Consider the following 56,362-nt stretch of genomic DNA (forward strand, 5'->3'; position numbering starts at 1 on the left):
AGGTCCGCCAGCGTTCGACCCAGTGGTCGGGAAGTGCGGGGTTCTCCGCGCGCGTGGTCTCGCCGAAGAGCCCGTCCCGCGCGACCGTGAGACCGGGTTCCGTGAGCTCGCCGTCGGCGCGGGCTTGCTCGGCGAGCTGGCCGTACTGTTCGCGTTCGACTTCGGTGTACGATTCGGCCATCGAGTCGATCAGTACCAGCCCGTCGAGCCGGTCGGGGTAGCGCTCGGCGAAGCGCAGCGCCATGAACCCGCCCATCGACATCCCACAGAGCACGACCGTATCGAGGTCGAGCCCGTCACAGAGGGCGTCGACGTCGTCCGCGAGGTCGTAGAGGTCGTAGGAACTCGCGTACTGGTCCGTCCGCGCCCGGAGGTCGTAGGCCACGGTCCGAAAGTCGTCGGCGAGCGCCTCGACCTGCGGGTCGAACATCGTCCGGTCCATCAGGGTGCCGTGGGCGAACACGATGGCTGGACCGTCGCCGCGGTCGGTCACCACCGTCTCCGGTCGGAGTCGATACCGCTCGGTGGCGACGTCGGTGGGAGTCTCTGACACGTGTGTGGGATGGGGACACACCGACTTATATCCCGAGCCGTCCGAACAGTGTCACGCCATCGACCGCGAACTCATTGGTCGAGGCGGACGGGCCATGGACTGCGTAGCCGTGGCCGGATTCGCCCTTCTTCGTCGTCGGTTTCCGGAAGAACTGGAAACCCGGCACCGCCGCTTATGTCGGTGGGCACGAACACCAGCAACATGATCCGGGACGCCCGCGTGCTCCAAGACGAGTTCCTCCCGCGCGAGGTGGGCCATCGCGACCAGGAGATGAACGCCCTCACCCGCGCGCTCGACCCCGTGACGCGCAACGAGCCCGCCGAGACCGCGTTCCTGTTCGGGCCCTCGGGGACGGGCAAGACCTGTCTCGCCCGATTCGCGCTCGCCCGCCTCCGCGAAGCGGTGCTCGACCTCAACTACCAGTACGTCAACTGCTGGCAGGATTACACCCGGTTCCGTGCGCTCTACCGCATCCTCGAAGCCATCGGTTCGACGGCGGACATCCACCGCCAGTCGACGCCGACGGACGCCCTCCTCGAACGGCTCGAAGCCTACGACGGCCCGGAGTTCGTGGTGGTCCTCGACGAGGTCGACCAGCTCCAAGACCACGACCTCCTCTACGACCTCTACCGCACCGTCGGCGTTTCGATGGTCCTGATCGCGAACAGCGAGGAAGAGCTGTTCGCACGGCTCGACAACCGGCTGGTCTCGCGCCTCCACGCCTCGACGCGGATCCGTTTCGAGAAGTACGAGCTCGACGAGCTGGTCTCGATCCTCGACGACCGGGTTCGGTGGGGGCTCGACGTGGAGGCCCCCCGCGACCGGCTGGTAGCCATCGCCGACGCCGCGGCCGGCGACGCCCGCGTCGCGATCGGTATCCTCCGGAGCGCCGCGCGGCAGGCCGAGGGAACGGAGGTGGACGGGATCGGGATGGATACGATCCGGACGGCGATCCCGGCGGGCCGAACCGAAGTCAGACGACGAAACGTCGAGCAGCTCACGCCACACCAGCGCGTGCTCTACGACATCGTCCACGACCACGGCACGGTCACGCCCGGCGAGCTCTACGAGGAGTACCGCGAGCGGGTCGAGGAACCCCGCTCCGACCGGACCGTCAGAAATCACCTCTCGAAGCTCGCCCACTACAACCTGGTCGAAAAACACGGCGACGGACGCGGGCGGACGTACCACCACCCGGAGTAGCGCTTCTGGCACTCCCGGAAAGCCGTCCCGCTCGCTTACGACGGTCCGTCGGGATCGCTTCACTGGAGGCAACACTAATGATCGGGGATCTCGCGTTCTGTCCGAAGACCGGTGCACGGCTCTCAGAGAAGCGGTACTATCGTGCGGAGGGCCCGCCGCTCAGGATACCCGTCGACGACGAGTACGTCCCGGCCGACGCGATCGACGGCGAACTCACCGCGGGCGCGGTGTGTTCGTCCCGCCGGGCGCTGCTCACCCACTTCCGGCGCACCCACCAGTACGACCATCGACCGAACGACGAGCTCTATCGGACGGTCGCGCTCCGGCTCCGCGACCTGAAACGCGCCGCGAACGGGCCGCAGTCGTCGGACATGGTGGTTTGGCTCGCGCTCCACGACCACCTGGACGCCGCGGGGATCGACGTCGACTGGATGCTGGGCCACGTCGAACTTCGATGTCCCCGGTGCCACGGTCGGCTGAAGTACCACCAGATCGATACCGGGACCGTCCACGCCGAGTGCGCGACGAACTGCACCGACGACAACGCCGACCGCCTCGCCGAGGTCGAACGTCTCGCGAGCGAGCTCGTTCGTGACGCCCTCGACCGAACGGAGGTCGAGGAGGGCCCCGATACCCGAACGACGGCACGGGACGCGCTCACCGAACCGCTCGGGTAGACACCGCCGGAGACGTCCGTAGCCGATCCGGTCGAGGCGAAGGGTCGTAGCCAGCAGCACGACCGAATCATTCAGTGTTAAGTTATTACGTCACTTCTCTATCGGTCAATATTTTCACGAACGAATGCTTTTCGGTCCCTTCTGTGAGTTTTGTATTTTCTGAATGGACTGTGATCTGACTATGTACTTCTCACACCACTCTTCGAAACGAACGGTAGATCTGAATCGCAGAAGGGGTTCGGAGACGACCGATGGGTGAATTTCCACCGTCGACGAATCGTTCGATACCTGCTCCGCTTCGCTATTTCCATTTGAACGAGCCCAGTTTCGCCGAACCGTGAAGCCGAACGGCTGCTCACGACGAAAGAGTAAATACTTATTACTGATTTCGGATCGGACACGGTCGACCGTATCCGGATGGTAACCGGTCAGCGGTCGGCGGGTTCGAGGATCGCGTTCCGTGCCGCGGGCGTGAGGTTCGACGAGACGGCGTGGTCGTCGAACTCGTCGAGCACGAACTTCGAGGCGGTCTCGTTGACGCCCTCGACCGCGACGATCCGGTCGATGAGGTCGTTGAGCTGGTCGCGGCTCTGGACGCGGCTCACCACGACGAAGTCGACGTCGCCCATCGTGTAGTAGACGTGTTCGACCCCGTCGAGCGCGACCAGCGACTCCCCGATCGCCTCGGAGTAGCCGGTCTCGTGGGTTACCATGACGTCCGTGACCGCGGTCAGCTCCAGCCCCAGCGCGAGGGGGTCGACGTCGGCCGTCACCCCGCGGATGACGCCGTTGGCTTCGAGTTTGTTGAGCCGATAGTGGACCGCCGACTTCGAGAGGCCGAGTTCGTCGGCGATCGTTTCGAGGCTGACGTCGAAATCCGCCTCGACCTGTTCGAGCAGCGCGAGGTCGGTCTCGTCGAGCGCTGCGGTCGCGTCCTGTGAACCGTTCATACCGTCGGATGGGGGCGCGAGGGTATGAACCTCGGGGCTGGCAACGGTGTGCCCGTCAGTCGTCCATTGCGTCGTCCGAAACGTCGAGCCCGGCGTCGAGCGCGTCGATGGCCTCGTCGACCTCGCTCTCGGTGATCGGGAGTGGCGGCGCGACGATCAGGGTGTTGATCATGTTCGCGACGTAGGTCCCGTGGTCGGCCGCGGTCGCCGACACCTCGTCGACCACGGTCGTCCCGGTCGAGACCTTGTCCGCGCGCTCGCCGAACGGAACCCGTTTTTCGGGGTCTCTGGTGAGCTCGATCCCCCGGAAGAGGCCGACCCCGCGCGTCTCGCCGACGCTCGGGTGGCGCTCGCCGAGCTCCGCGGTCCGCTCGCCGAGGTAGTCGCCGACCTCGCTCGCGTGCTCGATCAGGTTCTCCTCCCGGTAGGTCTCGACCGCCGCGGCCCCCGCCGCGACCGCGACCGGGTGACCGGCGTAGGTGTGGCCGTGACAGAACAGTTCGTCCTCGAAGTGGTCGGCGATCGCCGAGGTGACGGTCGTCGCGCCGAGCGGCTGGTAGGCTCCCGTGAGCCCCTTCGCCATCGTCATGATGTCGGGTTCGACGTCGAAGACGTCACAGCCGAACCACTCGCCCGTGCGACCGAACCCGCTCATCACCTCGTCACAGATCAGGAGCGCATCGTGGTCGTGGGCGATCTCCTTGAGTCGGGGGAGGTACTCGTCCGGCGGGACCAGGATCCCGTTCGAACCCACGATGGGTTCGACGAGAACGGCGGCGACGGTGTCGCCTTCGAGCATCAGCATCTCGTCGATGTACTCCAAACTCTCCATCGGGTCGAGCGTCGAACCGTAGGCGTAGGGATCGGGAGCCTTGATGGTGCCCGGAACGCCGGGTTCGGCGGCGAGCCGTCGCGGGTCGCCGGTGACGCTGATCGAGCCGTGGGTCGCGCCGTGGTAGGAGCGATAGCGCGAGACGACCTTCTGTTTGCCCGTGTAGAGCCGGGCGATCTTGAGCGCGGCCTCGACCGCCTCGGTCCCGCTGGTCGAGAAGAAGGTCTTCGAGAGATCCCCTGGAGTTATCTCGGCGAGCTGTTCGCCGAGCTTCGCGCGCGCGTCGGTGGTGTAGTTCGGCGCGACGAACGGCACGTCCCGTACCTGCTCGGCGACTGCGTCGGCGACCCGGTCGGCGGAGTGACCGAGGTTCGAACACATCAGCTGGCCCGAGAAGTCGATGTACTCGTTGCCGTCGGCGGTCGTGAAGCGGACGCCGCTCGCGTCGACGACCTGGGTGGGGTCGACCTCGGACTGGTAGGACCACGTCCCGAAGACGTGTTCCCTGTCGGTGCGTTCGACCGCGTTGGCCTCGACCGGTGGCTCGGGTTCGCTCATACGGCACCCTCTACGGAACTACCCGTGATTAGTCTTTGGCTCGTTCGGCGATCGCCTGAACGAACGACGATCTCCACGGGAATGTTGAAACAGTAGTCGATCGGTTCGGGTTGTGGGAGAACACTGTCGGAAAGACTTATGTCCGGGTGGACGCACTCACGCACATCGCATGACGCTCGATACCACCCCGCCGTGGGACGACGTACCGAACTACATCGACGGCGGCTGGAGCGCGCCATCCGAGGAGGGCCGTGACGTCGTCGATCCCGCGACCGGCGAGACGGTCTCGACGGTGGGCTTCAGTTCGTCGAGCGACGTCGACGACGCCGTCGCGGCCGGCGAAGCGGCGTTCGAGGAGTGGCGGAGGACGCCCGTCGAGGAGCGGATCCAGCCGCTGTTCAGGCTCAAGGCGCTGCTGGAGGACCACCACGACGAGCTCGCGGAGGTACTGGTTCAAGAACACGGCAAGACCCTCGGCGAGGCGAAGGGCGAACTCCGCCGCGGGATCGAGAACGTCGAGGTCGCCTGCGGGATCCCTTCGATGATGCAGGCGGGCCACCTCCCGAACGCCGCCCCCGACATCGACGAGACCGCGGTCCGCAAACCGCTCGGCGTCTTCGCCGCGGTCACCCCGTTCAACTTCCCGGGGATGATCCCGCTCTGGTTCCTGCCCTACGCCGTCGCGACCGGAAACTCGTTCATTCTCAAACCCAGCGAACAGGATCCGGTGGTCGCCGAGCGCCTATTCGAACTCCTCGACGAGGCCGGCTTTCCCGACGGCGTCGTCCAGCTCGTCAACGGCGGCGTCGACACCGTGAACACGCTGCTCGACCACGACGGGATCGAGGGGGTCTCGTTCGTCGGCTCGACGCCCGTCGCGCGCACCATCTACGAGCGGGCGGCGGCGAGCGGCAAGCGCGCCCAGGCCCAGGGCGGCGCGAAGAACCACATCGTCGTGGCCGAGTCGGCCGACCTCGAGTTCGCGGCGAGAAAGACCATCTCGTCGGCGTTCGCCTGCGGCGGCGAACGATGCCTCGCGAACGACGTCGTCGTGGTCGACGAATCCGTCTACGAGGAGTTCACCGACCGCGTCGTCGCGGAGGCCGAGAGCCAGGTCGTCGGCTACGGCCTCGACGACGATACTGACATCGGCGCGCTGATCAGCCCCGAACACGAGGAACGCGTTCGCGAGATGGTCGCCACGGGGGTCGACGAGGGGGCCGAACTCCTGCTCGACGGCCGCGACGTCGCGGTCGAGGCGTACCCCGACGGCAACTTCCTCGGGCCGACCGTCTTCGGCGACGTCGATCCCGAGATGACCATCGCACGCGAGGAGATCTTCGGCCCGGTGCTGGGACTCCTCCCGGTGTCCGGCATCGACGAGGCGATCGAGGTGCTGAACCGAAGCGACTTCGGCAACGCCGCGAGCCTCTTCACCGCCAGCGGGGCCGACGCCCGGAAGGCCCGCCACGAGGCCGACGTCGGCAACCTCGGCGTGAACGCGGGCACCGCCGCCCCGATGGCCTTCTTCCACTTCGGCGGGTGGAAGGACTCCTTCTTCGGCGACCTCCACGCCCAGGGTGACGACATGATCCGATTCTACACCGACGAGACGGTCTACATCGAGCGCTGGCCCGACGCCTGATCCCGCCAGCACCGATATACGCATCATCGATGGCGAATCGGCCGGTGTTTCGGGTCGAACACCAACGTGTTCCAATACTCATCGACTCTCGACGAACGTGTAGCGATAGGTTCGAACCATCGGTAGCCCGAACCGACGAACCCCCCGAAAGCCGGGCTCGACCCGGCATGAAGCTGGTTTCACCGCCTCGGCAACGATCGGAACCCAAAAGAATAAGGCGGTCTCGAAACAGCCACTATCATCGCATGAACGACCGACAACCGACCAGCGAACAGGGGGAGAGGGTGGAAAAACTCCATGTCCGAGGGGGATAGCACAACGAATTCCGATATCGAGTCGGGAATGGTGATATACGGGGTCGACGACAAGCCACCGCTGGGGCGGTCGATACTGCTGGGCGTTCAACACTGGTTGACGATGATCGGCTCGACGATCGCCATCCCGTTGGTGCTCGCGGGGGCGCTCGGATTCAATGCACCTCAGACCGCCCAGCTCGTCGGGACCTTCTTCGTCGTCTCGGGGATCGGCACGCTCGCCCAGACCACGATCGGAAACCGGTACCCGATCGTCCAGGGCGGGACCTTCTCGATGCTCGGGCCGGCGATCGCGATCATCGGCGTGCTCGCAGCGAGCAACGCGCCGCCGGAGGTGATGATGCGCCAACTCCAGGGCGCGGTCATCGTCGCGGGCCTCGTCGAGACCGCGATCGGCTACTTCGGCGTGTTCGGCCGGCTGAAGAAGTACATGGGCCCGATCGTGATCGCGGTCGTGATCGGCCTCATCGGGCTCGCACTCCTCAGCGTGGGACAGATCACCGCCGCGGACCAGAACTGGTACCTCGCGGGGCTGACGCTCGCGCTCATTGTGCTGTTCTCGCAGTACCTCGACGACTACTCCGAGGTGCTCAAACTGTTTCCCGTGCTCCTCGGATTGGGTACCGCCTACCTGGTCGCACTCGCGCTCTCGCTCGCGGGAGTGGCGAACGTCGTCGACCTGAGTCCGGTCGCGTCCGCACCGCCGATCCGGGCGGTCGTCCCCTTCCAGTGGGGGATGCCGCTCTTCACTGGCTCCTTCATCGTCGGGATGATCGCGGGGATGCTCGCCTCCGCGATCGAGAGCTTCGGCGACTACCACTCCGTCGCACGGATGGCGGGCGAGGGCGCACCCAACAGGAAGCGGATCAACCACGGCCTCGGGATGGAGGGGCTCGGCAACGTCTTCGCGGGGATCATGGGCACCGGCAACGGTTTGACCTCCTACACCGAGAACGTCGGTGCGATCGGGATCACGGGCGTCGCCTCCCGGTACGTCGTCCAGATCGGCGCGCTCGTGATGATCGTCGTCGGCTACGTCGGCTACTTCGGGGCGTTCGTGACCACGATCCCGGACCCGATCGTCGGCGGGCTCTTCCTCGCGATGTTCGCCCAGATCGTCGGTGTGGGGCTCTCACAGCTCCAGCACGTCGACATGAACCGGAACCGAAACGTGTTCGTCGTTGGTTTCGGGCTGTTCGCGGGGCTCTCGATCCCCCAGTACATCGCGAACGTCGAGGCCGCCTCGGGCGTGACGCTCCAGGCCGGCCTCGCGAACGTGCCGCTTCTGGGACCGGTGCTCGGGATCCCGGAGGTCGCGAACACGATCGGGATCGTGCTCGGGACCGAGATCGCGGTCGGCGGGATCGCCGCGTTCGTCCTCGATAACACGATCCCCGGCACCAAGGAAGAGCGCGGCCTCACCGCCTGGGAGGAGATCACCGAGGACGAGAACGCCTTCGAACCCGCCCACGAACGGTTCCTCTCGAACCGGGGCAGCGGGACGAGGACGGGTGACGACTGATGGCTCACTCACACGACGCGACCGGGTTCGCCGAATCGCCTCCCCAGTCACCGAAACCGACCGACGGGGACGAGGTCACCATCACGCGAACCCCGCTCCGGCACGGCGGCTGGCTGGGCTACGGCGAGGACGGTCTCTACGTGAAGCGCGACGAGAAGGTGAAGGTCCGCGACGAGGACATCGCACGGATTACGCTCCGAACTATCGAGTGGGACCTCGTCGTGATGAGCCTCCTGCTCGTCGGCGTCGGTGGCTACGTCGTGGCGACCCGGAACCCGCTCGTCGGGGTCGGCTTCGCGGTCGCCGGGCTGTTGAGCCTCTATCGAACCTATCGAAAGCGGTACGCGCTCTCGGTCCACATCGAGCACGAACCGACGCCGCTCACGGTCTACCCCGACCACCCGAAGCGGTGTCACGAGCGGCTCGCCGACCGGATCGAGTGACGCGTTCCGGTAGAGCGAGTCGGTGAAAGCGAACGATGACGGGATTTTCGACGGCATCGAGCGGGGAACGGACCCCGAAGCCGCGGAGAGGTTTACGCCGGTGAGGAAAGCTTAAGAGGCCGGTGTCTGTCGTGGTAACATGCGACTCGATGTCGACAAGGAGCGACTCGTAACGACGATGGAGGAGCAGGCGGCGATCGGGGCAACCGACGGCGGGGGGCTCCACCGGCTGACGCTCTCGGACGAGGACAAGGCGATCCGTGACTGGCTTCGCGACGAGATGGAGGGGTTGGGACTCGACGTCCGAGTCGATGCGTTCGGCAACATGTTCGGCCGGCGCGAGGGGACCGAGGACCTCCCCACCGTCCTCGTGGGCTCGCACATGGACTCCCAGCCCTACGGCGGGATCTACGACGGTCAGCTCGGAGTCGTCGCCGCGCTTGAGCTCGTTCGGTGTCTCGAACGGGAGGGTATCGAGACCGAACACCCGATCGAGGTCGTCAACTGGACCAACGAGGAGGGCTCGCGCTACCAGCCCGCGATGCAGGGCAGCGGCGTCTGGGCGGGCGTCCACGACATCGACGAACAGTACGACCAGACCGACGAGAACGGGGCCCGGTTCGAGGACGAACTCGAACGGATCGGCTACAAGGGCGACGTACCGGCCGAACCAACCGAGGAGTACGAGGCCTACCTCGAACTCCACATCGAGCAGGGGCCGTATCTGGAGGAAGGTGGCCACGACGTCGGCGTCGTCACCGGCGTGGTGGGATTTACCTGGGGCGCGATCACCTTCTACGGCGAGGCCGACCACACGGGGCCGACGCCGATGGAGTACCGCCGGGACGCGCTGGTGCCGGCCGCCGACGTCATCACCCAGATCCGGCGGATCCCGGGGACCCTCGGCGAGCGCACGGTCGGCTCGACGGGCTACATCGACGCCGGCCCGAACTCGATCAACGTCATCCCGGGCGAGGTCACGTTCACCTGGGGCTTTCGGGACCCGTCGGACGAGGTCGTCGAGGAGGCCTACCAGCGCGTGCTGGCGGAGGCGGAGGCGGCCGCCGAGCGCGAGGGCGTCGAGTGGGAACACGAAGAGCGGATGCGTGCGCCGTCGGTCGAGTTCGCCGACCAGTGCGTCGAGGCGGTCGCGGGGGCAGCCGACGACGCGGGCTACGACTCGCGATACATCTTCAGCGGCGCGGGCCACGACGCCACCCACATGACGTCGCTGATGGACACCGGCATGGTGTTCGCGGTCAGTGACGACGGCAAGAGCCACAACGAGGCCGAACACACCAGTTGGGAGGACTGTCACGCCGCCGTGACGACGACGGTCAACGCGGCCTACGACCTCGCGACCGAGGAGCCATGACGACGTTCGACCGGGTCGGGATCTGGAACTGGGAGCGCCCGGACATCGCCGAGGAGCTCCACTACGCACAGTACGCCGAGGAGCAGGGACTGGATTCGGTCTGGCAGGGCGAATCACGGCTCGTGCGCGACGCGATGACCGTGATGGGCGCGTACACCCAGGTCACCGACGAGATCGACATCGCGCCGGGCGTGACGAACTGCTACACCCGAAACGTCGCGCTGATGGCCCAGACCTTCTCGACGCTCGACGAGCTCTCGGGCGGGCGAATGAAGCTCGGGATCGGCGCGTGGTGGGACCCGCTCGCGAGCAACGTCGGGATCGAGCGCGAGAACCCGCTTCGGCGGATGTGGGAGTACTGCACCGTCACGAAACGATTGCTCGACCTCGAAAACGTCACCTACGAGGGCGATACGCTGGCCGTCGAGAACATCGAACTCGACCTGGTCCGCTCGAACGCCGACGCCCGCGACGTCCCGATCTACGTCGGCGCGACCGGCCCGACGATGCACAAACTCACGGGGGAACTCGTCGGGCTCGGGGTCTGTGGCGGCGTGTTCATGAACTACCTCATCCCACCGGAGCACAACGAACTCGGCGTCGAGAAGCTCGAAGAAGGCGTCGAAAAGCAGGGCGGAACGCTCGGGGACGTCGACCGGCCACAGCTCATCGCGGTCTCGATGGACGAGGACTACGACGCCGCCGTCGAGAACGCCCGTCACCTCGTGACCCAGTACATCGGCCAGCAGCCCCACATCCGGACGGCCTGCGGGATCGACCCCGAGCGTGGCGAGGAGATCAAGGAGGAGCTCGGGAGCTGGCCGGCGAAGGAGGCGGACATCGAACGCGCGTCCCGACTCGTCGACGACGAGATCGTGACGAACGTCGTCGCGGCGGGGACGCCCGAGGACGTGGTCGAGCGCGTCGGCGAGTACTGCGAGGCGGGCTGTACCGAGCCGGTGGTCTACTCGCTCGGCGACAACGTCGAGGACGTCATCGACGTCTTCGCAGAACACAAGGCGTCGTAGAGCGCGCCGCCGAACCGTTTTGCCTACTCCGCGACCCGGGTGTGACCCGCCGGCCCCCAGTCGGGGACCTCGCGCGCGACGAACTCGCCGTGGCCCGGTTCGCCGACGATGTCGCCGTCGTCGGCGACCAGTTCGCCCCTAACGAAGGTCTTCTTTACGCGGCCCTGAACCTCGCGCCCCTCGTAGATCGAGAACTCCGAGACCGAGTGGTTGTTCGCCGGGTCGATGGCGTCGGTCCCCTCGGGGTCGAACAGCACGATATCGGCGTCGGTGCCGGGTTCGAGGGTTCCCTTCCCTGGGAGCCCGAACGTCCGGGCGGGGTTGGTACACATCACCTCGACGACGAGTTCCGGATCGAGCCCACGGCGGTTGACGGCCTCGTCGTAGAACACCGGGAAACTGACCTGGAGGGCGTTCGCGCCGAAGGCGCTGTCCCACCAGTTCTCGACCTCCTTCTGGTCGAGCCGATAGCCACAGTGGTCGGTCGAGACGACGCCGATGGTTCCCGACTTGAGGTACTCGAACATCGCTTCGACGTCGTCGGGCTTGCGGATCGGCGGTGCGATCATCGGGAGGTTGCCCATCTCCGCGAAGATGCCGTCGTCGAGCGTGCAGTAGTGGGTACAGGTCTCGGTCCGGATCTGGCTGCCGTCCACCTGGTACGAGTCGATCACGTCGGCCGCCGCGCGACAGGAGGTGTGGATCCCGTAGTACTGCAATCCCGTTTCGAGCGCCATCCGGACCGCGTCGTCCGCGGCCATCGCCTCGACGTAGTCGGGTCTCGACTTCGGATACCACTCGGGGTCACCCTTCCCCTCCTCCTTGAACTGGGCGGTGATATGGTCGACGAGCGAGTCGTCCTCGGTGTGGAAGACGCCGACCGCACCCTCGTCGGCGATGTGCTCCATCGCCCGGTGCATGAAGCCGTTCGAGAGGCCGTGTTCGTAGGTCGTGAACATCTTGAACGACGAGACGCCGGCGTCGATCACGTCGGCGAGTTCGTCGAAGACCGCGGGGTCCTCGCGCGTGATCGCGCCGTGGAGGCCGTAGTCGATCAGCGCGTTCTCGCCCTTCTCCCGTTTGCGTTCGACCCCGTCGAGGAGCGTCCCCGGTTCGTCCCAGATGCTGAGGTCGCCGGCCCAGGCCTGCCAGGCGAAGTCGATGTAGGTGGTCGTCCCGCCGGCGGCAGCCGCGCTCGTCGCCGTCTCGTAGCTGTCGGCCGAGAACATGTCGTCGACGTGGACGTGGACGTCGACCGCGCCGGGCATGACGAGGAGTCCGGTCGCGTCGACGGTTTCGGCCGCCTCGGGCAAGCTCTCTGCGTCCCCGATGGCGACGATACGGCCCTCGTCGATGGCGATACCGGCCTCGGTACTTCCCTCGGCAGTGACGACCCGTCCACCGGTGATACAGCGATCCACAACCATGCACAGTGAGACCATGGCACTGGTATAACATTTGTGATCCCCACACTGGACGAGGGATCGAGGAGCAGTGTGGAAGCGAGCCGTTGCAATGGAACGAAGATCGGAAGGATACTGTCACGACCGGTACTCGTGAGGAGCAGGCGGTAACTGCGACGACGATGGAATCGCCGGGGACGAACGGACGAACCGTTCTTCGGTGATCGGATATAATATTGAAATTCGTTTCTCTAAACGATATCTAGTTCGAATTTCGTGCCGAATAACGATCGAATCATCGTCCGAGGTCTTCATAGCACTAGTATCGACGTAACAATCATAGGTCCATTACAGATTTCCGCTCAGAAGTAATTGCGCCACCGATACCGTTGGTTTTCGAATAGTGGGCTTGAAACAGGTGTTGGGAGTTCTCTCGTTCGAAATTCCGGATGGGGAAATCCCACACAAAGCGAAGCGCGGGTTCGTACTTCTGATCACGGAAGGGAAAGAGGACGACGGCAGGCGGTGCTATCCGACCCCGCCACGGCCCAGCATTAAGTGATTACAGTACGTCGAGCGGTAGTATTAGTTCGTCCACCGCTTTTTGCCGGGCGCGGCGCTGGTCTCCGTCGGAGCGGAAGCCGCGGCCCCCGTCCGAACCGCCCTGTAGGAGAGCCCCGCTTCGCTCATGAGTTCCCGAACGCGACGGAGTTCGTACTCGACGCCGAACGTCTCGGCGATGTACTCGCGCGCGAGCGCCGGCGTCCACGTCGAGCGGTCGTAGCCGAGTTCCGTGGGCGGCCGGTTGAGGGCGTCTTCGAGTCGCTCGCGCTGCCCGTCGTCGAGTTTCGGCGGGCGGCCCGGTCGCGGCGCGTCGTACACCACCTCTTCGGCGGGTTCGTCCGCGAGCCGGTCGAGCCGGCAGAGCCAGTTGTAGATCGTCTTCTCGGTTCGACCGTACATCTCCGCCAGCCGCCGCTGGGAGAGCCCCTCCTTGTAGTTGAGTCCGACCATCACGCGCTGTGTGGCCCGTTTTCCCTCCACCTCCGCGAGGATCTCCCGGAGGTCGTCCGCCGAGACGTCTTCGAGGTGTGCCATTGCGGACGGGAGGCGAACGGCACGTAAAGTGTTTTCGCCGGTTCTGGTCGCCCTCAGGCCTCGTCGAAGAGGGTTTCGCCGGCGACGAGGTGCTCGTCGACGGTGTCGAAGTCGAGCGTGAGCCCCAGTCCGGGCTCGTCGGGGATCGGGAGCCGGCCCGTCCCGAGCACCGACTCCTCGACCAGGTCCTCCCACCAGCCGAGCTGGTAGGAGTGGTATTCGACGGCGAGCACGTTCGGGATCGCCGCCCCGAGCTGGGCGCTCGCCATCGTCCCGACCGGCGAGGAGACGTTGTGCATCGCGAGCGGCACGTAGTAATCGTCGGCCATGTTCGCGATCTTCATGCCCTCGCGCATCCCGCCGACGCGGGGGATGTCGGGTGCGAGGATGTCGACGGCCTCCTCCTCGATCAGGCGGCGGCTTCCGTGGGTCCGATAGACGTTCTCGCCCGTCGCGATCGGTGTCGTGGTGGCCTGGGTGACCGTCCGCTGGACGTCGTGGTTCTCGGGTGGGATCGGGTCCTCGAGCCACCAGATCGGGTAGTCTTCGAGTGCGTACGCGAGACGTTTGGCCCCGTCGGCGGTGTACGACCAGTGACAGTCGAAGGCCACCTCGGCACGGTCGCCGACNTAGTCTTCGAGTGCGTACGCGAGACGTTTGGCCCCGTCGGCGGTGTACGACCAGTGACAGTCGAAGGCCACCTCGGCACGGTCGCCGACCCGGTCGAGCACTTCGCGCACGATCGCTTCTTTGTGTTCGATGTCGCGAGGCGAGAGGTGGCGATTTGCTCTATCCTTCTCGTCGCCCGAGGGGACGTCGAGGTCGAACTTGATGGCGTCGTAGCCGAGTTCGTCGACCACTCGCTCCGCTTCCTCGGCGTTCGAGGCGGGTTCGGCCTCGTTGCCGGCGTGACAGTCACAGTAGACCCTGACCTCGTCGCGGTACTTCCCACCCAGGAGTTGGTAGGCCGGCACGCCGAGGAGTTTGCCCGCGAGGTCGTGGAGGGCGATCTCGACCCCGGAGATCGCCGAGATGGACTTGCCGGCGATCGAGCCCTCGCCCGACATCTTCTGGATGAGGTGTTCGTAGAGCCGGTCGATGTCGAGGGGGTTCTCGCCGANTCGATGATCGCCGTGTCGCCCCCGCCCCAGTAGGCCTCGCCGGTGCCGACGACGCCGGCGTCGGTGTAGACCCGGACGAGCACCCAGGGATAGTTGCCGTCGACCATCGCGGTCTGGACGTCGGTGATCTCGGCGTCCCGGATCGACGCGTCGTCCTCGATCTCCATCGAGTCGCCCGAGAGGTCCCGCATCGTGTACTCAGCGTTCGGGTCGCTGAGCTGTGTGTAGTCGACCATCGTCGGTAGTGGNATCTCCATCGAGTCGCCCGAGAGGTCCCGCATCGTGTACTCAGCGTTCGGGTCGCTGAGCTGTGTGTAGTCGACCATCGTCGGTAGTGGGTTCACCGGAGAGGCATAAATACGGATCGGAGCGTCGTTCGCCCCGTTCCGGAGCGGGGCGCGGGCCGATCGGACACGAGGTAGCAAAGCCTATTAGCACCCCCCTCGGAATCGCCACCGATGTCGGATCTGGAAATCACGGACTTCGAGACGTACCTCGTCGCGAATCCCTGGAAACCCTGGGTGTTCGTCGAGATCGAGACCAACGAGGGTATCACCGGGCTGGCCGAGGCCACGACCCACGACAAACCACGGACCGTCGCAGCGGCGATCGACGAGATGTCGAACTTCTTCATCGGGCGCGACCCCTTCGACACGGAGGCGCTCTGGCTCGAGATGTACCGCGACGAGTGGTTCTCGAAGGGCGTCATCAACACCACCGTCTGCTCGGCGGTCGACATGGCCTGCTGGGACATCAAGGGGAAGGTCCTCGACAAGCCAGTCTACGAGCTCCTCGGTGGAGCCGTCCACGGAACCGAACTCCGCACGTACGCGAACGGCTGGTACCAGGACACGGGCCACACGCCCGAGGGCTTCGCGAAGCAGGCCCAGAAGGTCGTCGACGACGGCTACGACGCCATGAAGTTCGATCCCTTCGGGACCGCGTGGCAGTCGATGTCCCGGAAGGAACAGAACAACTCCGTCAACATCGTCGGCGCGATCCGCGACCAGGTCGGTCCGGACGTCGACCTCATGATCGAGTGCCACGGCCGCTTCTCGGCGGGTCAGGCCGTCGAGATCGCCCGCGAGATGGCCGAGTTCGAGCCGACCTGGTTCGAGGAGCCGTGTCCCCCGGACTCGATCAACAGCCTCGCCGAGGTCGCGCGGAAGTCGCCGATCCCCGTCTCGACGGGCGAGCGCCACATGACGAAACACGACTTCTACGAGCTCGTCACGCGAACCGACGTGGACCTCTTCCAGCCCGACCTGATGAACACTGGCGGGATCACCGAGGGCAAGAAGATCGCCGGCCTCGCCGAGGCCGACCACGTCGACCTCGCCCCGCACAACCCGCAGGGCCCGGTCGCGGGCGCTATCTACGGGCACTTCTGTACCTCGATCCCGAACTTCCGGATCCAGGAGATGTTCCAGACCTACGACGTCGACTGGGTCGACGACCTCATGAACAAACCGCTGGTCGTCGAGGACGGCTACATGCAGATCCCGGAGGGCCCCGGGTTCGGCATCGAACTCAACCACGACGTCGTCGAGGAGCACGAATACACGGAGGACAAGGTCCACACCATCGACCTCTGGGAGAGCGGCTGGGAAGAGCGCGCCGACGAGAAGCGGTAGACCGACGCTCACTTCCCACGACCGGCCCGGCGGTCGTGGCGGTTCGGTATCGCGAACCCTTTTTATCGGACGACCGATGATACTTGGGTATGTCACTCACAGACTGGCTCGACGACTACGAGGACCGCGACTGGCGGACGGCGACCGAGGGCACGGTTCGCTACGCGCTGGTCGGCCTCGGCTGGTGGGCCACCGACGTCGCGATGCCCGCGATCGCCGACTCGGAGTTCGGCGAGACCACGGTACTGGTGAGCAGTTCGAGCGAGAAAGCCGAGCGGGTCGCCGACGAGAACGACGTCTCCCGGGGGATCACCTACGACGAGTTCACGGAGGGCGAGGCGAGCGAGGACTACGACGCGGTCTACGTCTGCACCCCGAACGCCCACCACCTGGAGTACGTCGAGGCGGCCGCCGAACTCGACAAGGCCATCATCTGCGAGAAGCCGATGGAGGCCAGCGTCGAGCGCGCCGAACGGATGGTCGAGGCCTGCGAGCGCGAGGACGCCCCGCTGATGATCGCCTACCGGATGCAGACCGACCCCGCGATCCGACGCGGGCGCGAACTCATCGAGGCGGGCTTCGTCGGCGACCCCGTCTCGGTCTACGGCCACAACTCCCAGCCCCTCCTCGAGATGATCCCCGACACCGACCAGTGGCGGCTCACCCCCGATCTGACCGGGTACGGGACGAGCGTGATGGATCTCGGGATCTACTCGATCAACACCGCACGCTACCTCCTCGACCGCGACCCCGTCGCGGTGCAGTCGATGCTCGCGACCGACCACGACGCCTTCGAGGGGCTCGACGACGAGCGCGCCTCGTTCATGCTCGACTTCGACGGCGTCGAGATGGTCTCGACCGCCACCCAGAACGCCCACAACGACTCCCAGCTGGTGGTCACCGGCACCGAGGGGCAGATCGAGTTCCGACCCGCCTTCCACGGCGAGTGCCGTCTCCGGATCGCCCGCGACGGCCGCTCGGTGGACTTCGACCGCGAGGAGTTCGGAGCCGTCGAGGAGATGCGCGAGGAGTTCGATTACTTCGCCGACCGGCTCCTCACCGACGCCCCGATCGACCCCGACGGCGAGCACGGCCTGGTCGACCTCCAGGTCGTCGAGGCCATCCACGAGGCCACCGAAACGGGTGGAACGGTCGACGTCGGGCGATAAGCGAGCCGTTTTCGATCCCGATGGCGGGGTGCTTCGGCGTTACTCGGTCTTCCGATCGACCGCGTCGGTGACGTCCGCGAGGTGCTCGGTGAACAGCCCGACCTCGACGCCGAGGGTGACGTACTGGACGCCGGCCTCGATCCAGCGGTTCGCGACCTCGGGGGTGTCGGCGAACGCGCCAACGACGACGTCGGCCTCGGCGGCCCGCTCGCAGACGTGGTTCATCAACTCGACGACCCGGTCGTCGGTGACCTCCCCGGGGATCCCCAGCGACTGCGAGAGGTCGTAGGGGCCGAGGAAGACCACGTCGATCCCCTCGACCGCGAGGATCTCGTCGATGTTCTCGACGCCGCGCTCGCCCTCGACCTGGACGACGAGCAGGGTCCGCTCGTTCTGGTCCTCGGTGTAGGTGTCGCTCCCGACGTACTCGCCGGCGCGGACGTACTGGGAGAGCCCGCGGCTGCCGACCGGGTCGAACCGGGCGGCCTCGACCGCCGCCTCGGCGTCGGCGCGCGTCTCGACCTGTGGCACCTGGACGCCCGCGGCACCGAGGTCGAGCGCGCGCTGGATCTCGGCCTCCTCGTTGGCACGGACCCGAACGAGCGGGGCGACGCCCGCGTTCTGGGCCGCGGCCGAGAGGTCGAGCGTGGTTTCGGCGGTCAGCGGGCCGTGCTCCTGGTCGTAGACCACGAAGTCCATCCCGGCGACGCCCACCATCTCGGAGACCATCGCGGAGTCGAGGAGTTGGAAGGTCCCGACGGCCACCTCGCCGTCCCGAAGCCGGTCGCGGATCGAGTTCGTTAGCATACCCTCTCTTCCTCTTCGAGGGGATAAGAAACACCCGATGGACCGACGTATCGCCCGTATCGATCCCCGTCGATGGTCCCTCGTGTAGGGGATCGGTCGCTTCCGGGGGCGGTGGAGCAGCCGGGACTCGTAGGTTCTCGCGAAGAGCGTGAGGACTGGTTCCACGATGAAGAACGTTCGGCGTGCCAGCGGCGGTAGAGTTCCAGCCGACGAAATATCGTTCAGTAATCAAGAACGAAGCGCCCGGGTTCGAAACGGAGTGGATATCGGAAGGGAGCGGCGGATCGGCCGGTCACGGCGTATAGAGTGCGTCCGGTTGGAGACGAGCGCCGGTGCGAACCGTGGCACGGCGCATCGTCGGTCGTCGGAGGGAGCACCGTCGAACCGATGGGGTTCGACAGTCCTGAATTTCGAAGAAGTGAACGCTGTCGTCGCATTCGTTCTGTTCTCGAACAATTGTCGTCCGTCTTCGGATAAGAGATCAGAGATAACAGCGAGTATCGATGCCGAACCGGAGAAGAGAGCATCACAGCAGTCGAGCGGCGTTCATCCATAACGAATGCGATGGATCCGGCTCACGGTGGCGTCACCGGACCGTTCCCACGAGGTTCGCCGGGCCGGGGTCGTTCGCCGGCGGTCGGTTCGGCACCGGAGCCGACAAGGGTTAATAGCACACCGGCGAAGGGAGACCGAATGCAGCAATCGAGCACGGCGTCGAGAGCCGAGAGCGACGAACGGACGTGCAAGATCGACCGGATCGCGGTCGAGTACGACCTCGGCGACATCGCCGAGGAGCTCGGGGAGCTCTGGACGCGCGAGGAGGAACGGTACAGCCTCCGACGGCTTGCGACCCACTTCAACCGCCGCCTGCTCCGGGCCGCGATGGAGCGAAACGGGATGGACGTCCTCGAGGGCGAAGCCGAGAACACCTACCGGCTCCTCACCGACGACGACGTGAGCGTCGGGACCCGAACCCAGGCCCGCAACCGCCTCCGGAAACAGGGGGTCGACATCGAGGCGGTCGAATCCGCCTTCGTCTCCTACCAGACCGTCAACCGTCACCTGAAGGGCTGTCTCGACGCCGAACGTCCGGCGGAACCGGACGAGGACGGCGTCGAGAAGGCGACACAGCGCATCGCCGCCCTCCGCAACCGGACCGTCGTGGTCACCGAGAACACCCTCTCACAGCTCCGCTCGGCCGACGAGATCACCCTGGGCGATGCCGACGTCTTCGTGGATATCACCGTCACCTGTGCGGACTGCGGAACCCACACCACCGCCCGGGAACTCATCGCCGACGGCGGCTGCGACTGCGAGTGAGCGCGAGCCGTAACACCCATACTTGTGTTATCGGATTCGGAGACGGGTCGAGACGGGGATTTTCGACGGTAACCGGGTCGATCCCCAGCGAACGGATCGGCTATCGCCCGTCGAAGCAGTCGTCGAACCCGTGGTATCGTTCTCGCCGGGCGCGTGACGGCTTCACCGAGACGACCGTCGACGACCTCGCCCGACCTCGATACCGAAAGACACCCGAATAGCGTCAGAAAAATCCACTCGTTCCGCGACCGCCGATCGCGACGTTCTCACCGCTCGGTAGTGCTCTCGACGAAGCGGAAACCGGACTCGACACCCGGCGTTCGATCGAATATCTTCAGGACACGGATCGCTGATCGAGCGACGCTACGACCGCGTCGCGCTCCAGACCCGGTCCCGGCGGCCGTCGGTTCCGGCGTCGGCCGCCACCGACCTCGTTCGAGCCGTGGTACACGAGAGTCCCGCCTCCGACATCAGCCGGCGAACGTGCCGTCGGCAGTACTCCACGTCGAAGGTCTCCCCGATGTATCGCTGTGCCAGGGTCGTCGTCCACGCTGTGGCGTCGTAACCGACCGCCGTCGGTGAGTCGTGGAGTGCCGCCGCGAGTTGGTCCGACTGGTCCGGCGAGAGCGCCCGCGACTGTCCGGGTTTGGGGCCGCGTTTCTCGTCGTAGAGCACCTCCTCGGGGGGGTCGGTTTCGAGCCGGTCGAGTCGGGCGAGCCAGTTGTGGACGGTCCCCTCCGAGACGCCGTAGCGCGAGGCCAGCGTGGGCTGGGTAACCGACTCCTCCTTGTAGTTGAGCGCGAGCATCAGGCGCTGTGTCGGTCGTTTACCCTCGACGTCGTCCAGCAGGGCACGGAGTTCGTCGGCGGTCACGTTCTCGAGGTGGGGCATACCACTCCTCGGGACCCTAGCATCAAATAACTTGAGCCATCTCGGTTCGAGCTGACCGAAACTGCGACTCGTGGTCTGCTTTGTTCGGTATCGGTTCGTCTGGGGCGATTCTATCCTCGGTTCGAATCGAGTGGGGAGTTTTGATTCCGCGTCAGTTGCCGACGCGTCCCTCGTAGACCACGCCGCGGCCGGCGTCGAGGGTGACCTCGTCGCCGTCGGCGAGCGAGTCCGGGAGCGAGACGTTCGATATCATCGGCAGACCGGTCTCGCGGGCGACGATCGCGGCGTAGCCCGTCACGCCCTGATGGGCGCTCACGACCCCGCCGAGTTTCCGTGGGTCGCCCGCGAACTCGCCGTCGAACGTCTGCGAGACGAAGAGAACCGCCCCCTCGGGAACGGTCGTGAGGTCGCCGTCGGGCGCGTGGTGGAGCGGACCGGCGACCCGACCCGTGACCACCGACCGGCCCGAGGCGAGCACCTCGGCGGCGACGTGGAGTTTGAGCATGTTGGTCGTGTTCGCGCCTTCGAGGTCGGTCATCAAGCCCGCGAGCACGACGACCGTATCCCCGCTTTCGGCGACCCCCGCCGCGAGCGTGGTCCGGACCGCGTTCCGGATCACGTTGTCGGTCCCCTCGCCCTCGCCGGTGAGCGGCGCGTACCGGGGGAGGACGCCCGCCGAGAGACAGAGCCGCCGGCGCACCCGGTCGTCGGGCGTGACCGCGACGATCGGGACTTCGGGGCGGTATTTCGCGGTCTTGAGCGCGGTGTAGCCCGACTCGGTGGCCGCCACCACCGCGGTGGCGTCGGTGTCGCGCGCGAGGTAGCGCGCCGACCGCGCGAGGACACCGGTACGGGAGTCGTCGGGCTTCGGGACGGCCTGCTCGACGTGGTCGTCGTACTCGGGGCTCCGTTCGACCTCACGGACGATCCCGCTCATCGCCTCGACCACCCTCACTGGGTGGTCGCCGACCGCGGTCTCGCCCGAGAGCATCACCGCGTCCGTCCCGTCGAGCACCGCGTTCGCGACGTCCGAGGCCTCCGCCCGCGTGGGCCGACGCGAGTGGGTCATCGTGTCCAGCATCTCGGTCGCCGTGATCACGGGCGTCCCCTCGTCGAGACACTCCCGGATGATCCGTTTTTGGATCAGCGGGACCTCTTCGAGCGCGCACTCGACCCCGAGGTCGCCGCGCGCCACCATCACGCCGTAGGCCGCCTCGACGATCCCCTGGAGGTTGTCGACCGCGTCGGCGCGCTCGATCTTCGCCACGACGGGGATGTCGGCGTCGCGGGCTTCGAGCGCCTCGTTCACGGTGTAGACGTCCGCGGCCTCGCGAACGAAGCTCATCGCCACGAAGTCAACCTCGGCTTCGGCCGCGAGGTCGAGCTCGCGTTCGTCGGCCTCTGTCAGCACGTCGAAGCCGAGGTCGACCCCCGGAACGTTGACGCCCATCCGCCCGCGCATCGAGCCGCCGGAGTCGACGTGGGCGCGGACGACCTCGCCATCGACCCCCTCGACGGTGGTCTCGATCCGGCCGTCGTCGAGCAGGACGGTGTCGCCGGGTTCGACCGCGGTGATGGACTCGGAGAGGCCGACCCGCTCGGCCGACGTTTCGGCACCCTCGACGAATTCGACCACTGTCCCCGCGGGGAGGTCGAGGTCGGCGTCGAGCGGCGCGGTTCGGACTTCGGGGCCCGAGAGGTCGAGCATGGTCGCGACCGAGTCCTCGGTGGCCTCGTCGACCGACTTCACCCGGTCGATCAGGTCGGCGCGTTCGTCGGTGCTCCCGTGGCTCGCGTTGAACCGCGCCACCGACATCCCGGCCTCGACGAGCGCCTCGATGGTCTCCCGGGACCCCGAGGACGGCCCGAGCGTGCAGACGATCTTGGTGTTGTTCATGCGATCATCCACTCTCGGGCTGGTACTTCGGTCCGTCGGTCGGCCCGGTCGCTCATAGCACGACGGTCTTGCGGCGGACGAACCGCTCGATGCTCACCCCGATCCCCTCCCGACCGATCCCGGAGGCCTTGTTGCCGCCGAACGGGAGGTCGCCGAGGCCGTGGGAGGGCGCACCGTTGATCCGCACCGCGCCGGCGTCGATCCGGTCGGCGAGGGCCATCGCGCGGTCGTGGTCGGCGGTGAAGACCGCGGCGTCGAGCGCGAGGTCGCCCGCGTTCGCCACCCGCACCGCGTCGTCCTCGTCTTCGATCGTGGTCACGGCGACCACGGGCCCGAACTGTTCCTCGGTCACGATCCGCGCGTCGTGGGGCACGTCGGCGAGGAGGGTCGGTTCGACGAACCGGCCCTCTCGACCGCCGCCGCGAACGAGCCGTGCGCCCTTCTCGAGCGCGTCCTCGATGAGTTCCTCGACCCAGTCTGCCTGGTCTTCCGAGATCAGCGGCCCGAGGTCGGTCTCCTCGTCGAAGAGGTCGCCGACGACCCACTCGTCCATCGCGGGCTCGATCCGCTCGACGAGGTCGTCGTGGATCGATTCGTGGGCGAGCACGCGCGAGACCGCCGAACACCGCTGGCCGGCGTACTTCAACGAACCTTTCGCACACGCCGCCGCTGCGGCGTCGAGGTCGGCGTCCGGGAAGACCACCGCGGGCGCGTTGCCGCCGAGTTCCATCAGGAGGTTGACCATCCCGCTCTCACGCGCGACGTGCTCGCCCGCGCCCGACGAGCCCGTCATCACGATCGCGCCGATCGTGTCCGACCCCGCGAGCACGTCGCCGATCTCGCTCGCCGCACCCGGCACGAAGTTGAACGCGCCCTCGGGGACCCCGGTCTCGGCTATCACCTCGGTGAGGATCCGACCGGTGACGGGGGTCTGGCTCGCGGGCTTGAGGACCACACAGTTGCCCGCCGCGAGCGCGGGCGCGATGTGGAGCGCGGTCGTCATCAGGGGGTAGTTGTACGGCGCGATCGAGAGCACGGTGCCGACGGGTTCGGGTTTGACGAGCGCCTCCCAGCCCTCGTGACCCGCGGTGGTCCCGGTGCGGTGCTCGCCGGTGAGGCTCCGGGCCTCGCCGGCCGCGCGTCGGAAGCGCTCGGCGGCCGAGTCCACCTCGCCGCGGGCGCTCGATATCGGCTTGCCCGCCTCCCGGACGATGGTCTCGGCGAGTTCGTCCTTCCGGGCTTCGAGCCCCGCGGCGATCGCGTCGAGCCACTCGACGCGTTCGGGGATCGTGGTCCCGCGCATCCGCGCTTCGGTCTCCGCCGCCGCGTCGAGCGCCGCGGTCGCCTCCTCAGGACCGGCGGCCGGGATGCGTGCGAACGTCTCGCCGTCCTCGGTGAGGTCCTCGACCGACAACCACCCCTCGGTCGTTACCCACTCGCCGCCGACGTACGGACCGCTCCGCTGCTGCTTGGTTGCGGAAGCCATACCCGATCTTTCGCGGGCGGACACAAGAACGTTACTACGACGATGGTATTTCCGCAGTTCGGCGACCCGACAGGATGTCGTCGGTTCGGTCCCGAATCGGTTGGACGAGACGACCGAAGACCACCCGGACCGGAGTACTCGTCGTCCGAGCCGAGGGATTCTGTACAACAGAACGAATTCGAGTCGTTATCGGTCTCTCACACACCGACCCGGACGGGCCGAACGGTCTCACGGAACCCATACCGATGGAATCGGTAGGATCGTACGACGAGAGGGACCCCATTCGTTCGGAAAGACAGAACACTGATGTGGGTACGCGACCGACGCGACGTATGGATGCCCCCGAAACGCCCAACGTCCCGGTGAAATCGGTCGAACGGTCGATACGGTTGGTCGAGGCGGTGCAGAGCCGCGGCGGGGCGAGCCTCACCGAGCTCGCGGACGACCTGGACGTAGCGAAGAGCACCGTCCACAACCACCTCCTCACGCTCGAACGCCACGGCTACCTCGTCCGGACGGACGACACCTTCCACGTCGGATTCCGGGCCCTCGACCACGGCGGCTTCGCACGCGAACGGGTTCCCGGCTATCGGTTCGTGCGCTCGGAGCTCCACGACCTCGCCGACGAGACCGGCGAGCTCTGTCAGTTCGTCGCCCGACAGGGCGGCGAGGGCTTCGTGCTGTTCCAGACCAGGGGTTCGGACGCCGTCGAGACCCAGTTTCGGGTCGGGTCCCACGGCCCGCTCCACAGCCTCCCCGGCGGCAAGGCCGTCCTCGCCCAGCTCCCCGTCGAACGCATCAGCCGGATCGTCGAGGAGAACGGGCTCGCGACGACGACCCCCGCGACGATCACCGACCTCGGGGATCTCTTCACGGAGCTCGAACGGACCACCAACCGTGGCTACGCCGTCAACGACGGCGAACACAGCCCCGGGCTGAACGCGGTCAGCGTCCCGGTCGAGTCGGAAGCGGCGGTCCTGGGCGCGCTCTGTGTCGTCGGGCCAACCCACCGACTGAACGACGACGCCACCGAACGACGCCTCTCGAACCGACTCCTCGAAGCCGCCAACGAACTCGAACTCAACGTCACCTACTCGCGGGCGTAGACGAACCCCGACCCGACATCGAGTTCTGGATAACAGAACACGCGGACGCGAGGGGGGGTCAAGACCGAATCACGATGGGACGAATAGGACGTGACCCATCCCGTAACAGATATAGTTCTGTTCCATATACGACCATCGGACGGTCGGTCCGCCGGCGATGAACCCAACAGAGTTCATAAGAAAATACTCGATTTTGCTCCATCGACTCGCTCCACTTCGGGATGACTTCCAAATTCGATTCCCCGACGGATTTGAGGAGCACATATGGGAACGTCCTGGCTTCGATTTTCAGACCACGTCAGGTACGGCTCAGACGGTATTTCGACGCCATCCGAGACGGAGTGGCCGTCAGTAGTAACGACTGAGATTCGACGGGACGACGTATCATCCAACGAAACGGAGCGGACGTTACCGAACGACCGTCGAAGTACGAAATCGGAGCTTTTAGAGCACAGTAGTAGTCTATACAACGAACGAGAAGACGATCAAGTGTTGTCTCATCTTCTTTTGCCAGTAGATGTATCCCGTCAGGAGAGCCCTCATGCTCTATCGTTGGTGAGTAAATTTTTATGAATATTTCTTTGCCGTCTCTTATCACGGAGACCAGTCTGTGGCCGTATTCGCGAGTCGACTGATGAACGAAGACGACGACCGACTGAACGATCAGTCCACGTGCTCCCCGTAGAGTGCCGACCGGTCGACGATGTTCTGGACGGTCGTTCTCGTGACCCCCGCCAGTTTCGCGGTCGAGCGCTTGCTCTTGCCGTCGCGGAGTCGTTCGATGACCAGGAGCGCGGTGTTGAAGTCGTCGTTGGGAACCAATCGTCCGTTCTCGCTGTCGAAGCCGTACGGGGGCCGACCGACGTGTTTGCCGCTCGCCTTCGCGGCGTGGATCCCCTCGCGCGTTCGTTCCGTGCTCACCGACGCCTCGATATCCGCGGCGATCGATAGCCCCTGTAGTATCGCGCTCTCGTCGGGGGAGTCGGTTCCATCGGCGCGAGCCGTCCCCTGCTCGCCCAATGCGAGACCGATGTCGAGGATGTGGAGCGCGACCCCCGCATCGAGGAGCGTCTCGACGAACTCGTTGAAGTCCACGACCGTCTTCGCGACGCGAGCGGCATCGGTGACGATGACCCGGTCTACTGCCGTCGCAGCGATCCGGTCGAGCATCGTTTGATAGCCCGACGACTGGTCGGCACGCGCTTCCACGCCCTCATCGACGAACACCGAGACGTCGTTCGGGTCGAGGTCGAAGTTCCGTTCGGCGTAACTGAGGATTTGCTCGCGCTGGTTCGCTCCCCTCCCCGTACTAACGACGCGGACATAACCGATGGTCGCCTTTTCTCTCGTATCTCCGCCACTATCTACTGCCATCGATCAACGTCTGTTGACGGTCTCGGCTGCTGCTGATATGTGCGTTGCGAATAACCACGGCCCGACAGGCCGTCCGCATCGGTTTTTGGCATCGGTTACCATTGATTACCAAGGCCTGTATTTAACACAGGGGTTATTAACACCCTGCCGGTACAAGCCGATGTGCTATTCGCCTACTATTCCGATACACCGTACGTCTCTCTCGATGCTGCGGTGACCGACACGTCAAGGGAGGGTGCTAGAAACCAATGTTTACAAATACTCGATTGATGGACGGGGGTATGCAATGACTGGCGATCGAGGGTCGGCCTCGACGCGACGGAACGTCCTCCGTGCCGGGGCACTCGCGGGGGTTGGAGCACTTTCGGGATGTATCGGAGCCGGAGCGACGACCGGGCGAGAGCTGACGATCGGCTATCAACCGTACTACGCGGAGGCGTGGTCCGCCGTGGTGATAAAGAACGCCGGGCTGGCCGAGGAGTTCCTCCCCTCGGGCTACTCGGTCAAGAACTGGGACTCCGCGCTGCAGGGGTCGATCGTCGGGACGCGAATGATATCGGGGAAGAACCAGGTCGGCTACACGGGCGATATGCCGACGATCACGGCGATCGCGAACGACAGCACCCCGATCAGCGTCGTCGGTCTCGCGGGCTACTCGGAGGGCCAGCAGTGCAGCCTCGCGGTGCGACCCACCGGTTCGGGGGTGACGAACGTCCAGCAGATGGACGGGCGCGACGCCGCAGTCACGACCGGGAGCTGTACGCATCGGTTCTACCTCAACGTCGTCGAACAGACCGGCGTCCAGCCGAACCTCGTCGACAACTCGATCGGGAACATCCTGGCCGAGATCCGCCAGGGCTCGCTGCCGGTCGGCTTCGGCTGGGAACCGAACATGGCCCGAACGGTCTACCAGGAGGACGCCGCCGAGTACTTCATCAGCGGTTCGGAGTTCGATACCGGCGACGCGGCGGGGATCATCATGCCGGATTCGTTGATCGAGAACGACCGAGAGGCCGCGATCGGCTGGCTCAAGGCCGAGCTCAGGGCCAAGGAGATCATGGCCAACGACCACGAGCGCACGCTCGACCTCGTCGCCGAGGAGGGCGACCTCGCGACCTACGACCGGGACGTCCTGCGCTCGTGTCTCTACGAGAGCCTCCGGCTCGACCCCTCGACCAATCGGCTCGAACTCATCACGGACTACGCGGCCGTCCCACAGGCCAACCGGTTGATGACCCAGCAGGGCCCGCGATTCCTCCAGGAACAGGGCGCTATCTCCGCGCTGCCGGCCGATTCGAGATACAAGCCCGGACTCACGAAGACGGCGGCCGACGAACTCGGCGTCGGGACCGGACTCGACCGCTTCGGCGGGTCGAACGGATCGAGTGGGTCGAACGGGTCGAATTCGAGCGCGGCAGGGGCGAACGCGAGCACGTCCGGGGACGGACGATGAGCACGCAGTCGTTCTCCGAGCGGTTGCTCGGCGACCGGGCGGGCCTCGGCGTTCCGCGTCGAGTCGTCCAGCTCGGGTCGGTGCTCGGGTTCCTCGTCGTCTGGTGGGCGCTCGTCCGGTTCGGCGTCCTCGGCTTCGAGTACCTGGCCGGCCCGGTCGAGACGGGGACGAACATGCTCGCCTATCTCGCCGGCGAACCGATGGCGAGCGGCGGGACCATCTATCTGCACGCGGCGTACTCGACCTTTCGCGTCGTGTTCGGTGTCGGCATCGCGGCGTTGCTGGCCGTCCCGCTCGGGCTCGCGATCGGGACGAGCCAGCGGTTCGAGGACTACACGTTTCCGGCGCTCGAGATCCTCCGACCGATCCCGCCGGTCGCCTGGGTCCCGATCAGCGTCCTCCTGTTGCCGGCGCTCGACCTCCTCGGCGTCGAGGTCAGCCTCGCCGTGCTGTTCGTGGTTTTCATCGGGGCCTTCTTCCCGATCCTCATCAACACGGTCGAGGGCGTTCGCACGATCGAAGAGGAGTACACGCGAGCCGCCCACAGTCTCGGTGCGGAGGGCCTCCAGGTCTTCCGGTACGTCGTCTTCCCGGCGACGCTCCCGTCGATCCTCACCGGGATATCGATCAGCATCGGGCTCGGCTGGATCACGGTCGTCGCCGCCGAGATCATCGCCGGCAACTACGGCCTCGGGTACACGATCTTCCAGGCCTACCGCCTCCTCCAGACCGACGTCGTGCTCGTCGGGATGGTCGTGATCGGCGTGCTCGGCTACGCCTCCTCGGCGCTGGTGAATCGCTACGCCGCACGGCGGATGCCCTGGAGCGAGCGTGAGAGCCGATGACGACGAGGGGAATGCACCACGACCGCGTCGCCGTCCCGCCGGCCGCCGGTCACACGACCGTATCGACCATCGAACGAACCACCCAACCGCGAGCGACCAACGACCAATGAGCAACACCGACCAGAACACGACCGAGGCTGTGAGCAGTACCGAATCGAACACCGCGGCAGCGAGAAACGGGACGCAGAAGGCCGAAACGGGGGCGATCGAGATCGACGACGTCGCGAAGGTCTACGACCCCGACGGCGACCACGTCGTCGCCGTCGAGGACATGAACCTCGACATCGAGGCCAACGAGTTCATCACGATCCTCGGCCCCTCCGGGTGTGGCAAGAGCACGGTGATGGAGTGCGTCGCGGGCTATCTCGAACCGACCGAGGGCGAGGTCCGCGTCGACGGTACCCGCGTGAACGGTCCCGACCCCTCCCGGGGGGTCGTCTTCCAGGCCAACCGCCTCTTCCCGTGGTTGACGATCGCCGAGAACGTCCGGTTCGGCCCACGGATGCGGAGCGAGGTCGACAACGAGCGCGTGAACGGCCTGATCAAGCAGATGGGGCTGGACGGCTTCGAGGACTCCTATCCCCACGAACTCTCGGGCGGGATGCAACAGCGCGCCGAGCTCGCCCGGCTGTTCGCGAACGACCCGGACATCATGCTGATGGACGAGCCGTTCAGCGGACTCGACGCGATGACCAAGGAGCTGATGCAGGAGGCGCTGCTCGAGGTCTGGGAGAACGAGAGCCGAACGGTGATCTTCATCACCCACGACGTCGAGGAAGCGATCTTCCTCGCCGACCGGGTCGTCGTGATGAGCGCCCGGCCGGGTCGAGCCAAGGACGTCCTCGACGTCGATCTCGAACGACCCCGGAGCCTCGATATGATCACGACCGACGAGTTCACCCGCGTCAAACGCCGTGCGCTCGACCTCATCCACGAGGAAGCCGAACGCGCGATGGAACAGGCCGCGGGACGGGTCGATTGATGGCGACCGTCGAGAACGAACGTGGCTCCGGGTCGGGGTCCGGTTCGGGGACCGGTGGTTCGGTCACCGTTCCGCGACCGGTCCGTCGTGTCACCTCGGTGCTCGCCCTGCTCGTGCTCTGGGCGCTCGCGACCAACCTCGGGTTGCTCAGCGAACTGCCCTCGCCGTTCGCCGTCGGGACGACGTTCCTCGACCAGTTCGCCGAGGTGTCGTTCTGGAGCGCCGCGGCCGTGAGCACGGCTCGAATCTACGTTTCGTTCGTCCTCGCGCTCGTCCTCGCCGTCCCGATCGGGTTGCTGATCGGGTGGAATCAGACGTTCTCGGACGCGGTCTATCCGGCCCTCGAGATGCTTCGCCCGGTCCCGCCGGTCGCCTGGATCCCGGTCGTCGCGCTCGTGTTCCCGATCGTCTCGGTCGGTGCGGGCGCGCTCGACTACCCGGTCGATACGGGCATCCTCTTCATCACCTTCCTCGGGGCCTTCTTCCCGATCCTGCTCAACGCGATCAGCGGGGTCAAACAGATCGACGAGGAGTTCCCCCGGGCGGCCCGGTCGCTCGGGACGTCGCCGTTCCAGACGTTCCGATACGTGGTCTACCCCGGCGCGTTGCCGTCGATCCACGCCGGAATGGTGAGCGGGATGGGGCTCGCGTGGGTCAACCTCGTCGCCGCGGAGATGATCGCCGGAAGCGGGCTCGGCTATCTCACCTGGTCGTCGTACATCGCCGGCGACTACGCGAGCATCGTCGTTGGCATGCTCTCGATCGGCCTGCTGGGATACTGCTCCTCGCTCATCGTTCGCCGGATCGGTACGCGTCTGCTCCCGTGGAGCAGCACGGAGTGAGCGGCCAGTACCGGCGAGGAGAACGTCGGTGCGGCCGTCGACACCGGGACGATCGAATCGGCCGTCGACGAATATCGGTTGGGGACTGCCGTGGACGTCGGCGATGTGCGGTCCCAAGCGGAAGAGACGGCCGACGACCTAGGTGAAGATTCGGACGCGGACACGACTCAACGACCTCTTCTCGACAGAGTTCACAGGGGAGCACCGAACCGATGTCAGAAGACGAACGGCGGACAGTTCCTACGCTCCGAACCCACCCACCGCGAGGAATCGTTCGTACTCCGGTTCGGTGAGGCCCGTCTGCCCGAGGTCCCTCCCGTGGGCGTCGCTCCCACCGGTGACGAGGAGGTCGTGGCGCTCGACCGTTCGTCGGTCGCGACCGGAATCGTGGGCTGGGTTGGACGGGGAGTAGGGGTAGCGACACTCCACCGCGTCCAGTCGGGCAGCCAACTCGAAGACGTCGTCGAGCGCGCCGTACCGATACGGATGTGCGAGGCTGACGACGTTACACGCCTCCGAGAGCAGTGAAACGCCCCGCTCGAACGAGGGGATCTCGCGCGGGACGTTACAGGGACCGTCGTCGCCGATGAGTTCGTCGAAGGCGTCCTGATAGGTGTGATCGGTCCCGGGGTGTGCATCGACCGCGCGGGCGATGTGTGGACGACCGATGCCCTCCTCGACCTCGACGTCCAGCGTGATGTCCAGCTCGCGCTCGACCAGTTCGATGATGCGTGCGCCACGGGTCTTCCGGTCCATCTGAAGGCGGTCGAGCTCGGTACGGAGTGCGGGTGACCCCGTCACGCCGTACCCGAGCAGGTCGATCCCGTCGGGAAGCGAATCGACCTCGACGCGGAGTTCGATCCCGTGGATGACGTCGATGCCGTCGACCCGCACGAGCGGTGCGTCCAGATCAGGGTGGGTCCTGTCGTGGTCGGTGACGGCGACGGCGGCGAGGCCGGCTTCGGTCGCCGCGGCCGGAACCTCGTCGAGGGCGAGTTCGCCGTCGGAGTTCGTCGTATGGACGTGCAGATCCGCGTAGACCGGCTCTTTCATTTCGGTCACCGACCGTCCATCGGACCTCCAACCCATTAACGGAGCGGATGCTCGGCGCTCGCCCGTATGATCCGCCGACAGCGGCGCGGGAGCGGTGCCTGCAGGCGAAGGCAGCACTCACTTGCTAACTCATCGCAATCGTACGGTCGTTCGTCCATTTCGATCGACAACGACTGGCCCGACGCGGGAACCCCTCAGTCACTGTCGGTGTGACGACCGACGATTCTCATGATGACACACAGAGCACGCCCGACGAAACCGAGTCAGCAGCCCCGACGACGCGTCGATCCGATGACGACACCGAACGGTGATGGGTGGTGAGCAGCGAAGGATCGAGTCGTCTCCGGGAACGGGCCAGACGGAACTACGGGTACATCGAGCGCGAGGTTATCTCGGAGGGGAAACGCTCGGTCCTCTCGAACCATCGGATCGACGACTTCGACAGCGTGTTGCTCATCGCGTCCGCCCCGCGGGGCGGCAGCAGTCTCCTCTTCGACGTTCTCCGGCACCACGAGCGGACGTGTAGCCTCGACGGCGAACACGACCGATGGTTCATGCTCCACGACCTCTGTTACCCCACGTTCGAGTCGGACGTCATCCCGGCGGACTTCGATTCGTTCGACGGGGAGACCCTCGGAAGGGACCTCCTCGCCGAGGTCGGGGCGACCGAACGCGCCGGCGAGCACACACATCGCGTGGACAACACGCTCGTCCGACTCCCGTTGCAGTTCCCCGACCGGGAGCTCCCCTACGAGTGGATACGCGACCGGCTGCTCGACGGCGTACCGCTCGACGAGGTCCTTCGGGAACTCGACATCTCGCCGCTGCAGTACGACGAGTACGCGACGCGGGACGCCCCTCATCCGCTCGGAAACGAGACGATCGAGGACCGGCCGTTCGTCTCCTCGCACGACCACAAGCGGGCCCTCAGGGAGGACGACTTCGAGCGCACGCTCGTCCTGAAGGCGAGCGGCGACGCGTACCGACTCCCGTGGATCCGAAACCAGCTCCTGCCCGAGACCGACGTCACCCTCGTTCACCTCACGCGGAACCCGGCGGCGTCGATCAACGGCCTCTACGACGGGTGGCGACTGAACAGGGGTTTCCAGACGTACGACGTGGGCGACCTCGACCTCGAGGGCTACGACGGCTCGCTGTGGTGCTACGACCTCCCGCCGGGCTGGACCACGGAGGGAGACCTCATCGACGTCTGCCTGCTGCAGTGGCTCCAGGCCCACCGCCACATCCTCGACGCCCGCGACGCGTTCGACGACGTCCTCCGGGTCCGCTTCGAGGACGTGCTCACCGACACCCCGTCCGTCGTTCAGGAGGTCCTCGAGTTCGCCGGGCTCGGCGAGTCGGCGCTGCTCTCCGAGAACGTCGACGACCCCAACGAGGTCATGACGACGAAGGAGCCGAGGCGCGCTCGCTGGCGGGACAGGGAGGACCTCATCCAGGGGACGCTCGACCGGGCCGACGGGACGTACTCCGAGGTCGTCGAACGACTGGGCTACACGGCGGAGTCCGAATGGATATGAGCGAGCGAACGACGACCACGAGGGTCACACCCACGACGGACGAGCCAGCCCGGACGACCCGGGACGCATCGACTGTCGAGCCGGCGCCGACGGAGGCGTACACGCACGAACCCCCCGTCAGTGAGCTTGGGGGAGGAGTGGGAGGAACTCTCCTCCCCACGGGAGGGGGAGATCCGTGATGGGTGACACCCTGTGGCTCTTCGGGCTGCCCTGTTCCGGGAAGACGACGCTCGCCGAGGGGTTGGTCGGTCCGAGCACGGTCCATCTCGACGGGGACTACCTCCGGAACACCCTGAGTTCCGACCTCGGGTTCTCGAAGGCGGACCGGACCGAGAACCTGAGGCGGGCCGCCGGGGTCGCCCAGGCGTTGAACGAGCAGGGGTTCGACGTCGTCGCGTCGTTCATCACCCCCTATCGGTCCCAGCGGGAACTGGTCGCCGAGGTGGTCGAGAACGTCTCGTTCGTGTTCGTCGACACGCCGCTCGAAGTCTGTGAGGAGCGTGACGTGAAGGGGATGTACGAGCGAGCCCGTCGGGGCGAGATAGAGGGCTTCACCGGTATCGACGCGCCGTTCGAGGGGCTGGCGAGCGACGAGGCCGGGCTCGAAGTCCGAACGGCGACGAACTCGAAGGAGCGGATCATCGCGGAGATCAACGAGACGCTGGACCGCAAGCTCGATCCGAGCCACGTCTTCATCGGTCGTTGGCAGCCGCTCCACGACGGCCACCGGACGATCATCGACTCGGCCGCCGACAACGGGAAGGACGTCGTCATCGCGATCCGTGACACCGAACTCAGCGAGAAGAACCCGCTCACCGCACAGGAGCGCCGGGACCTGATCGAGACGGTCTACGAGGACCACCCGAACGTCGAGACCATGATCGTCCCGGACATCGACACCGTCGCCATCGGACGGGACGTCGGCTACTCCGTCGTCGCGGTTCCCGAGGACATCTCCGGGATAAGCGGCACGGAGACCAGGGAGAAGTACGGGAAGAGCGAACTCCTCGAAGGGCGACACTTCAGGGAGCGATCGGTCGATACGCGGCTTCCCGACCATGAATAGGACGGGGCTGCTGTTCGACCAGCCGGAACTGGAGGACGCGATAGCAACGGACGAGTTGCTCGATTGGAAGGAGAAACGGTACCTCGAGTTCAGGGAGACGATGCGGAACTCCCGGTACCCGTGTTACTTCGCGGTGAACGCCGAGCGGGACGACTCCGCCCGATACCTGTTCGCGGAGAACGCCCGTGACCGTGATACGCTTCTCAAGATACGGGAGGGGCTACAGCAGTACCTCCAACGGTATCGCTCCATCGCCGAACGCACGACCCTCGTCATCTTCTTCGGGCCCGCCGCCGAGGAGCGGAGCGAGCGCGACTACCACGAGCAGTTCTGGAGGGTGCTCGAGTTCCTCCACCGGCGGGACCCGGAGCCGTGGCCCGCCGACATCCCGACGGAGCCCGACGACCCCGAGTGGGAGTTCTGTTTCGCGGGGGAACCGATGTTCGTCGTCGGGCGTGCGCCGTTCTATACGGACCGACGGAGTCGGTACACACCGTATGGGCTCGAGATAACGATCCAACCACGCGAAACCCTCGACGACATCCGTGGGGACACGGTGGAGGGCCAGCGGATCCGCTCGGTCATCGAGGGCCGGTTGGACGAGTACGACGACGTCGCTCCCCACCCCTCCATCAGCGATTACGGCGACCCCCACACCCGGGAGTGGAAACAGTACCTGCTCCCGACGTCGAACGAGGAGCGACTGAACGAGTTTCCGTTCGAGATGAACCCATAGCGGTCGCCGAACCCGCTCGGTCGGTCCTCGACTCGCTGAGACCGACGAAGCGAACGGACAGGAGGAACGGCACGGTCCGATCGCCAGTGAGCCCTTTTCGGACGGGGAGGAGGACACGAGACGGATCCGCTGCAGGTCGGACGGGCGCAAGCTCAATCGTTAATAGCGCTACTCGCCTGAATAGCTACCGAGACCATGTCCGTTATCGCACTCCTGAGTACTACCCCAGCCCGAAGCGAGAACACCAGCGAGGAGGTCGCCGGAGCCGTCGAAGCCCTCGGCGACTACGACGTGGACCCCACCCTCACCGCGATGGGAACGATCATCGAAACTGACGACGTCGGCGAGCTGTTCGCCGCCGTCGAGGCTGCCCATCGAGCCGTCGACGCGGACCGGGTGACGACGAAGCTCGAGATCGACCACGAACGGGACCGCGACCGGGGCGCATCCGCACGAGTCTCCGCCGTCGAGGAGATGCTCGGGGACGGGAGCGCCTCCGACGGTCCCGCGGGAACGAACACCACGACGGACGACTCGGAGGAACTGGACAGCGTCGACATGAGTGGTCACGCTCCCGAGGACACCGAGGACGCGCCCGAGGAGGACGCCGGTATGAAGGGCGGGGACTACAAGACTGCGGACTCCGAGGCGGACGACGAACCGATAAGCGAGAAGTACGGGGAGGAGACCGACGGCTCTTCGAGCGATTAGTCGCTCATCCGTGTACTACTCCGCTGCTGAAGCCCCGGACCAGACTCCCCCTTCCCGTGTCTCTGTAGTTCGTCTCCAGCTCCACAGCGGTCGACGGTCCTCCCAGGGGTGAGCCGTTAGACTGGTACTTGGATGTGAGCCCCAGCGCTTGGTGTCCTCGTTCCGTTTCGGTGTGGCCTAGGTCTGGGAGCGACCCGATTCGTCGCCCGAAGCGGGCGTCCGGCCGAACGACGTCACTCGCTCAGATAGTCGATGATCGCATCCGCGCTCGAGATGTTCGTCGCGAAGGGGACGTCGTGAACGTCACAGACGCGGAGGAGGGCGGTGATGTCCGGGTCGTGGGGTTGGGAGGTGAGTGGGTCCCGCAGGAAGATCACCGCATCACACTCGTCGGTGGCGACGGCGGCACCGATCATCATGTCGCCACCGTGTGAGCCCGAGTTCAGCTGCTCGACCTCCAGTTCGGTTTCCTCACTGAGTCGCTCGCCGGTCGAGCCGGTCGCCATACAATCGAACTGTTCGAGGAGCTCGACGTGTTCGTCGACGAATTCGACCATAGCTTGTTTCTTCTCGTCGTGTGCCAAGAACGCTAACTGCATCACGTAGAGACTGTCGAGCCGGCGTCTTGAGACTATGTTCACCCGTTTGATACGTGGGTGGTTGTGGTACGAGCGTGATTTCGGCATGGAACGCCACGATAGTGTGATATCAGCCGATCGAGTGCAACCCGAACGTAGTTCGACGGGACTACCCGGACCGTATCACTTCATCGAGGACATCTCGTCCATGTGTTCCGCTTCCACGTGAGCAGTGAGTTGCTGTTCACTGTCGAATCCCTTGCCACACTCCTCGCACGTCTGTTCGCTTTCACTCATCGCCACCGGGTTCGGGTTCGACGGTCATCACTGACTGGCTTGCTGGTATAGCTCCAGCGTGCTCGTGGGAGGGAAAGCTACATTCACGGATTCGTATCGTCGTGTGTAATTTATCGTCGATGGCGTGAATAGCACGGGTCGTACGGCGGATATCATATCTATTCACTCGAAGCAACGAGGAGCGAGGTGACCGAACGACACGAGCGGCCCCGACGACGGAGGGCTGTTACGGTACCCAGCCGCCGGACTCGTCCGATCCGTCCGAGTCGGTTCGGCGCGCCGGTCGGTAGGAGAGCCCCGCTTCCTTCATCAGACGTCGACAGCTCGGTCGCGAGTACTCGACGCCGAAGGTGTCGCGGAGGTAGCGCTGTACCAGCGATGGGTTCCACGCCGAAGCGTCGACACCCGCCTCCGAGGGGGGCTGCTGGAGGGTCTCCTCGAAGGTCTCACGCTGGTCGGCGGTGAGCTTCCGTGGGCGACCCGAGCGGTCGGCGTCGACGACCGCGTCGGCGAGCGGCCGTGATTCGAGCCGCATGAGCCAGCTGTAGATGGTTCGGCGCTGGATCCCGTACCAGTCGGCGAGGTCGGTCTGGCTGACGCCGTTCTTGTAGGCGATCGCCGCGAGAAGGCGCTGTGTGGGTTTCGCCCCGTCGACCTCGTCGAGGGCCGCCTGCAGTTCCTCGACGGAGATCTCGTCGAGATGGTCCATACCGTGAGTGGGTCGGGTGAGCGGATAGTTCTAGCGGTCCTCGTAGGGATGGTGTGAACCGTCGCGGTATCGGTCGGGAGCAAGCGGTTTATCCGCCCGACCGCGAACCACGAACATGGTCGAGAACGTCATCTGGCCGGCGTATCTGGACGCCGGATGCAGTCGAACCGAGGGTCGACGGGTGCCCCGACGCGTCGCGGTGCCCGAGCCGACCGTCGACGAGATCGCTCGTGCGGCCGGGCAGGTCGGTTACGACACCGTGATCGAACGCGAGAAGACCTATCCACGCGAGCACGCCGCACGCGGCCGTGTGCTGGTGAAGGACGCCGACGACGACGGGAAGTCGGACCTCCTCCAAGCCGTCGCGGCCTACGTCGCCGCGCTCCGGGAATGAAACGCGCGGGCGAGGTGGTCGGTACCGCCCAGGGACTCGCCATCGTCCGATGTGACGACGAGGGCTACCCGACCATCGGCACCCAGCTCGTCGACCAGAGCCTCTCGACGGTCGGTCGGGTCGTCGACGTGTTCGGCCCGACCGACCGCCCGTTTCTGGCGCTGAAGTCGACGAACTCGCCGGCGGGGCTGCTCGGCGAGCGTCTCTACAGCGAGTAACCTACCACCGCCACCGGTCCGACTCCTCGACGTCGAAGAGGCTGGGTCCGTCCACCGTATTGCCCTCGTCGAGGTAGCTCGACCGCCCCGCGAGGACGACGTTCGTGACCGCGCCGAACAGGAGCACGAGACAGCTGTAGTAGAGCCAGATGAGCACGAGGAGGACGCCCCCTACGATGCCGTAGGCCGTGTACTGACCCGCGTAGCTCACGTAGATCTGGAAGGCGAACTGGGTCAGCGCCCACCCGATCGCCGACAGCACCGTGCCGGGCAGGACCTCGGTGGCCGAGACGTCGACGTCCGGGACGAAGTAGTAGACCGGGAAGAAGACGAACGTGAGCCCGACGACGAGGTAGAGCGGGCTGAGGCGACCGAGAAGCGGGATCGGGAGGTCGGGGACGAACGCGAGCACGCCGCCGGTGAGCACGACGGCCACGACCCCGAGCGCGACGCCCGCGAGCACGACGAGGGCGTCCCGGAGCTGTTTGGGGAGGGACTTGACGTCGCGCACGCCGTAGACCGCGTCGAACGCGATGTCGAGCCCCCGGAAGAGCTTGAGCGCGCTCCAGAGCAGGGTCGCGATACCCAGCACGGACGCGCCGGTCTGGCCGGACGAGTCGGTGAGGGCGTCCGCGAGCAGTTCGCGCGCGCTCCCGGTGAGCGTCGAGTTGAACAGCGCGGTGATCTGGTCGGCGAACGCCTCGCCCCCGACCACCGACGCCGCGATGAAGCTGAGCAGGAACAGCGGGATCAGCGAGAGGAAGGCGTAGAACGCGAGGCTCCCCGCCATGAAGGTGAGGTGGTTCTGGGTGACCTCGGCGACCATCGCGCGGGCGAGGACCACCGGGCGGGAGGAACGAAAGCTCATGGGCGTTCGTCCGTCCAGAAACGTGCGGAATCAACCTAATGGTTCGGTTTTCGATGTGGTTTTGTGACCCCCCGTCCGGGGCGGTCGATCCCGATTCGAATTTCGCGGGTGACCGGCAGGTCGCTCACACGAGTCGACGAACGAAACCCCGAAGACGGCGGCGGGGGTGGTGGGGGTATGGACCAGCGCAAGCGGCTGTACGCGGCGGGCGCGATGGCGGTCGCGGTCTTCGTGCTGATCCAGCTCGGGGCGGTGGCGCTGGTCGGCCCGTTCGAGCGCGCGGGCTACCAGGCCGTCGAGAACCCGACGGACCCCGCGAACAGCGCGGTCTACATCGGCGCGATCCTCGTCGCCACCGCCGCGATGCTCGCGGTGATCAAACTCGGTATCCAGTGGCTCCTCCGGGGGTTCGTGGTGTTCTCCAGCGGACTGGTCTCGCTCTACGTCTTCTCGGTGCTCGCGCCGCCCGTCTCGGCGAGCCTCGCGGGGGTGACCTTCAACCCGCTCGCGGTGGGCGGGGCGGTCGTGCTCGCGATCGCGCTGCTCGCCTATCCCGAGTGGTACGTCATCGACGCCGCCGGGGTGGTGATGGGCGCGGGTGCGGCGGGCATCTTCGGCATCAGTTTCGGGCTCCTGCCCGCGATACTCCTCCTGGTCGCCCTCGCGGTCTACGACGCCATCTCGGTCTACGGGACCGAGCACATGCTGACGCTCGCCGACGGCGTGATGGACCTCAAACTACCGGTCGTGCTCGTGATCCCGCTCACGCTCTCGTACTCGTTCCTCGACGATTCGCCGACGGCGAACGCGGACGAGAGCGTCGAAGCCGACGGCGGGGAGGGTGAGGGGAGCGAGACGAACCCACCGCCGGCAGCCGGCGACCGCGACGTGTTCTTCGTGGGGCTCGGCGACGCGGTGATGCCGGGCGTGCTGGTGGCGAGCGCCGCGTTCTTCGCGCCCGCTCGCCCCCTGATCCCGGGCTTCGCGCTCTCGCTACCTGCGCTCACCGCGATGGTCGGCACGGTCTGTGGCCTCGTGGTCCTGCTCCGATTGGTGATGAAGGGCCGTGCCCACGCCGGTCTGCCGCTGCTCAACGGCGGCGCGATCGCCGGCTACCTCGTGGGAGCGATCGCCTCGGGGATCCCGGTCGTGACCGCGCTCGGGCTCGGGCCGTATCTCTGAACCCGGCAAGTCCCGACCGCAACCCTATGGAACTCGAAACCCTCGTAGACCCATGAACAGCGCCGAGACGAACGATGGGACGCCGAGCGACGAGCACACCCGGCCGAGCCTCTCGCTCGCGACGGTCGCGACCGGGCTCGAAGCCGGGCTGTTCGCCACGGTCGTGATGACCGTCTTCCGCGAACCCACTGCACGCGCCCTGCCGCCCACCGCGGAACTTCTCACTAAGTGGTTCGGCGGCGACGCCGACGACTACCACCTGCGCTCGCTGGGGCTCCACCTGGTCTACGGGGCCATCGCCGGCGGGCTGTTCGCGCCGATACTCGCGGCGCTGGACGCCGAGCGGACGCACCCGGAAGCCGTCGGGCTCGTCGTCGGCGGCGTCTACGGCCTCGCCCTCTCGGTCTTCGGCGAGGCGGTCCTCCTCCATCGCTATCTCGACATGGACCTCGCGACCGACGAGTCGGCGGTGTTCCACGCCGGCCACCTCATCTACGGGCTGGCGCTCGGCGCGTGGCTCGGGTCGCGGGCCTGAACCGAACGAGGTTTTTCGGCTCGCCGAAAGATCGGAACGGCTATGGTTCGTTAGGCGAGCCTAAATCACATGGCACGCGACGCTGCCGACGGCTCGACGCGTCGCCGGTTCCTCAAGACCGGCGTCGGTGTCGGCCTCGCCGGGCTGTTCGCCGGTTGTTCGAGTGGAAACGACGCGGGGAGCAACGACACGAGCGGAGCGGGCGATGGGGCCGACGCGACGAGCGCGACGGCCGGGGGGTCGACCGCCGGGAAGTCGACGGACGGGGCCACGAGCCAGGGCGGAGCCACGAAGGGCGGCGGGACGACGACCGGCGGTTCGTACTCGGTCTCGATGGCACCGGTCGGGAGCGTCACGTTCGATTCCGTCCCGCGGAAGTGGGTCCCCTTCACCGGCGACTACGCCGACATGGGCGTCGCGCTCGGTCGGTCGGACGGGCTCTCGGCGATCGGCGTCGCCGCCCGGTACGGCTCGTTCTACTACGACGACCTCCCGGGGGTCTCGGTCGATACGAGCAGCCTCACCGAACTCTACCAGGGCGACAGCGTCGGCAAGGAGGTCTTCTACGAGATCGACGCCGACGTCCACGTCGTCGACCCAAACTTCATGGTCAACAGGCTGGGCTGGAGCCAGGGCGACGTCACGGAGATAACGAACCAGGTCGCACCTTTCTTCGGCAACACCACCTTCACCCGGGTCTACGACTGGCACGACTACCGCTACTACACGATGGAGGAGCTGCTGGGGAAGCTCGGCGCGGTGTTCGACCAGCGGGCACGCGCCGAGGCGTTCACCCAGCTTCTCGACGAGGTGCATTCCACAGTTAAGGGGACCCTCCCGAACGAGACGCCCTCGGTCGCGCTGCTCTATCCCGCCGACGTCCCGCCCGAGTCGTTCTACCCCTACCTCGTTGGCGAGGGGACGACCTCGAAGCAGTGGCGGACCCTCGAGGTCGAGGACGCGCTGGCGGCGAACGACGTGGCCGACGCCCAAGCGGGCGGGAGCGCGATCGACTTCGAGACGCTGCTCGAGATCGACCCCGACGTGCTCGCGGTGCGCCTCCAGGGCGAGATCACCGACCAGTACTTCCGGAAGAACGTCGTCCGGCCCCTCGAGAACCACGAGGTGGCCTCACAGCTCAGCGCGGTGCAAAACGACCGGGTGGTCTACGCCGGCCTGACCTACCAGGGCCCGATCATCTACCTCTTCCAGCTCGAACGCGCGGCCCAAGGGGTCTACCCCGACGCGTTCGGCGGCAGCCAGCTCTTCGACCGCCAGCGCGTCGCGGACATCGTGAACGGGGACGGATGACCGACCGCGACGTCGTGGTCGGTCCCGAGCGGGTCCTCGACGCGCTCGACGACGAGGCGATCCGCGAGTATCTGGACGGGAACTGAGGGCTACTCGCCGGTGAGGGCCTGGCTGCCCGGCGCGAACGCGAGTTCGGTGCCGAGACCCTCCTCACGCGCCTTCTCGTAGACCAGATAGCCCGCCGCGACGGTCTCGATGCCGGTGCCACCCGAATCGAAGACCGTTATCTCGTCGTCGGACTCGCGGCCGGGGGCCTCGCCCGCGACGACCGCGCCGAGTTCGGCGTGGACGTCGTCCTCGCTCACGACGCCTTCCTCGACGGCGTTGATGAACGACCCGGCGTCGTTCATGACCCGCTCGCGGAGGTCGGGGACGTACTTCGCGCGCTCGACGGTGGTCGCGTCGAGTTCGTGTTTCTCGGGGTGGTACTGGCCCATCGCGGTGACGTGCGCGCCGTCCTCGAGGAGTTCGCCGTCGAAGACCGGTTCGGATGCACTCGTCGCGGTGATCACCACGTCCGCACCCTCGACCGCGGCGTCGCTCGACGCGACGGCGGCCACCGCGGCGTCGAGGTGTTCGTTCATCTCGGCGGCGAACGTCTCCCTGTTCTCCGTGGTCGGGGAGTAGACGTTCACCGTCTCGAAGTTCCGGACGGTGGCACAGGCCCGGAGCTGGCCGCGAGCCTGGGCACCGCTTCCGATGACCGCGAGCGTCGTCGCGTCCGTTCGCGCGAGCGCGTCGACGCCGACCGCGCCCGCCGCGCCGGTCTTGAACGGGTTGATGCTCGCGCCGTCGAGCAGGGCGATCAGGGCCCCGGAGTCGGCGTCGAAGACCGGCTGGACGAACCGCGCGTCGCGGTCGCCGAAGCCCGCGGCGTACATGTAGCCGCCCATCGCACCCGTCTCGGGCAGGATGGCGGTGTAGCCCGTGAGCATCCCCGGCGGGTCCTCGTTCGTGAGCTTCGTTCGCGGCGCGGCCGGCGCGCCCTCGCCGCGCTGGCGGTAGCCCTCGCGAACGGCCCGGACGTACTCCTCGGGCGTCGCGAGCCCCGCGCACTCCTCGCTGGTCAGAAACAGCGTTCCGTCGTCGGTCATATGGGTACGAGGGCGAGCGTGGCTTTATGGATGGTGGCTCCGGTCGCCAGCCGACGACGGCCGGGGTGCTCACGGGCGAGACGGTGGGGCGAGCGCGGTCGACCGGTCACGCCGGCGATTCCGAACCGAGGAACGCACGGCGTGTGCGGCGCGTCCGCGAACGCCCCGTCGGGCCGAGGAGGTGCCGTTCGTCGGGGAGGGTGAGGCCCTCCCGGCACTCCGGGAAGGTCGTCCGGATTCGGGGACCGATCGTTCGAGCCGGGAAGAACGGGTCGTCGGCCGCGATGGTGTCGCGGACGACTGGCGGGAGCGACGCGGGCAGTTCGGTCGCCAGCGATCCGAGCGCGCGGTCGAGCAGCCAGCACCGCGGCAGGAAGCGGTAGGCGAGCGACGGGACCCCAACCCGCGCCAGTCCGGCTGGCGGTTCGACGCCGAAGCCCGCCGGAACGACCAGCGAGACCGACTCGAACCGGTCGGGGGCTTCGAGGAGCACCCCCGCACCGTGGGAGATGCCGACCGCCGGAACCGCCTCGACCCCGAGCGCATCGAGGAGTGCCACGAGCCACCGGCCGTAGTCCGCCGCTCGGGCCGTCGTCTTTCTCGGCTGTCCGGGCGTGTCGGGTGCGAGAAGCCGGTACTCGTTCGCGAGTGCCTCGACCCACGCGAGCGTGACCGGGGTCGTGACGTTCCCACCCTGGGGGACGAGCAGCGGTTTCGCGTCGGGGTCACCGGCGAGTAGCAGGTGAGTTTCGCCCACGGCGGTCTCGACGTGGTGCTCCTCAACTGGGCCGTCGAGGAGCGCCGCGACGGCCCGGTCGTAGAGCACGTCGACGGTTCAGTGGTGGCGCTCATGTGATGCGCTCCAGCGTGAAGTGACTTGAAACGGACCGCGGAAGGAATGGGGGTCGGAGAGGTCTACAACGGAAGCCGACGAAAGGGAAGAGCGCTATTCGGCGGAGTTGAGCTGGCCGCCGTTGGGCTGCGGGGAGGACTGGGAGTCGGACGCGCCCGGCGAACGGACGAACAGACCGTGACCGATGAGCGCGACCGCGACGGCCGCCGCGAGCGGAACCGCGAGGGTTATCGAGACGCCGAGGGCGACGAGAAGTGTGGTGATGCCACCGAGCGCGAGCGGAATGAGTCCGAGGATGTAGTCGTAGTACTGAGCCATTGTACTCAAGGATACTGGAGTGCGTCACATAAGTGTTTCTCATAGGTGGTCGATGAGCGAGAAGTACGAATCGCTGAGATTACACGGTGGTTCTTCGTAAGTTATAGGTTGGAAACCCCGACGTGAATCGTCGGAAATCGAACGGCGAAAACGAGGGAAGGCGTCTCAGAAGCGACCGGCGAGCGCGGCGACGGCGACGCGCCACGGGACCAGGAGGACGAGTCCGACGCCGAGCGAGACGAGGACGAACGCGAGCGCGAAGTCCCCGTGGAAGAGGGCGGTCGCGCGGAGCGCCTGACCGACGAGCGCCGCGCCGACCCATGCGAGGGCCGTGCGGACGGCGGCCGAGCGGGGGACACGATACACCGTGGAGGTGTAGACGCCCGCGAGCACCGACGCGACGACCCAGCCGATGACGAACGGGAGCGCGGTGCCCACGATCCGGCCGGGCTGGGCGGTGAGGCTGTAGCCGTGCTGGAGTTCTCCCGCGACGACGAACAGGCCGATCAGGACGAGGTCGCCGACCGCGAGCCCGAGGGTCGTCCCCGAGACGTCGATACGACCGCCGAGGGAACCGACGGCGTTGCTCATGGGTCGGGCGAGGAGCGCGAGGGGCATGTAAGACTCGTTTTCGCGCTCAGCGCTTGACGCCGGCGACGGTGAAGCCGAAGCCGCGAACCGGGATCGCGGCGTCGAGTCCGACGCGCTCGACCGCGAACGCGAGCTCGTCGGGGGTGAAGAACTCGGAGTCGAAGCCCACGAGGCGTTCGCCCGTCGCGAGCAGGAGCCCGGGGAGGGTCGAGCGGTCGAACTCGCGACAGACGAGCACCCCACCCGGTCGGAGGACGCGTTCGGCCTCCGCGAGCGCGCCCGTCCGGTCGGCGACGTGATGGAGCGCGTCCACGATCAGGACCGCGTCGACGCTGGCGTCGGCGACGGGGAGTCGTGCCGCATCCCCGAGAACACAGCCCAGCCCCCGTCGGCGTGCCTCGGCGAGCATCCCGGGAGCGGCATCGACCACGACCCGCTCCGGGATGCCGAGCGCGCGCACCGCCCGGCCCGTTCCGCCGCCGACGTCGAGCACGCGGTGGAGCTCGCGGTCGGCGAGCACGAGCCCCGCCTGTATCGGGCCGACGTCGCTTGCGGGCATGAGTCGCTCGTAGTAGCGCGCGAACCGATCGAATCGCGCGACGTCGCCCGGCGGCTGCATGACTCTCACTCGCACCGGCCGCCGCTTAAGTCGTGCGGCGAAGGAGGGATGGCGCTCGCGCCGAAGGATGGGTATGGAGTACGCGGTCCGTGGCTGGCCCGAGGACGGGCCGACGCTCGACCTCGACTACCGGGAGTTCGCGTACGCCGGGAAGTTCGTGATGTCCTCGACTGGGAAGGCGGTCGTGCGCGAGGGGGACGGGATCGTTGGAGCGGTCGCGTTCAACGAGGACCGCACCGACTCGACCACCCTCTGGCTCCGGTACATCACCGTGCGAGCCGACCGTCGTGGCGAGGGACTGGGCGCGCGCCTCGCGGCGTTCGCCGCCGAGCGGGCGCTCGCGCGCGGCTACGACCGCCTCCGGATCGCGGTCAACAACCCGTTCGCCTACGAGGCGCTCCACAAGGCCGGTTTCGGCTACACCGGTCGGGAGACCGGCCTCGCCGAACTCGTGCTCGAACGGCCGGGCGAGCGCTCGCGCGCGGCCTACCAGTCGGGGCTCGACGTCTACCGCGCCCGCGACCTCTCCGACGACGAGGCCGCGTTTCTGGCGTCACGAGCCGACCGCGGCCCGCCGGCGGTGCTCGACCCACCCACGTAGGAACGCGACTCGTCGTCGGCGGGGAGTGCAACAGGGTTAACACCCGGTGGCGAGGTCGGGGTAACGATGGTCGAAAACGAGACGGCAATCGTCACGGGATCGAGCAGGGGTATCGGGAAACAGGTCGCGAAGACGCTCGCGGCGGACGGCGCGAACGTCGTGGTCTGCTCGCGGTCGGTCGAGGACTCGGAAGCGGTCGCCGAGGGGATCGAGGCGGACGGCGGGTCGGCGCTCGCGGTCGAGGTCGACGTGAGCGAGAAGGAATCGGTCGAGCGGCTGGTCGAGCGGACCGTCGAGGCGTTCGGCCGGGTCGACACCCTCGTGAACAACGCGGGGATCAACATTCGCGGGCCCGCCGAGGAGATGGCCCCCGAAGACTGGCAAAAGGTCATGGACGTGAACCTTACTGGCCCCTTCTACTGTGCCCAGGCTGTCGGCAAGCGACTGATCGAACAGGGCGACGGCGGCGACATCGTGAACATTTCGAGCATGATGGGCGAGATGGGCCAGCAGGACCGGACGCCGTACAACACCTCGAAGGGCGGCATCAACAACCTCACGCGGTGTCTCGCCGTCGAGTGGGCCGAACACGACATCTACGTCAACGCGCTCGCGCCGGGCTACATCATGACCGACATGGCCGCCGAGGCCCAAGAGGAAGCGGACTTCACCGAACAGGACGTTCGGGATCGGACGCCGCTGGACCGGTTCGGCACCCCAGAAGAGATCGCGAACTGTGTTTCGTTCCTCGCCTCGCACGACCACTACATGACTGGGGAAGTGCTCCACGCCGACGGCGGCTGGACCGCGTTCGGCTGGGGCGCGAAGGACAGGTAGGGATCGGTTCCGGACGCGGGCGACAGTTTCATTCGCGAACGCACCGAGTTCGGACCAATGGACAAGTCGGGGTTCGTGAAGCTCTCGTTCGTCGCGTTCGGGCTGATCCTCGTGAGCTTCGTGATCCTCGGGTTCTCGCGGCTGGTGCTCCCCTACCGCACCGCGCGCGTGCTCGCCGCGCCGACGACGCTGCTCGCCTTCGGGTTGATCTGCTACCTGCTCGTGCGGGCGACCCTCTCGAAGCTCGGGGTCGCTGCGATCCGGGAGTGAGACACCGCAAACAGTTTTGATGCCCGCGGCAAGGGGAGGTATGGACGTGAGAGCCGTCGCCGACCTCTCGCCCGACGAGCGCCGCGCGGTGTTCGAGCGCGACGCGGGGATCGACGACATCGAGGGCGACGTGGCCGAGATCGTCGAGCGGGTTCGCACGGAGGGTGACGTCGCGCTCCGGGAGTTCGCCGAGGAGTTCGACGACACGACCGTGGGCTCGCTCGACGTGACCGACGCGACCGATCGCGCGTACGACGAGATCGATGAGGGTCTGCGAGACGCCATCGAGGATGCTGCCGGAAATATTCGCGAGTTCCACGAGCGCCAGGTCCCCGACGACTGGCGCGAGGACTTCGATGGCCGAGAACTCGGGCGGCGATATCGGCCGATAGACCGGGTGGGCGCGTACGTTCCGGGCGGGGCGGCGGCCTACCCCTCCAGTGCGCTGATGACGGTGATTCCAGCAAAAGTCGCGGGCGTCGAGACGGTCGCGGTGGCGACGCCGCCCGCCGACGAGCTCAACCCCGCGACGCTCGCGGCGCTCCACGTCGCCGGCGCGGACGAGGTCTACCAAGTGGGTGGCGCGCAGGCGGTGGCGGCGCTGGCGTACGGGACGGAATCGGTCTCACGGGTCCAGAAGGTCGTCGGGCCGGGGAATCGCTGGGTGACGGCGGCGAAGGCCGCGGTGCGAAACGACTGCGCGATCGACTTCCTCGCGGGGCCGAGCGAGGTCTGCGTGCTGGCCGACGAGACGGCGGACCCGGAGTTCGTGGCGGCGGACCTGATCGCCCAGGCCGAACACGACGCGAACGCGTCCGCCGTGGCGGTGACGGCCGACGAGGAGCTCGCGAAGCGGGTCGCGAGGGCGGTCGAATCCGGAATCGAGGGCGAGCGCGCGGAGACGATCCGCGAGGCGCTCGAAAGCGACGCCAGTGGGGTGTTCCTCGCGCGCTCGATGCCGGAGGCGGTGCTGTTCTGTGAGGAGTACGCTGCCGAGCACCTCTCGATCCAGGCCGACGACGACGAGGCGCTGCTCGACCGGATCGATAGTGCGGGAAGCGCGTTTTTGGGTCCGTACTCGCCCGTGGCGGCCGGCGATTACGCCGCCGGACCGAACCACGTGCTGCCCACCGGCGGTGGCGCACGAATCACGGGCGGGCTGTCCGTCGAGACGTTCCTGCGCTCGACGACGGTGCAGCGGCTCTCGGCCGATTCCCTCGACGACATCGGTGACACCGTCGAGACGCTCGCGCGGGCCGAGGGGCTGGACGCCCACGCCGAAAGCGTCGCCGTCAGGCTCCGCGAGCGCGAACCGGGGGAAGACGACGAGCGACTTCGGGAGTGAGGTGTGGTGCGGAACGGTTGGCGCGCACTCGCGGTCGTGCGTGAGCGACAGCGAACGCCGACCGCGAACACTGTGCGAGGGATGAGTGGAGTGAGCGCAGCGAACGGAGCGAATCGGCTGGGGAGGCGTGTGGCGGTTGGGGGGCAGTGGCGGGTCAGTAGTGATTGTACCGCGAACGAGCGCGAAGCGCGAGTGAGCGGCTTTTTTAGTCCAGGTTTTTGCGAGGAGCGGTGCGTGAGCGAGGCGAAGCCGAGCGAGCGCACCCGACGAGGAAAAAAGTGGGGCGTCATGGTTAACTTTCTTCGGCGGATATGAGTGGTATGAGCACGGCTGGAACCGCCGACACCGCGACCGAAATCGACGTCTCGGCGTTGGCCGCCGAACAGGCACTCGACCTCCTCGAAGGCGAGGGCATGGACACCGACGTCGCCGGGCTTCGGTTGTTCGTCCAGCAAGGCGGCTGTGCCGGTCTCTCCTACGGGATGCGCTTCGACGGCGAGCCCGAGGAGGACGACCAGATCTACGAACACCACGACCTCCGGATCTTCGTCGACCCCGCGAGCATGAACTACATCGGCGGCAGCGTCCTCGACTTCGAGGGCGGCCTCCAGGGCGCGGGCTTCCACGTCGAGAACCCCAACGTGGTGAGCGAGTGCGGCTGCGGCGAGTCGTTCCGAACCTAAACGCCCCCACCTTTTGCTGCGCTTCGCTCGCTAGCGCTCGCTTCGCTGGCAAAATGTGGATCAAAAGCCTCCTCCTTCCCTCCGGTCAGTCGTCGGCCCGCTCGCTCGCTTCACTCGCTCGCGGTGCAATCACTATCCGCACAGCACCGCATCCGCACCGCCGAAGCCCTCGCGCTCCCTCCGGTCGCGGTGCTCGCTTCGCTCGCACTCTCGCCTCGCCCTTCATCCGCCAGGACCGCTCCCACAACCGCAGGCGCTCGCGGGGCGGGCCCCGCTTGAGCACCTCACTCGCTAATGTCCGGGAATAGCTCGTCGAGGTCGGGATCCGATTCGACGAGTCGGTAGCCGTCGTCCGTCGATTCGACCACATCGTGGGCCGAGAGGTGGTCGAGGTGCGCGTAGGCCTCGCCCGGCCCGTGGAGGATGTGGATGTGCGAGAGCTCGCCGAACAAGTGGCTGCTCACCGTCCACGCGTCCGCCGGGCCGTCCTCCCGGAGCACGTCGAGCACGTTCTCGGTGCGCTCGCGGTGGTGCGCGGCGATGTCGCGGGCGCGGCCTGCGGGATCCTCGATGACGTCGCGGTGACCGGGCCACGCCCGAACGAACTCCCCGTCGATGATCCGCACCAAGGTGTCGAGGTACTTCGCCAGCGGGCGCTCGACACGAACGTCCGCCCCACCCACGTTCGGGGTGTAGTGGGGCAAGAGCGCGTCGCCCGAGAGGAGTTCCCGACCGTCCGCGCCCTCGAAGACGAACCCCGAGAGCCCCGCGGCGTGGCCCGGAAGGTGGAGCGCTTCGAGGTCGCCCTCGGGGGTCGAAAAGCGCTCGCCGCCCTCGAAGGACTCGACCCTCGCCCGCCCCGAGAGCCCGTCGTAGCCGTCGAGGAAACCGAGAAGCTCCTCGCGCGGCTCCTCCGGCACTCCCCACTCGTCGAGAAGCGCGCGCTGGCGACCCTCCATCGCCTCCCACGCGTCGGTATCGCCCGCGACCAGCGGCGCGTCGGCGGTGTGGACCCGAACGACCGCGTCGCTTTCGTCCTGGATCTCGCTCGCGAACCCCGCGTGGTCCTCGTGCCAGTGGGTCAGGAGGATCTGGTCGATGTCGGCGAGCTCGACCCCCAGGTCGGCGAGACCGGTCGAAAGCGCCTCGCGGGTTTCGGACGCGGCGGTCCCGGTGTCGACGAGGGTGGTGGTATCGGCGTCCGCGCCGAAGACGTAGACGTCGTTCAGCCCCTCGAAGACCGCGTTGCCGAGCTGGATCCGGTTCATCGGCCCGAGCGCACCTCACACCCCGTCCATTCGACCGCGTGCCGCCGGATAGCCGTCTGCATATCGGAACGACCGGCCGCCGGCTACATACCACCCCCGATCGGCCGAACCGGGGTTGGTGGGTCGTCGCGAGGGTGCTGTGAGCCGTCTCCAGTGGGATTTATTCGCATCGAGGGACGAGCGGAGGCATGACGCGTTCATCGGGCCACGAACCGACCGACGGACCACCCGGTCCGGACGCGAAGCGACGGGTCATCGTGAACCCGAACAGCGGGGCGGGCGACCACCTGCCGACGGTCCACCGGCTCGCCGACCACTGGGGCTACTCGGTCGCCGAGACGGCGGCGGCGGGCGACGCGATCGACCTCGCGCGCGAGGCCGCCGCCGACGGCGTGGACGTGCTCGCGGCCTGTGGCGGCGACGGCACGGTCCACGAAGTCCTCTGCGGGCTCGTCGACGCCGACGCGCTCGGTGGGGTTCGGTTCGGAGTGGTTCCCGTGGGGACGGCGAACATCTTCGCGGACGACATCGGGGTTCGCGGGATCGAACACGGCTTCGAACTCCTCGAGGACGGCGAGGTTCGCCGGATAGACCTCGGGCTCGCCGACGGCGTGCCGTTCGTGAAATCGTGTATCGCGGGACTCACTGCCGACACCAGCGCGGCCACGACGTCGGACCTGAAGGCCCGGTTCGGACCGCTCGCGTTCGTCATCACCGGCGTCCAACAGGCCCGCGAGTTCGACGCGCTCGACATCGAGGTCGACGCCGTCACCGAGGGGGAAACACGGACTTGGTCGGGCGAGGCGCTCTGCGTACTCGTCGGGAACGCCCGGCGGTTCGCAAAGCAGTTCGGCCAGGCGAACGTCGAGGACGGGCTGTTCGACGTCACCCTCATCGAGCGAATGCCCGCGGGCGAGGCGGTCGCCGAAGCCATCGTTCAGCAGCTCCTCCGCCGGGACACCGAGCACGTCACACAGCTCCGGGCCGAACGCCTCGCGATCGAGAGCCGATCGAGCGCGATCGACTTCAGCCTCGACGGCGAGATCTACACCCGGAACCGTCTCGACCTCCGGGTTCGGTCGGAGGCGCTCTCGGTCTGTGTCGGCACCGACTACGAACCCGACCCGACGATGCAGGCCGAGAAAGACTCGTTCGGTCGATACCTATAAACTGTTGACCTGTGTGGGTCGATTCGAGACCCTCGCATGACCTGTTTGGCTGCTCGACCGTTCATTCCTCTCGTCGCGATAGTCGCGACCGTTTAGCGACCGCCGCATAGCAGCAGCGCCCGGGTCGCCCCGTTTCGCTACGGGTTCCGTAGTCGCAGTTTCTCGACGATGAACACCAACGCAAATGCAGACAGTCGCCGGGTCTTCGGTCGGCAGCAGCCGGAGGCCCACTCGAACGCGAATCGATTCGCGCTCCGGATCGGCATCGGTCGGTAGACAGCTAGCGGTCGTCGCTCTCGACGCTCGGCGGAACCGTCTCGGTTCCCCGGGTCGTGGGGTCCCGTTCGAGCTCGCCGACGAGCGGACGCCACACCTTTCGTCCAGGGTGTGGATATGAGCCAGCGACGGGAGGGAACGGAGACCTCGGACGCGGATACGGCCTCCCTCCGGGACAACGTGGATTTCCTCCGTCTGCTGTTCGGGCGGTTCGTCACGAACGCCGGCGATAGTCTCTATACGATCGCCGGGACGTGGCTGGTCTACGACCTCACGGGGTCGAGTTTCTACACCGGTCTGGCGAGCGCGCTGCTCCTCCTGCCGCCGGCACTGCAGTTCGTCTCCGGGCCACTCGTCGACCGGTGGCCGCTCGTCCGGACCCTCGTGTGGACGCAACTCGTCCAGGCCGGCCTCATCCTGTCGATACCCCTCGCAGCATACTTCGACCGCCTCTCCGTCGGGTTGGTCCTGGTAGTGATCCCGGCCCTCTCGCTCCTGAACCAGTTCGTCTACCCCGCTCAGAACGCGGCACTCCCCCGGATCGTCGCGGAGAGTCAGCTCACGCGCGCCAATTCGGCGTTCTCGTTCGCCAATCAGGGGACGAACATGGTCTTCGACGCGCTCGGCGGCGTCCTCATCGCCGCGGTCGGCACCGTCTCGCTGTTCGTGCTCGATTCGGTCACGTTCGTGGTCGCAACCCTCTCGTTCGTCGGTGTTCGGGTTCCGGAACGCACCGAGACGAGCGACCGAGCGACTGCGATCGACGTTTCCGGCTATCCCTCCGACCTCCGCGATGGCGTTCGGTGGCTTCGGGGAACGGTCTTCGCCGAGATGATGCTCACCACGGCGGTCACCAACTTCGGGACCGGTGTGATGCTCGCCGTACTGCCGGGGTTCGCCGCGGTTCGTGGCGGCTCGATACTCTACGGAGCACTGCTCGGCGCGATCGGCGCGGGTGGCCTCCTCGGGGCGCTGGTCGCGTCTCGATTGGCCCATATCGGATATGGCACTCTCCGGATCGTCGGGCTCGGGGTCGGATTCGTCCTCTGGGTCGCCGCGGTCTACTCCCCGTGGCCAGCGCTCTCGGTCGTCCTGTTCGCGATAACCGGGATCCCGATCGGTGTCACGAACGTGATGGGTCAGACGCTCATCCAGACGGTCGCTCCGGAGGAGCTCCTCGGCAGGGTCACGTCCGTCGACGCGAGCGTCTCCACGCTCACGGTCCCTGTCGGTTCGTTCCTCGGCGGAATCGTGGGCAGTCGGGTCGGTGTCGTCACGACGATGGCTGTAGCTGCATTCGGATTCGCGTTCGTGAGTCTCTACTTCGCGATCCGTCCCCGTCTACGCTCCCTCCCGGCGATGGACGATATCGACCGAGGGGAATTCGGAACTCGTGAGAGACCGTCGTCGGCGTCGCGGGATCCCGACTGAGGTCGGTAGGCGGCTCGTTTCCTCCTCCTGACGAGCGGGATGCGGACGAACGACGCACAGGAGCGACCTCGTCCCCCGCCTTCGAACCGGGTTATATATCGTATAGTACGATACGAAATCGGTTCGAAACCGGACTACTCGATCGGTATCGCGCCGGTGTCAAACCACAAGCCGCTCGAAGAGCACTACAGAGCCGTCGAGCGGTTCTCAGTGGGACGACGTAGTCCACGAACGACCGGCAGCCGGTCCGCGGTCGCAACCGCACGCATGACTCGACCACGAACTCGGTGAATTAGATCAGAAATGACAACTCATCTCTGAGTGTGAGCCGTTACGGTTGAGACCGGACTCAAACGAGGAGTTCTACGGTGGAAACGTCGGTCAGGGTGGTCGAAAGCAGTAGGATGGCAACGGTCTCGGTTCCGGTCGGTAGCGGTTGATCGCCGTCGATCGATTGTCGTCGGTCGATTTTTTTGCCGCTTCTTTCGGTATCCGTTTGATTACAGCCCGCTAATTAGTTTCTTAGGATGAGATTCACCACCTATTTCGATATATCCAAGTTATAGCTTCCGAACCTCCAGTCGAGTGATTTTATTTGAATCCGATCTGTACGTGCTGCCGTGAAACCGAGCTAGGAGTTGCCGGATCCCGACCGGAGAACGTTCGATCCGATCGAGAGGGCGAGGTCGGAGGTTGTCGGGTGGCGATCGCTACGCCGTCGGTTCGTGAGGTTCGTCGGAGTGGGTGAGGGTCACGACCCGGTCGTGACGGTGACCGGCCCGTCGAACTGGAGGATGACCTGTTGTGCGACGTCCCCGAAGACCGCTTTCCCGACCGCCGTTCGGCTCTGTGCGTCGATGAAGACGTGGTCGCAGTCGTGCTCGTCGGCCACCGCGAGTATCTCGTCGGCGCTGTCGTCGGCGATTCCGACCACGTCGTACTGGACGTCGTCGCCGAAGGTGTCGGCGGCGATCTCGGCCGCGGCCGTCTCGGCGGCGTGTTGGTCGATCTCGCCGGCCTCCCGGCCGGCCCTGCTTCGGCGCTGGATAGTGTTCTGGCGGAAGCCCTCGGTGTTGACACAACAGAGGACGACCCTCGATTCGGTCCCCGTGACGTGTCGGTCGGCCTCCGCCAGCAGAGCCTCGTTCGGCTCGTCGCTCGCGACGACGACCAGGATGGTCTCCATAACGGATACCCCGTCGTCTTCCACCACTAAAAAGCTATCCGACGACGGCCGGCTGACGGGCCGATAGTCGAGCGGTGCGGCCCGGGGTCGGCTGTGAGCCGATGTCGTATCGTGGGTCCGTCCGGGGAGATGGGGATTACCTCGGTAGTGAAGCCATTCAGATCTGGAGTACCAGCACGGCCGCCAGCATCACGAAGGTCGCGATCAGCGAGGCCCACCCGAGGGCCTTCGCGGGCAGCGAGAACTGGAACTCGGGGTCGCGCTCGTCGTCCTTATAGAGGATCCACATCGCGGTGACGATCTCCGGGAAGAGCGCCATCGTGTTGATGAACCCGCCGAGGAAGAGGAGCGCGACGATCGAGCCCGTGACGGTCCCGCCCACGAGCCAGATGATCGGCGAGACGATGCCGACGAACAGCGCGACCCGGCGCATGTCGAGGTCGGAGAACCGCTCGGTCTGGTTGAGGATGTCGGGCCAGACCTCGGTGAGGAGGTTGAGCTTCCCGAAGATGGTGGAGTAGAGCGCGAAGAACCCGCCGATGATCAGGATCCAGTAGCCGAACGGTCCGAACAGCTCCTGATACGCGCCGGCGAGGTAGACGGCCAGCTGTGCGCCGTCGGGGTAGGCCCCCGAGTTCGCGAGGATCGACGCCCCGATGATGAAAAAGGAGGTCGTCACGAACGCTTCGAGGATCACGGTGAGGCCAACGTCGGCCCCGAGCACACGGAGCCAGCCCTGCATCCGGTCCTTCCAGCCCTCGGAGCCCCGCTCCCCCGCGAGCTTCCCGTAGCCCGCTTTGTTGACGAACAGCGCGTAACCGATGATCTCGCCGGTGCCGACGCCCGTGATCCCGATCACGCCGAAGATGATGTAGAAGCCGCTGTCCGGGATGTTGAACGAGAGCCCGTAGGCGATGTCGCCGGCCGAGAGCGCGAACGGCGAGAAGAAGGAGAGCACCGCCGCCGCGACCGTGACGACGACCAGGATCATCACGAGCACCGTCGAGAAGTCCTCGACGAAGTCGTACTCGCGGAGCGCCGGGATGGTCACGCCGACGAGTACGATCAACGTACAAAGGAGGATCGGGATCGTCTGGCCACTCAGGTAGTGCAACAGCGTCGCAGCCCCGAAGAACACCCCCATGTACTGGATGTTGTCGGAGAAGAACCACTTGATCACGATGAACCAGTACGACCAACTGTGGCCGAATATCTTCCCGGGGACCTCGTCGAAGATCCGATGGGGCGTCTTGTTCTCCAACATCGCGTACTTCGCGATGATGTACTGGATCCCGACCTTGATGAAGAGGCTGATGAGGAGGAACCAGAGCACGACGATCCCGACCTCCGCCCCCGTCGCGGTCGTCCCGATCAGCTCGCCGGAGCCGATGACGATCGCGAGGGTCGCGAAGGACGGTCCGAGATATTTCAGTACGCCTCGCCAAGTTCGTGGCGGTTCACGGTACTCCGCCGTCGGGTCACCCGACGGTCGAGACTCATCGTTCCCGCTGCTGTGTTCGCTCATATCGGTTACACTCCATGCTGCACTGGTTTGGTAATAATTGTTACGATCAGACCGGCGAACGGGACCTCGAAGAAACGCCCGTCTCAGGTCAGTTCGAGGTCGTATCGGTCGGCGAGCGCTTCGAGGCTCTCCAGCAGGCTCCCCGAGACCGGGATCCCGGCTTCGAGCCGGTCGGTCTTGGTTCGCGCCTCGGGTTCGCCCGGCAGGAGGACCTCGTCGACGTCCTCGGCGGTTCGAACGCCCTTGACGCCGGTCGCCAGCCGCCCCATCCGGTCGACGAACCCGTCAAGGTCGGTGAACGCGTCCACGTCGATGGCACAGACGACGTGACCCGCGCGCTGGGGCGCATCGAGGCTGTCGTACATCCCGGCCACCTCGTCGCCGAAGTCGGCGTCGAGCAGCACGCCACACATCGCGTCGACGAAGAAGGCCAGCCCGTAGCCCTTCGGGCCACCCATCGGCCGCAGCGCGTGGAACGCCTCGGGGTCGGTGATCGGGTCGCCCTCCTCGTCGATCGCCCACTCGGGGGGGATCTCGCGACCCTCGTCCTCGGCGACCATGACGCTCCCCTT

The 56,362-nt window shown here is 66.4% G+C and carries 53 protein-coding genes and 2 pseudogenes (1 of these 55 cut by a window edge); 31 read left to right on the forward strand and 24 right to left on the reverse strand.

Features of this window, described 5'->3' with window-relative positions; translation table 11 throughout:
- Positions 1-553: alpha/beta fold hydrolase (locus tag C447_RS02045; protein WP_007690386.1), on the reverse strand; the 553-nt coding region annotated here is incomplete at its 3' end.
- A gap of 201 nt (positions 554-754) precedes the next feature.
- Between C447_RS02045 and C447_RS02050 the strand changes: the two genes are divergently transcribed.
- Both C447_RS02050 and C447_RS02055 read left to right on the forward strand, forming a co-directional pair.
- The gene (locus C447_RS02050; RefSeq protein ID WP_029601788.1) at positions 755-1,756 is read left to right on the forward strand and encodes a Cdc6/Cdc18 family protein; all 1,002 of its coding nucleotides are present in this window, start codon (positions 755-757) and stop codon (positions 1,754-1,756) included.
- Positions 1,757-1,833: 77 nt separating this feature from the next.
- Positions 1,834-2,433, forward strand: a complete 600-nt coding sequence (locus C447_RS02055; protein WP_007690390.1) for a hypothetical protein — start codon at positions 1,834-1,836, stop codon at positions 2,431-2,433.
- A gap of 428 nt (positions 2,434-2,861) precedes the next feature.
- Here the strand turns inward: C447_RS02055 and C447_RS02060 are convergent, their stop codons facing one another.
- Together C447_RS02060 and C447_RS02065 are read right to left on the reverse strand one after the other, a co-directional pair.
- Positions 2,862-3,383: an Lrp/AsnC family transcriptional regulator gene (locus C447_RS02060; RefSeq protein WP_007690392.1), complete on the reverse strand. Its 522-nt coding sequence runs from the start codon at positions 3,381-3,383 to the stop codon at positions 2,862-2,864.
- A 55-nt stretch (positions 3,384-3,438) separates the two neighbouring features.
- Positions 3,439-4,773 carry an aminotransferase family protein gene (locus tag C447_RS02065; RefSeq protein WP_007690394.1) on the reverse strand — a complete coding sequence of 445 codons (1,335 nt, stop codon included), beginning with the start codon at positions 4,771-4,773 and terminating at the stop codon, positions 3,439-3,441.
- Between the two features lie 169 nt (positions 4,774-4,942).
- Between C447_RS02065 and C447_RS02070 the strand changes: the two genes are divergently transcribed.
- From C447_RS02070 to C447_RS02090, 5 genes are all read left to right on the forward strand, one after another.
- Positions 4,943-6,418, forward strand: coding sequence for a CoA-acylating methylmalonate-semialdehyde dehydrogenase (locus C447_RS02070; RefSeq protein WP_007690396.1), 1,476 nt, complete (start codon positions 4,943-4,945; stop codon positions 6,416-6,418).
- Positions 6,419-6,760: 342 nt separating this feature from the next.
- The gene (locus C447_RS02075) at positions 6,761-8,254 is read left to right on the forward strand and encodes a uracil-xanthine permease family protein (protein ID WP_007690397.1); all 1,494 of its coding nucleotides are present in this window, start codon (positions 6,761-6,763) and stop codon (positions 8,252-8,254) included.
- On the forward strand, positions 8,254-8,697 hold the full coding sequence (locus C447_RS02080) for a hypothetical protein (protein ID WP_007690399.1): 444 nt from the start codon (positions 8,254-8,256) through the stop codon (positions 8,695-8,697). Before C447_RS02075 ends, C447_RS02080 begins: the two co-directional genes overlap by 1 nt.
- 139 nt (positions 8,698-8,836) lie before the next feature.
- Entirely contained in the window at positions 8,837-10,072 is a 1,236-nt protein-coding gene (locus C447_RS02085; RefSeq protein ID WP_007690401.1) for a M20 family metallo-hydrolase, read from the forward strand.
- A complete protein-coding gene (locus tag C447_RS02090) occupies positions 10,069-11,100 on the forward strand; it encodes an LLM class flavin-dependent oxidoreductase (protein WP_007690403.1) in 1,032 nt (343 codons plus the stop codon). Before C447_RS02085 ends, C447_RS02090 begins: the two co-directional genes overlap by 4 nt.
- A 23-nt stretch (positions 11,101-11,123) precedes the next feature.
- On the opposite strand, the gene C447_RS02095 is transcribed toward C447_RS02090, so the two are convergent.
- The 3 genes and pseudogenes from C447_RS02095 to C447_RS02105 all read right to left on the reverse strand — a co-directional run bounded on the left by C447_RS02095 (position 11,124) and on the right by C447_RS02105 (position 14,958).
- Entirely contained in the window at positions 11,124-12,527 is a 1,404-nt protein-coding gene (locus tag C447_RS02095) for a dihydroorotase (protein WP_007690405.1), read from the reverse strand.
- A 561-nt stretch (positions 12,528-13,088) separates the two neighbouring features.
- Entirely contained in the window at positions 13,089-13,601 is a 513-nt protein-coding gene (locus C447_RS02100; RefSeq protein WP_007690407.1) for an IS630 family transposase, read from the reverse strand.
- A gap of 53 nt (positions 13,602-13,654) precedes the next feature.
- A pseudogene (locus tag C447_RS02105) lies at positions 13,655-14,958 on the reverse strand (mandelate racemase/muconate lactonizing enzyme family protein).
- 222 nt (positions 14,959-15,180) lie between these two features.
- On the opposite strand from C447_RS02105, the gene C447_RS02110 reads away from it, so the two are divergent.
- On the forward strand, positions 15,181-16,356 hold the full coding sequence (locus C447_RS02110; protein WP_007690411.1) for a mandelate racemase/muconate lactonizing enzyme family protein: 1,176 nt from the start codon (positions 15,181-15,183) through the stop codon (positions 16,354-16,356).
- Positions 16,357-16,445: 89 nt separating this feature from the next.
- Positions 16,446-17,525: a D-xylose 1-dehydrogenase Gfo6 gene (gfo6, locus tag C447_RS02115; protein ID WP_007690421.1), complete on the forward strand. Its 1,080-nt coding sequence runs from the start codon at positions 16,446-16,448 to the stop codon at positions 17,523-17,525.
- A 39-nt stretch (positions 17,526-17,564) separates the two neighbouring features.
- Here gfo6 and C447_RS02120 read toward each other — a convergent pair whose 3' ends face one another.
- Complete coding sequence (locus C447_RS02120) at positions 17,565-18,332, reverse strand: HpcH/HpaI aldolase family protein (RefSeq protein WP_007690423.1); 768 nt, start codon at positions 18,330-18,332, stop codon at positions 17,565-17,567.
- Positions 18,333-19,025: 693 nt separating this feature from the next.
- On the opposite strand from C447_RS02120, the gene rdfA reads away from it, so the two are divergent.
- Complete coding sequence (gene rdfA / locus C447_RS02125) at positions 19,026-19,652, forward strand: rod-determining factor RdfA (protein ID WP_007690425.1); 627 nt, start codon at positions 19,026-19,028, stop codon at positions 19,650-19,652.
- Between the two features lie 363 nt (positions 19,653-20,015).
- On the opposite strand, the gene C447_RS02130 is transcribed toward rdfA, so the two are convergent.
- The 3 genes from C447_RS02130 to C447_RS02140 form a co-directional block, all read right to left on the reverse strand.
- Positions 20,016-20,543: an IS630 family transposase gene (locus tag C447_RS02130; protein WP_007690427.1), complete on the reverse strand. Its 528-nt coding sequence runs from the start codon at positions 20,541-20,543 to the stop codon at positions 20,016-20,018.
- Between the two features lie 151 nt (positions 20,544-20,694).
- Positions 20,695-22,440 carry a pyruvate kinase gene (gene pyk / locus C447_RS02135; RefSeq protein WP_007690429.1) on the reverse strand — a complete coding sequence of 582 codons (1,746 nt, stop codon included), beginning with the start codon at positions 22,438-22,440 and terminating at the stop codon, positions 20,695-20,697.
- A gap of 52 nt (positions 22,441-22,492) precedes the next feature.
- The gene (locus C447_RS02140) at positions 22,493-23,926 is read right to left on the reverse strand and encodes an aldehyde dehydrogenase family protein (RefSeq protein ID WP_007690431.1); all 1,434 of its coding nucleotides are present in this window, start codon (positions 23,924-23,926) and stop codon (positions 22,493-22,495) included.
- A 332-nt stretch (positions 23,927-24,258) separates the two neighbouring features.
- On the opposite strand from C447_RS02140, the gene C447_RS02145 reads away from it, so the two are divergent.
- Complete coding sequence (locus tag C447_RS02145) at positions 24,259-25,032, forward strand: IclR family transcriptional regulator (RefSeq protein WP_007690433.1); 774 nt, start codon at positions 24,259-24,261, stop codon at positions 25,030-25,032.
- 663 nt (positions 25,033-25,695) lie between these two features.
- Here C447_RS02145 and C447_RS02150 read toward each other — a convergent pair.
- Positions 25,696-26,406 (reverse strand): recombinase family protein, encoded by a 711-nt coding sequence (locus C447_RS02150; protein ID WP_079254992.1) that lies wholly within the window; start codon positions 26,404-26,406, stop codon positions 25,696-25,698.
- A 286-nt stretch (positions 26,407-26,692) separates the two neighbouring features.
- On the opposite strand from C447_RS02150, the gene C447_RS02155 reads away from it, so the two are divergent.
- The 4 genes from C447_RS02155 (at position 26,693) to C447_RS02170 (ending at position 30,528) form a co-directional block, all read left to right on the forward strand.
- A complete protein-coding gene (locus C447_RS02155; protein ID WP_007690437.1) occupies positions 26,693-27,859 on the forward strand; it encodes an ABC transporter substrate-binding protein in 1,167 nt (388 codons plus the stop codon).
- Positions 27,856-28,704 carry an ABC transporter permease gene (locus C447_RS02160; protein WP_007690439.1) on the forward strand — a complete coding sequence of 283 codons (849 nt, stop codon included), beginning with the start codon at positions 27,856-27,858 and terminating at the stop codon, positions 28,702-28,704. Before C447_RS02155 ends, C447_RS02160 begins: the two co-directional genes overlap by 4 nt.
- A 106-nt stretch (positions 28,705-28,810) precedes the next feature.
- Positions 28,811-29,686: an ABC transporter ATP-binding protein gene (locus C447_RS02165; protein ID WP_007690441.1), complete on the forward strand. Its 876-nt coding sequence runs from the start codon at positions 28,811-28,813 to the stop codon at positions 29,684-29,686.
- Complete coding sequence (locus tag C447_RS02170; protein WP_007690443.1) at positions 29,686-30,528, forward strand: ABC transporter permease; 843 nt, start codon at positions 29,686-29,688, stop codon at positions 30,526-30,528. The genes C447_RS02165 and C447_RS02170 overlap by 1 nt, the downstream gene beginning before the upstream one ends.
- A 240-nt stretch (positions 30,529-30,768) precedes the next feature.
- On the opposite strand, the gene C447_RS02175 is transcribed toward C447_RS02170, so the two are convergent.
- Entirely contained in the window at positions 30,769-31,581 is an 813-nt protein-coding gene (locus tag C447_RS02175) for a PHP domain-containing protein (RefSeq protein WP_007690444.1), read from the reverse strand.
- A gap of 317 nt (positions 31,582-31,898) precedes the next feature.
- On the opposite strand from C447_RS02175, the gene C447_RS02180 reads away from it, so the two are divergent.
- The 4 genes from C447_RS02180 (at position 31,899) to C447_RS18865 (ending at position 35,632) form a co-directional block, all read left to right on the forward strand.
- Complete coding sequence (locus C447_RS02180) at positions 31,899-33,119, forward strand: sulfotransferase (RefSeq protein ID WP_237713304.1); 1,221 nt, start codon at positions 31,899-31,901, stop codon at positions 33,117-33,119.
- A gap of 178 nt (positions 33,120-33,297) precedes the next feature.
- Positions 33,298-34,185 (forward strand): adenylyl-sulfate kinase, encoded by an 888-nt coding sequence (gene cysC, locus C447_RS02185; protein ID WP_007690449.1) that lies wholly within the window; start codon positions 33,298-33,300, stop codon positions 34,183-34,185.
- Positions 34,178-34,921, forward strand: coding sequence for a YqcI/YcgG family protein (locus C447_RS02190; protein ID WP_007690451.1), 744 nt, complete (start codon positions 34,178-34,180; stop codon positions 34,919-34,921). The genes cysC and C447_RS02190 overlap by 8 nt, the downstream gene beginning before the upstream one ends.
- Positions 34,922-35,116: 195 nt before the next feature.
- The gene (locus C447_RS18865; RefSeq protein WP_007690453.1) at positions 35,117-35,632 is read left to right on the forward strand and encodes a thiamine-binding protein; all 516 of its coding nucleotides are present in this window, start codon (positions 35,117-35,119) and stop codon (positions 35,630-35,632) included.
- 233 nt (positions 35,633-35,865) lie between these two features.
- Here the strand turns inward: C447_RS18865 and C447_RS02200 are convergent, their stop codons facing one another.
- Complete coding sequence (locus tag C447_RS02200) at positions 35,866-36,231, reverse strand: methylglyoxal synthase (RefSeq protein WP_010612012.1); 366 nt, start codon at positions 36,229-36,231, stop codon at positions 35,866-35,868.
- A gap of 523 nt (positions 36,232-36,754) precedes the next feature.
- Positions 36,755-37,216 (reverse strand): annotated as a pseudogene (locus C447_RS02205) (helix-turn-helix domain-containing protein); the annotation flags it as partial.
- A gap of 115 nt (positions 37,217-37,331) precedes the next feature.
- Here C447_RS02205 and srp19 point away from each other — a divergent pair.
- Positions 37,332-37,610: a signal recognition particle subunit SRP19 gene (gene srp19 / locus C447_RS02210; protein ID WP_007690459.1), complete on the forward strand. Its 279-nt coding sequence runs from the start codon at positions 37,332-37,334 to the stop codon at positions 37,608-37,610.
- Positions 37,607-37,828, forward strand: coding sequence for an H/ACA ribonucleoprotein complex subunit GAR1 (locus tag C447_RS02215; RefSeq protein WP_007690461.1), 222 nt, complete (start codon positions 37,607-37,609; stop codon positions 37,826-37,828). The genes srp19 and C447_RS02215 overlap by 4 nt, the downstream gene beginning before the upstream one ends.
- Position 37,829: 1 nt before the next feature.
- Here C447_RS02215 and C447_RS02220 read toward each other — a convergent pair whose 3' ends face one another.
- Positions 37,830-38,696: a YihY/virulence factor BrkB family protein gene (locus tag C447_RS02220; protein ID WP_007690476.1), complete on the reverse strand. Its 867-nt coding sequence runs from the start codon at positions 38,694-38,696 to the stop codon at positions 37,830-37,832.
- A gap of 177 nt (positions 38,697-38,873) precedes the next feature.
- Between C447_RS02220 and C447_RS02225 the strand changes: the two genes are divergently transcribed.
- The 3 genes from C447_RS02225 (at position 38,874) to C447_RS02235 (ending at position 41,724) form a co-directional block, all read left to right on the forward strand.
- Complete coding sequence (locus C447_RS02225; protein WP_029601671.1) at positions 38,874-39,878, forward strand: presenilin family intramembrane aspartyl protease PSH; 1,005 nt, start codon at positions 38,874-38,876, stop codon at positions 39,876-39,878.
- A gap of 52 nt (positions 39,879-39,930) precedes the next feature.
- Entirely contained in the window at positions 39,931-40,413 is a 483-nt protein-coding gene (locus C447_RS02230; protein WP_007690480.1) for a hypothetical protein, read from the forward strand.
- Positions 40,414-40,482: 69 nt separating this feature from the next.
- Positions 40,483-41,724, forward strand: a complete 1,242-nt coding sequence (locus C447_RS02235; protein ID WP_007690482.1) for an ABC transporter substrate-binding protein — start codon at positions 40,483-40,485, stop codon at positions 41,722-41,724.
- An 89-nt stretch (positions 41,725-41,813) separates the two neighbouring features.
- On the opposite strand, the gene C447_RS02240 is transcribed toward C447_RS02235, so the two are convergent.
- The 5 genes from C447_RS02240 to C447_RS02260 all read right to left on the reverse strand — a co-directional run bounded on the left by C447_RS02240 (position 41,814) and on the right by C447_RS02260 (position 45,199).
- Positions 41,814-42,818, reverse strand: a complete 1,005-nt coding sequence (locus tag C447_RS02240; protein ID WP_007690484.1) for an ornithine cyclodeaminase family protein — start codon at positions 42,816-42,818, stop codon at positions 41,814-41,816.
- 106 nt (positions 42,819-42,924) lie between these two features.
- Positions 42,925-43,575, reverse strand: a complete 651-nt coding sequence (locus C447_RS02245) for an alpha/beta hydrolase (RefSeq protein ID WP_237713305.1) — start codon at positions 43,573-43,575, stop codon at positions 42,925-42,927.
- A 189-nt stretch (positions 43,576-43,764) separates the two neighbouring features.
- Positions 43,765-43,989, reverse strand: coding sequence for a hypothetical protein (locus tag C447_RS02250; protein ID WP_007690488.1), 225 nt, complete (start codon positions 43,987-43,989; stop codon positions 43,765-43,767).
- Between the two features lie 165 nt (positions 43,990-44,154).
- Positions 44,155-44,607, reverse strand: coding sequence for a DUF3054 domain-containing protein (locus tag C447_RS02255; protein ID WP_007690489.1), 453 nt, complete (start codon positions 44,605-44,607; stop codon positions 44,155-44,157).
- Between the two features lie 19 nt (positions 44,608-44,626).
- Entirely contained in the window at positions 44,627-45,199 is a 573-nt protein-coding gene (locus C447_RS02260; protein ID WP_007690490.1) for a class I SAM-dependent methyltransferase, read from the reverse strand.
- 73 nt (positions 45,200-45,272) lie between these two features.
- Here C447_RS02260 and C447_RS02265 point away from each other — a divergent pair, with 73 nt between their 5' ends.
- The 5 genes from C447_RS02265 (at position 45,273) to C447_RS02285 (ending at position 48,935) form a co-directional block, all read left to right on the forward strand.
- Positions 45,273-45,800 (forward strand): GNAT family N-acetyltransferase, encoded by a 528-nt coding sequence (locus C447_RS02265; protein ID WP_007690491.1) that lies wholly within the window; start codon positions 45,273-45,275, stop codon positions 45,798-45,800.
- Between the two features lie 66 nt (positions 45,801-45,866).
- Entirely contained in the window at positions 45,867-46,637 is a 771-nt protein-coding gene (locus C447_RS02270; RefSeq protein ID WP_007690492.1) for an SDR family NAD(P)-dependent oxidoreductase, read from the forward strand.
- A gap of 57 nt (positions 46,638-46,694) precedes the next feature.
- Complete coding sequence (locus C447_RS02275; protein WP_007690493.1) at positions 46,695-46,907, forward strand: hypothetical protein; 213 nt, start codon at positions 46,695-46,697, stop codon at positions 46,905-46,907.
- 40 nt (positions 46,908-46,947) lie between these two features.
- Positions 46,948-48,252 carry a histidinol dehydrogenase gene (gene hisD / locus C447_RS02280; RefSeq protein ID WP_007690494.1) on the forward strand — a complete coding sequence of 435 codons (1,305 nt, stop codon included), beginning with the start codon at positions 46,948-46,950 and terminating at the stop codon, positions 48,250-48,252.
- 311 nt (positions 48,253-48,563) lie between these two features.
- Complete coding sequence (locus C447_RS02285) at positions 48,564-48,935, forward strand: HesB/IscA family protein (RefSeq protein WP_394295091.1); 372 nt, start codon at positions 48,564-48,566, stop codon at positions 48,933-48,935.
- 284 nt (positions 48,936-49,219) lie between these two features.
- Here C447_RS02285 and C447_RS02290 read toward each other — a convergent pair whose 3' ends face one another.
- Positions 49,220-50,203, reverse strand: a complete 984-nt coding sequence (locus tag C447_RS02290; protein ID WP_007690497.1) for an MBL fold metallo-hydrolase — start codon at positions 50,201-50,203, stop codon at positions 49,220-49,222.
- 188 nt (positions 50,204-50,391) lie between these two features.
- On the opposite strand from C447_RS02290, the gene C447_RS02295 reads away from it, so the two are divergent.
- Together C447_RS02295 and C447_RS02300 are read left to right on the forward strand one after the other, a co-directional pair.
- Positions 50,392-51,372 (forward strand): diacylglycerol/lipid kinase family protein, encoded by a 981-nt coding sequence (locus C447_RS02295; RefSeq protein ID WP_007690499.1) that lies wholly within the window; start codon positions 50,392-50,394, stop codon positions 51,370-51,372.
- Positions 51,373-51,765: 393 nt separating this feature from the next.
- Positions 51,766-53,079: an MFS transporter gene (locus tag C447_RS02300; protein WP_007690502.1), complete on the forward strand. Its 1,314-nt coding sequence runs from the start codon at positions 51,766-51,768 to the stop codon at positions 53,077-53,079.
- 751 nt (positions 53,080-53,830) lie between these two features.
- Here the strand turns inward: C447_RS02300 and C447_RS02305 are convergent.
- From C447_RS02305 to C447_RS02315, 3 genes are all read right to left on the reverse strand, one after another.
- Positions 53,831-54,265, reverse strand: coding sequence for a universal stress protein (locus C447_RS02305; protein WP_007690504.1), 435 nt, complete (start codon positions 54,263-54,265; stop codon positions 53,831-53,833).
- A 157-nt stretch (positions 54,266-54,422) separates the two neighbouring features.
- The gene (locus tag C447_RS02310; RefSeq protein ID WP_007690507.1) at positions 54,423-55,790 is read right to left on the reverse strand and encodes an Nramp family divalent metal transporter; all 1,368 of its coding nucleotides are present in this window, start codon (positions 55,788-55,790) and stop codon (positions 54,423-54,425) included.
- A gap of 83 nt (positions 55,791-55,873) precedes the next feature.
- Positions 55,874-56,362, reverse strand: partial view of an Ldh family oxidoreductase gene (locus C447_RS02315; protein WP_007690510.1) — the end only. Its footprint extends 561 nt past the window's final position; 489 of the gene's 1,050 nt are visible here — the last part of the coding sequence; the start codon falls outside the window, past its right edge — the gene reads right to left on this strand; it ends in the stop codon at positions 55,874-55,876.

Source organism: Halococcus hamelinensis 100A6 (genome assembly GCF_000336675.1).
GTDB classification, from domain to species: domain Archaea; phylum Halobacteriota; class Halobacteria; order Halobacteriales; family Halococcaceae; genus Halococcus; species Halococcus hamelinensis.

What these genes read in the sequence shown, in the direction of transcription:
- C447_RS02305 (WP_007690504.1), bottom strand. Translation starts at nt 54,265, where the DNA reads ATGGAGACCATCCTGGTCGTCGTCGCGAGCGACGAGCCGAACGAGGCT.
- C447_RS02290 (WP_007690497.1), bottom strand. Translation starts at nt 50,203, where the DNA reads ATGAACCGGATCCAGCTCGGCAACGCGGTCTTCGAGGGGCTGAACGAC.
- C447_RS02235 (WP_007690482.1), top strand. Translation starts at nt 40,483, where the DNA reads ATGGCACGCGACGCTGCCGACGGCTCGACGCGTCGCCGGTTCCTCAAG.
- C447_RS02075 (WP_007690397.1), top strand. Translation starts at nt 6,761, where the DNA reads ATGGTGATATACGGGGTCGACGACAAGCCACCGCTGGGGCGGTCGATA.
- C447_RS02240 (WP_007690484.1), bottom strand. Translation starts at nt 42,818, where the DNA reads ATGACCGACGACGGAACGCTGTTTCTGACCAGCGAGGAGTGCGCGGGG.
- C447_RS18865 (WP_007690453.1), top strand. Translation starts at nt 35,117, where the DNA reads ATGTCCGTTATCGCACTCCTGAGTACTACCCCAGCCCGAAGCGAGAAC.
- C447_RS02215 (WP_007690461.1), top strand. Translation starts at nt 37,607, where the DNA reads ATGAAACGCGCGGGCGAGGTGGTCGGTACCGCCCAGGGACTCGCCATC.
- C447_RS02230 (WP_007690480.1), top strand. Translation starts at nt 39,931, where the DNA reads ATGAACAGCGCCGAGACGAACGATGGGACGCCGAGCGACGAGCACACC.
- hisD (WP_007690494.1), top strand. Translation starts at nt 46,948, where the DNA reads ATGGACGTGAGAGCCGTCGCCGACCTCTCGCCCGACGAGCGCCGCGCG.
- C447_RS02140 (WP_007690431.1), bottom strand. Translation starts at nt 23,926, where the DNA reads ATGGCTTCCGCAACCAAGCAGCAGCGGAGCGGTCCGTACGTCGGCGGC.
- C447_RS02165 (WP_007690441.1), top strand. Translation starts at nt 28,811, where the DNA reads ATGAGCAACACCGACCAGAACACGACCGAGGCTGTGAGCAGTACCGAA.
- C447_RS02130 (WP_007690427.1), bottom strand. Translation starts at nt 20,543, where the DNA reads ATGCCCCACCTCGAGAACGTGACCGCCGACGAACTCCGTGCCCTGCTG.
- C447_RS02190 (WP_007690451.1), top strand. Translation starts at nt 34,178, where the DNA reads ATGAATAGGACGGGGCTGCTGTTCGACCAGCCGGAACTGGAGGACGCG.
- srp19 (WP_007690459.1), top strand. Translation starts at nt 37,332, where the DNA reads ATGGTCGAGAACGTCATCTGGCCGGCGTATCTGGACGCCGGATGCAGT.
- C447_RS02145 (WP_007690433.1), top strand. Translation starts at nt 24,259, where the DNA reads ATGGATGCCCCCGAAACGCCCAACGTCCCGGTGAAATCGGTCGAACGG.
- C447_RS02275 (WP_007690493.1), top strand. Translation starts at nt 46,695, where the DNA reads ATGGACAAGTCGGGGTTCGTGAAGCTCTCGTTCGTCGCGTTCGGGCTG.
- C447_RS02225 (WP_029601671.1), top strand. Translation starts at nt 38,874, where the DNA reads ATGGACCAGCGCAAGCGGCTGTACGCGGCGGGCGCGATGGCGGTCGCG.
- C447_RS02070 (WP_007690396.1), top strand. Translation starts at nt 4,943, where the DNA reads ATGACGCTCGATACCACCCCGCCGTGGGACGACGTACCGAACTACATC.
- C447_RS02300 (WP_007690502.1), top strand. Translation starts at nt 51,766, where the DNA reads ATGAGCCAGCGACGGGAGGGAACGGAGACCTCGGACGCGGATACGGCC.
- C447_RS02050 (WP_029601788.1), top strand. Translation starts at nt 755, where the DNA reads ATGATCCGGGACGCCCGCGTGCTCCAAGACGAGTTCCTCCCGCGCGAG.
- C447_RS02085 (WP_007690401.1), top strand. Translation starts at nt 8,837, where the DNA reads ATGCGACTCGATGTCGACAAGGAGCGACTCGTAACGACGATGGAGGAG.
- C447_RS02255 (WP_007690489.1), bottom strand. Translation starts at nt 44,607, where the DNA reads ATGCCCCTCGCGCTCCTCGCCCGACCCATGAGCAACGCCGTCGGTTCC.
- C447_RS02055 (WP_007690390.1), top strand. Translation starts at nt 1,834, where the DNA reads ATGATCGGGGATCTCGCGTTCTGTCCGAAGACCGGTGCACGGCTCTCA.
- C447_RS02170 (WP_007690443.1), top strand. Translation starts at nt 29,686, where the DNA reads ATGGCGACCGTCGAGAACGAACGTGGCTCCGGGTCGGGGTCCGGTTCG.
- gfo6 (WP_007690421.1), top strand. Translation starts at nt 16,446, where the DNA reads ATGTCACTCACAGACTGGCTCGACGACTACGAGGACCGCGACTGGCGG.
- C447_RS02200 (WP_010612012.1), bottom strand. Translation starts at nt 36,231, where the DNA reads ATGCAGTTAGCGTTCTTGGCACACGACGAGAAGAAACAAGCTATGGTC.
- C447_RS02100 (WP_007690407.1), bottom strand. Translation starts at nt 13,601, where the DNA reads ATGGCACACCTCGAAGACGTCTCGGCGGACGACCTCCGGGAGATCCTC.
- C447_RS02260 (WP_007690490.1), bottom strand. Translation starts at nt 45,199, where the DNA reads ATGCAGCCGCCGGGCGACGTCGCGCGATTCGATCGGTTCGCGCGCTAC.
- C447_RS02065 (WP_007690394.1), bottom strand. Translation starts at nt 4,773, where the DNA reads ATGAGCGAACCCGAGCCACCGGTCGAGGCCAACGCGGTCGAACGCACC.
- pyk (WP_007690429.1), bottom strand. Translation starts at nt 22,440, where the DNA reads ATGAACAACACCAAGATCGTCTGCACGCTCGGGCCGTCCTCGGGGTCC.
- C447_RS02270 (WP_007690492.1), top strand. Translation starts at nt 45,867, where the DNA reads ATGGTCGAAAACGAGACGGCAATCGTCACGGGATCGAGCAGGGGTATC.
- cysC (WP_007690449.1), top strand. Translation starts at nt 33,298, where the DNA reads ATGGGTGACACCCTGTGGCTCTTCGGGCTGCCCTGTTCCGGGAAGACG.
- C447_RS02090 (WP_007690403.1), top strand. Translation starts at nt 10,069, where the DNA reads ATGACGACGTTCGACCGGGTCGGGATCTGGAACTGGGAGCGCCCGGAC.
- C447_RS02220 (WP_007690476.1), bottom strand. Translation starts at nt 38,696, where the DNA reads ATGAGCTTTCGTTCCTCCCGCCCGGTGGTCCTCGCCCGCGCGATGGTC.
- rdfA (WP_007690425.1), top strand. Translation starts at nt 19,026, where the DNA reads ATGCAGCAATCGAGCACGGCGTCGAGAGCCGAGAGCGACGAACGGACG.
- C447_RS02285 (WP_394295091.1), top strand. Translation starts at nt 48,564, where the DNA reads ATGAGTGGTATGAGCACGGCTGGAACCGCCGACACCGCGACCGAAATC.
- C447_RS02150 (WP_079254992.1), bottom strand. Translation starts at nt 26,406, where the DNA reads ATGGCAGTAGATAGTGGCGGAGATACGAGAGAAAAGGCGACCATCGGT.
- C447_RS02155 (WP_007690437.1), top strand. Translation starts at nt 26,693, where the DNA reads ATGACTGGCGATCGAGGGTCGGCCTCGACGCGACGGAACGTCCTCCGT.
- C447_RS02265 (WP_007690491.1), top strand. Translation starts at nt 45,273, where the DNA reads ATGGAGTACGCGGTCCGTGGCTGGCCCGAGGACGGGCCGACGCTCGAC.
- C447_RS02250 (WP_007690488.1), bottom strand. Translation starts at nt 43,989, where the DNA reads ATGGCTCAGTACTACGACTACATCCTCGGACTCATTCCGCTCGCGCTC.
- C447_RS02080 (WP_007690399.1), top strand. Translation starts at nt 8,254, where the DNA reads ATGGCTCACTCACACGACGCGACCGGGTTCGCCGAATCGCCTCCCCAG.
- C447_RS02175 (WP_007690444.1), bottom strand. Translation starts at nt 31,581, where the DNA reads ATGAAAGAGCCGGTCTACGCGGATCTGCACGTCCATACGACGAACTCC.
- C447_RS02160 (WP_007690439.1), top strand. Translation starts at nt 27,856, where the DNA reads ATGAGCACGCAGTCGTTCTCCGAGCGGTTGCTCGGCGACCGGGCGGGC.
- C447_RS02310 (WP_007690507.1), bottom strand. Translation starts at nt 55,790, where the DNA reads ATGAGCGAACACAGCAGCGGGAACGATGAGTCTCGACCGTCGGGTGAC.
- C447_RS02295 (WP_007690499.1), top strand. Translation starts at nt 50,392, where the DNA reads ATGACGCGTTCATCGGGCCACGAACCGACCGACGGACCACCCGGTCCG.
- C447_RS02095 (WP_007690405.1), bottom strand. Translation starts at nt 12,527, where the DNA reads ATGGTTGTGGATCGCTGTATCACCGGTGGACGGGTCGTCACTGCCGAG.
- C447_RS02060 (WP_007690392.1), bottom strand. Translation starts at nt 3,383, where the DNA reads ATGAACGGTTCACAGGACGCGACCGCAGCGCTCGACGAGACCGACCTC.
- C447_RS02110 (WP_007690411.1), top strand. Translation starts at nt 15,181, where the DNA reads ATGTCGGATCTGGAAATCACGGACTTCGAGACGTACCTCGTCGCGAAT.
- C447_RS02120 (WP_007690423.1), bottom strand. Translation starts at nt 18,332, where the DNA reads ATGCTAACGAACTCGATCCGCGACCGGCTTCGGGACGGCGAGGTGGCC.